44 protein-coding genes and 1 riboswitch are annotated in these 48,458 nt (G+C 69.7%); of the genes, 14 read left to right on the top strand and 30 right to left on the bottom strand.

Features of this window, described 5'->3' with window-relative positions:
• Positions 1-248 precede the first annotated feature (248 nt).
• Entirely contained in the window at positions 249-1,655 is a 1,407-nt protein-coding gene (locus ACFWY9_RS22775) for an AAA family ATPase (protein WP_378339858.1), read from the bottom strand.
• Positions 1,656-2,066: 411 nt separating this feature from the next.
• Between ACFWY9_RS22775 and ACFWY9_RS22770 the strand changes: the two genes are divergently transcribed.
• Entirely contained in the window at positions 2,067-2,375 is a 309-nt protein-coding gene (locus ACFWY9_RS22770; RefSeq protein ID WP_378329021.1) for an antibiotic biosynthesis monooxygenase family protein, read from the top strand.
• On the top strand, positions 2,368-3,180 hold the full coding sequence (locus tag ACFWY9_RS22765) for an NAD-dependent deacetylase (protein WP_378339857.1): 813 nt from the start codon (positions 2,368-2,370) through the stop codon (positions 3,178-3,180). Before ACFWY9_RS22770 ends, ACFWY9_RS22765 begins: the two co-directional genes overlap by 8 nt.
• A 51-nt stretch (positions 3,181-3,231) precedes the next feature.
• Here ACFWY9_RS22765 and ACFWY9_RS22760 read toward each other — a convergent pair whose 3' ends face one another.
• Positions 3,232-4,185 (bottom strand): endonuclease/exonuclease/phosphatase family protein, encoded by a 954-nt coding sequence (locus ACFWY9_RS22760; RefSeq protein ID WP_378339856.1) that lies wholly within the window; start codon positions 4,183-4,185, stop codon positions 3,232-3,234.
• Between the two features lie 195 nt (positions 4,186-4,380).
• Here ACFWY9_RS22760 and ACFWY9_RS22755 point away from each other — a divergent pair, with 195 nt between their 5' ends.
• Together ACFWY9_RS22755 and ACFWY9_RS22750 are read left to right on the top strand one after the other, a co-directional pair.
• The gene (locus ACFWY9_RS22755) at positions 4,381-5,358 is read left to right on the top strand and encodes an ATP-binding cassette domain-containing protein (protein ID WP_378329018.1); all 978 of its coding nucleotides are present in this window, start codon (positions 4,381-4,383) and stop codon (positions 5,356-5,358) included.
• Positions 5,355-6,164: an ABC transporter permease gene (locus ACFWY9_RS22750; RefSeq protein ID WP_378339855.1), complete on the top strand. Its 810-nt coding sequence runs from the start codon at positions 5,355-5,357 to the stop codon at positions 6,162-6,164. The genes ACFWY9_RS22755 and ACFWY9_RS22750 overlap by 4 nt, the downstream gene beginning before the upstream one ends.
• 44 nt (positions 6,165-6,208) lie before the next feature.
• Here the strand turns inward: ACFWY9_RS22750 and ACFWY9_RS22745 are convergent, their stop codons facing one another.
• Positions 6,209-9,394, bottom strand: a complete 3,186-nt coding sequence (locus tag ACFWY9_RS22745) for a BTAD domain-containing putative transcriptional regulator (RefSeq protein WP_378339854.1) — start codon at positions 9,392-9,394, stop codon at positions 6,209-6,211.
• A gap of 176 nt (positions 9,395-9,570) precedes the next feature.
• Here ACFWY9_RS22745 and ACFWY9_RS22740 point away from each other — a divergent pair, with 176 nt between their 5' ends.
• Together ACFWY9_RS22740 and pcp are read left to right on the top strand one after the other, a co-directional pair.
• Complete coding sequence (locus ACFWY9_RS22740) at positions 9,571-11,016, top strand: M1 family metallopeptidase (protein ID WP_378339853.1); 1,446 nt, start codon at positions 9,571-9,573, stop codon at positions 11,014-11,016.
• Between the two features lie 137 nt (positions 11,017-11,153).
• On the top strand, positions 11,154-11,795 hold the full coding sequence (pcp, locus tag ACFWY9_RS22735; protein ID WP_378339852.1) for a pyroglutamyl-peptidase I: 642 nt from the start codon (positions 11,154-11,156) through the stop codon (positions 11,793-11,795).
• 3 nt (positions 11,796-11,798) lie between these two features.
• On the opposite strand, the gene ACFWY9_RS22730 is transcribed toward pcp, so the two are convergent.
• The 4 genes from ACFWY9_RS22730 to ACFWY9_RS22715 all read right to left on the bottom strand — a co-directional run bounded on the left by ACFWY9_RS22730 (position 11,799) and on the right by ACFWY9_RS22715 (position 17,089).
• Positions 11,799-13,610, bottom strand: a complete 1,812-nt coding sequence (locus ACFWY9_RS22730; RefSeq protein WP_378339851.1) for an Hsp70 family protein — start codon at positions 13,608-13,610, stop codon at positions 11,799-11,801.
• Positions 13,611-13,674: 64 nt separating this feature from the next.
• Positions 13,675-14,037: a helix-turn-helix domain-containing protein gene (locus ACFWY9_RS22725; RefSeq protein WP_378339850.1), complete on the bottom strand. Its 363-nt coding sequence runs from the start codon at positions 14,035-14,037 to the stop codon at positions 13,675-13,677.
• A gap of 3 nt (positions 14,038-14,040) precedes the next feature.
• A complete protein-coding gene (locus ACFWY9_RS22720) occupies positions 14,041-14,406 on the bottom strand; it encodes a type II toxin-antitoxin system RelE/ParE family toxin (protein WP_378329011.1) in 366 nt (121 codons plus the stop codon).
• Positions 14,407-14,530: 124 nt separating this feature from the next.
• The gene (locus ACFWY9_RS22715; RefSeq protein ID WP_378339849.1) at positions 14,531-17,089 is read right to left on the bottom strand and encodes an ATP-dependent Clp protease ATP-binding subunit; all 2,559 of its coding nucleotides are present in this window, start codon (positions 17,087-17,089) and stop codon (positions 14,531-14,533) included.
• Between the two features lie 382 nt (positions 17,090-17,471).
• Between ACFWY9_RS22715 and ACFWY9_RS22710 the strand changes: the two genes are divergently transcribed.
• A complete protein-coding gene (locus tag ACFWY9_RS22710) occupies positions 17,472-18,296 on the top strand; it encodes a (2Fe-2S)-binding protein (RefSeq protein ID WP_378339848.1) in 825 nt (274 codons plus the stop codon).
• 358 nt (positions 18,297-18,654) lie between these two features.
• On the opposite strand, the gene ACFWY9_RS22705 is transcribed toward ACFWY9_RS22710, so the two are convergent.
• Positions 18,655-19,236, bottom strand: a complete 582-nt coding sequence (locus tag ACFWY9_RS22705) for a TIGR03086 family metal-binding protein (RefSeq protein WP_378339847.1) — start codon at positions 19,234-19,236, stop codon at positions 18,655-18,657.
• Between the two features lie 64 nt (positions 19,237-19,300).
• Between ACFWY9_RS22705 and ACFWY9_RS22700 the strand changes: the two genes are divergently transcribed.
• On the top strand, positions 19,301-20,122 hold the full coding sequence (locus tag ACFWY9_RS22700) for a DUF6597 domain-containing transcriptional factor (RefSeq protein WP_378329007.1): 822 nt from the start codon (positions 19,301-19,303) through the stop codon (positions 20,120-20,122).
• Between the two features lie 49 nt (positions 20,123-20,171).
• On the opposite strand, the gene ACFWY9_RS22695 is transcribed toward ACFWY9_RS22700, so the two are convergent.
• Together ACFWY9_RS22695 and lysS are read right to left on the bottom strand one after the other, a co-directional pair.
• Positions 20,172-20,525 (bottom strand): Lsr2 family protein, encoded by a 354-nt coding sequence (locus ACFWY9_RS22695; RefSeq protein WP_345406481.1) that lies wholly within the window; start codon positions 20,523-20,525, stop codon positions 20,172-20,174.
• A gap of 150 nt (positions 20,526-20,675) precedes the next feature.
• Positions 20,676-22,187: a lysine--tRNA ligase gene (gene lysS / locus ACFWY9_RS22690; protein WP_378339846.1), complete on the bottom strand. Its 1,512-nt coding sequence runs from the start codon at positions 22,185-22,187 to the stop codon at positions 20,676-20,678.
• A gap of 94 nt (positions 22,188-22,281) precedes the next feature.
• Here lysS and ACFWY9_RS22685 point away from each other — a divergent pair, with 94 nt between their 5' ends.
• From ACFWY9_RS22685 to ACFWY9_RS22670, 4 genes are all read left to right on the top strand, one after another.
• Entirely contained in the window at positions 22,282-23,055 is a 774-nt protein-coding gene (locus tag ACFWY9_RS22685) for a class I SAM-dependent methyltransferase (protein ID WP_378339845.1), read from the top strand.
• The gene (locus tag ACFWY9_RS22680) at positions 23,052-23,831 is read left to right on the top strand and encodes a class I SAM-dependent methyltransferase (protein ID WP_378339844.1); all 780 of its coding nucleotides are present in this window, start codon (positions 23,052-23,054) and stop codon (positions 23,829-23,831) included. The genes ACFWY9_RS22685 and ACFWY9_RS22680 overlap by 4 nt, the downstream gene beginning before the upstream one ends.
• A 92-nt stretch (positions 23,832-23,923) precedes the next feature.
• Positions 23,924-23,992, top strand: a riboswitch (guanidine-III (ykkC-III) riboswitch).
• Between the two features lie 26 nt (positions 23,993-24,018).
• Complete coding sequence (locus ACFWY9_RS22675) at positions 24,019-24,333, top strand: DMT family transporter (RefSeq protein ID WP_378329003.1); 315 nt, start codon at positions 24,019-24,021, stop codon at positions 24,331-24,333.
• 81 nt (positions 24,334-24,414) lie between these two features.
• Positions 24,415-24,858, top strand: a complete 444-nt coding sequence (locus ACFWY9_RS22670) for a DUF6640 family protein (RefSeq protein WP_378339843.1) — start codon at positions 24,415-24,417, stop codon at positions 24,856-24,858.
• A 455-nt stretch (positions 24,859-25,313) separates the two neighbouring features.
• Here ACFWY9_RS22670 and ACFWY9_RS22665 read toward each other — a convergent pair whose 3' ends face one another.
• The 7 genes from ACFWY9_RS22665 to ACFWY9_RS22635 all read right to left on the bottom strand — a co-directional run bounded on the left by ACFWY9_RS22665 (position 25,314) and on the right by ACFWY9_RS22635 (position 32,537).
• Entirely contained in the window at positions 25,314-26,093 is a 780-nt protein-coding gene (locus ACFWY9_RS22665) for a type III pantothenate kinase (RefSeq protein ID WP_378329001.1), read from the bottom strand.
• A 45-nt stretch (positions 26,094-26,138) separates the two neighbouring features.
• Positions 26,139-26,633: an aspartate 1-decarboxylase gene (panD, locus tag ACFWY9_RS22660; RefSeq protein ID WP_378329000.1), complete on the bottom strand. Its 495-nt coding sequence runs from the start codon at positions 26,631-26,633 to the stop codon at positions 26,139-26,141.
• Between the two features lie 12 nt (positions 26,634-26,645).
• Positions 26,646-27,557, bottom strand: coding sequence for a pantoate--beta-alanine ligase (gene panC / locus ACFWY9_RS22655; RefSeq protein WP_378339842.1), 912 nt, complete (start codon positions 27,555-27,557; stop codon positions 26,646-26,648).
• Positions 27,554-28,468, bottom strand: coding sequence for a Rossmann-like and DUF2520 domain-containing protein (locus ACFWY9_RS22650; RefSeq protein ID WP_378328998.1), 915 nt, complete (start codon positions 28,466-28,468; stop codon positions 27,554-27,556). Before ACFWY9_RS22650 ends, panC begins: the two co-directional genes overlap by 4 nt.
• 136 nt (positions 28,469-28,604) lie before the next feature.
• The gene (locus ACFWY9_RS22645; protein WP_378339841.1) at positions 28,605-29,774 is read right to left on the bottom strand and encodes a PrsW family intramembrane metalloprotease; all 1,170 of its coding nucleotides are present in this window, start codon (positions 29,772-29,774) and stop codon (positions 28,605-28,607) included.
• 63 nt (positions 29,775-29,837) lie between these two features.
• A complete protein-coding gene (locus tag ACFWY9_RS22640; protein ID WP_378339840.1) occupies positions 29,838-32,006 on the bottom strand; it encodes a DUF6779 domain-containing protein in 2,169 nt (722 codons plus the stop codon).
• A 69-nt stretch (positions 32,007-32,075) separates the two neighbouring features.
• The gene (locus ACFWY9_RS22635) at positions 32,076-32,537 is read right to left on the bottom strand and encodes a DUF3180 domain-containing protein (RefSeq protein WP_378328995.1); all 462 of its coding nucleotides are present in this window, start codon (positions 32,535-32,537) and stop codon (positions 32,076-32,078) included.
• Positions 32,538-32,598: 61 nt separating this feature from the next.
• Here ACFWY9_RS22635 and ACFWY9_RS22630 point away from each other — a divergent pair, with 61 nt between their 5' ends.
• Entirely contained in the window at positions 32,599-33,540 is a 942-nt protein-coding gene (locus ACFWY9_RS22630) for a MerR family transcriptional regulator (protein WP_378339878.1), read from the top strand.
• A 243-nt stretch (positions 33,541-33,783) separates the two neighbouring features.
• Here ACFWY9_RS22630 and folK read toward each other — a convergent pair whose 3' ends face one another.
• The 13 genes from folK to dacB all read right to left on the bottom strand — a co-directional run bounded on the left by folK (position 33,784) and on the right by dacB (position 47,708).
• The gene (gene folK, locus ACFWY9_RS22625; protein WP_378339839.1) at positions 33,784-34,278 is read right to left on the bottom strand and encodes a 2-amino-4-hydroxy-6-hydroxymethyldihydropteridine diphosphokinase; all 495 of its coding nucleotides are present in this window, start codon (positions 34,276-34,278) and stop codon (positions 33,784-33,786) included.
• Positions 34,275-34,634: a dihydroneopterin aldolase gene (folB, locus tag ACFWY9_RS22620; RefSeq protein ID WP_378328993.1), complete on the bottom strand. Its 360-nt coding sequence runs from the start codon at positions 34,632-34,634 to the stop codon at positions 34,275-34,277. Before folB ends, folK begins: the two co-directional genes overlap by 4 nt.
• Positions 34,627-35,433, bottom strand: coding sequence for a dihydropteroate synthase (folP, locus tag ACFWY9_RS22615; protein WP_378328992.1), 807 nt, complete (start codon positions 35,431-35,433; stop codon positions 34,627-34,629). The genes folB and folP overlap by 8 nt, the downstream gene beginning before the upstream one ends.
• A gap of 32 nt (positions 35,434-35,465) precedes the next feature.
• Positions 35,466-36,074, bottom strand: coding sequence for a GTP cyclohydrolase I FolE (gene folE / locus ACFWY9_RS22610; protein WP_378328991.1), 609 nt, complete (start codon positions 36,072-36,074; stop codon positions 35,466-35,468).
• Complete coding sequence (ftsH, locus tag ACFWY9_RS22605; RefSeq protein WP_378328990.1) at positions 36,049-38,484, bottom strand: ATP-dependent zinc metalloprotease FtsH; 2,436 nt, start codon at positions 38,482-38,484, stop codon at positions 36,049-36,051. The genes folE and ftsH overlap by 26 nt, the downstream gene beginning before the upstream one ends.
• A gap of 185 nt (positions 38,485-38,669) precedes the next feature.
• On the bottom strand, positions 38,670-39,509 hold the full coding sequence (locus tag ACFWY9_RS22600; protein ID WP_378339838.1) for an ESX secretion-associated protein EspG: 840 nt from the start codon (positions 39,507-39,509) through the stop codon (positions 38,670-38,672).
• An 86-nt stretch (positions 39,510-39,595) separates the two neighbouring features.
• Positions 39,596-40,396, bottom strand: coding sequence for an ESX secretion-associated protein EspG (locus ACFWY9_RS22595; protein WP_378339837.1), 801 nt, complete (start codon positions 40,394-40,396; stop codon positions 39,596-39,598).
• A gap of 59 nt (positions 40,397-40,455) precedes the next feature.
• On the bottom strand, positions 40,456-41,868 hold the full coding sequence (locus ACFWY9_RS22590; protein ID WP_378339836.1) for a hypothetical protein: 1,413 nt from the start codon (positions 41,866-41,868) through the stop codon (positions 40,456-40,458).
• Positions 41,869-41,891: 23 nt separating this feature from the next.
• Positions 41,892-42,257 (bottom strand): hypothetical protein, encoded by a 366-nt coding sequence (locus ACFWY9_RS22585; protein WP_378328987.1) that lies wholly within the window; start codon positions 42,255-42,257, stop codon positions 41,892-41,894.
• 190 nt (positions 42,258-42,447) lie between these two features.
• Positions 42,448-42,999: a hypoxanthine phosphoribosyltransferase gene (gene hpt / locus ACFWY9_RS22580; protein WP_345406546.1), complete on the bottom strand. Its 552-nt coding sequence runs from the start codon at positions 42,997-42,999 to the stop codon at positions 42,448-42,450.
• Positions 43,000-43,002: 3 nt separating this feature from the next.
• Positions 43,003-43,980, bottom strand: coding sequence for a tRNA lysidine(34) synthetase TilS (gene tilS / locus ACFWY9_RS22575; protein ID WP_378328986.1), 978 nt, complete (start codon positions 43,978-43,980; stop codon positions 43,003-43,005).
• Positions 43,977-45,002 (bottom strand): zinc-dependent metalloprotease, encoded by a 1,026-nt coding sequence (locus ACFWY9_RS22570; protein WP_378329058.1) that lies wholly within the window; start codon positions 45,000-45,002, stop codon positions 43,977-43,979. The genes tilS and ACFWY9_RS22570 overlap by 4 nt, the downstream gene beginning before the upstream one ends.
• 567 nt (positions 45,003-45,569) lie before the next feature.
• Positions 45,570-47,708, bottom strand: a complete 2,139-nt coding sequence (gene dacB / locus ACFWY9_RS22565) for a D-alanyl-D-alanine carboxypeptidase/D-alanyl-D-alanine-endopeptidase (RefSeq protein WP_378339835.1) — start codon at positions 47,706-47,708, stop codon at positions 45,570-45,572.
• Between the two features lie 171 nt (positions 47,709-47,879).
• On the opposite strand from dacB, the gene ACFWY9_RS22560 reads away from it, so the two are divergent.
• Positions 47,880-48,398 carry an inorganic diphosphatase gene (locus tag ACFWY9_RS22560; RefSeq protein ID WP_378328984.1) on the top strand — a complete coding sequence of 173 codons (519 nt, stop codon included), beginning with the start codon at positions 47,880-47,882 and terminating at the stop codon, positions 48,396-48,398.
• Positions 48,399-48,458 lie beyond the last annotated feature (60 nt).

Genomic DNA, 48,458 nt, shown 5'->3' with positions numbered 1-48,458 from the left:
GGGTGTGTGGGCCGGCCGCGTGCCTCCTCCCGCTGCCCCCCCCCCCCCCCCCAAAAACCCCACGGCTAACGCACTGAAAGCACCCTTCAGCAGGGTGGGGGCGCCAGAGACCGCGAGGGGAACCTTTGTGGTGTGTGACGTGACGACGCGCGGCAGCAGGTCGGCGAACGAGCAATCCGGGCGAACGCGACGTAACAGGCGGCCTCGCCAGCACGAATGTCCTCTGTGGACATGAGCTGCGGCCCGGGCTACGAGTCCCGGCTGCCCAGCAGGGAACGCGTCAGCGCGCCGCGCGCGTCGTTCATCTCGGCCAGCGCCCCGGTCAGCTCGGCGTCGCCGACCACGATCTCGCCGTCCGCCGGGCGTTCGGTGATCGCCCGCAGGGACGCCCGGCGCAGCAGTTCCTTGACGAACGAGGCCGTGACACCTTCGGTGCCCTCGACGATCGGTTCCAGGTCCGCGGTCAGTTTCAGCCCGCGGCCGTAGAGCCGCAGCAGTGCCTCCCGCCCCGCCGCGTCGGGAAGCGGGATCTCGACGGCCAGGTCGACCCGGCCCGGCCGGTCGGCCAGCGCGCGCTCCAACTCGCCGGCGCGGTTCGTGGTGAGCAGGAAGGTGACGTCGGCGTCGCGGCCGATGCCGTCCATCGCGTCGAGCAGGCTGAACAGCAGCGGGTTCCCCATCGGCGTGTGGCCGCGGTCCTGCGCGATGAGGTCGACGTCCTCCAGCACCACGATGCTCGGCTGCAGGCGCCGCGCCAGGCTCGCCGCGCTCGCGATGAACCGCATCGCGACGCCGGTCAGCACCACCACCGTGTTCCCCGGGAGCCTGCCCATCAGGTAGCGCACGGTGTGCGTCTTACCGGTGCCCGGCGGGCCGTGCAGCAGGAGACCGCGCTTGAGGTGCTGGCCCGCCGCGAGCAGCCGGTCGCCGTGCTCGGCGATGCCGACGATGTGCCGCTCGATCGAGTCGAGCACGCCGTCGGGCAGCACGACGTCCTCCCCTGCCAGCTCCGGCCGCGGCAGGAACGTGAGCAGTTCGTTGCCGCGGTTTTCGCTGATCCCGAACGCGAGCACCTGGCCGCGCAGCACGTCGTGCTCGGCCATCAGCTGTTCGATCCGGTCGCGGACGGCGGTGGCGATGGCGCGGTCGGCCGCGAGCACCTCCAGCCGGCACTGCTGCTGGCCGTACTGCAGGTTCGCGCCGCGGACGCCGAGGACGACCGGTTCGCCGCCGGGCGCGGTGGTCGCGGCGAGACCGAGCTGGACGACCTCGGTGACCTCGTCCGGCCCGATCGCGACGGTGGTGAAGTCGACGGCGCCGAGTTCGTAGAGGCCCTGTTTCCCGGCGGCCACCAGCATGCCGACGAGTTCCTCGTGCCCGCGGTGGGTGCCGGCGATCCCGAACCAGTCCGGCGTCGTCCCGCGCTCGGCGAGGTACGCGTCGACACCGCGCTGGACGTTCGCGTGCTCCCAGGCTTCCCACGCCTGCCCGACCACGGTGACCTTCGGCAGCGTCACGCCGAGATGCCCGGCCACCTTGTCGACGAGTTCGTTGCCCTCCCCGCTCGCGCCCACCGAATCGGCGGTCGCGCGGATGATCCGGTGCAGATCCGCCGCCAAGGCGGCACTGTCCCCGTATCCGTCAGCACTCCCCATTACCCCAGCATGGCACGAAAAGGGTGATCAAGCCGCTTCGTCGGCGAGCAACGCCCCTGATGAGGTTTTCTCACTAAGGGTTCCGGGGCGGGGAGATGTGCCGGAGGCGCTTTCAGTGCGCTGGCCAGGGATGCGACAAGGGCGTCCCTCGGACTCTATCCGCCACGCCGACAGCCTCCCCCGACGTCGCGAACGCGTCGTTGCCGACGATCAACGTCTCGAACGGAGCGTTCGCGACACCCGAGACCACCGCACAAACCCCCACCGGCCCACCGAATACCGTGAAGGCCTCCTTCACTGCCCTGAGCGCCGGCAAGGAGGCCTTCACGGCACCACCAAAGCGGGCTCCGGCCCCATCGGCTGTGACGTCCGCCAAACCGTTTTCGGGCCGGAGATCAGTACGCTGGGGACATGACTGTCGTGAAGATCAACGCCATCGAGGTCCCCGAGGGCGCGGGCCCTGAACTGGAGAAACGCTTCGCCGCGCGGCTGCACTCGGTCGACGACCAGCCCGGCTTCCTCGGGTTCGAGCTGCTCCGCCCGGTCAACGGGGAAAGCCGCTACTTCGTCTACACGAAGTGGGAGACCGAGGAGCACTACCAGGCCTGGGCCGCCGGGCCCGCGCGCGAGGCGCACGCCGGCGAGCGCGCCAAGCCGGTCGCCTCCGGGGCGAGCCTGCTGGAATTCGAGGTCGTCACGGCCAGTAAGCCGGGTGAGTGACCTCGGCAGAGCCGCCGAACTGATCGCCGGTGCCGGTGCGCTGCTCGTCTGCGCCGGCGCCGGGATGGGCGTGGACTCCGGCCTGCCGGACTTCCGCGGCGGCGAAGGATTCTGGCGCGCCTATCCGCCCTACTCCCGGCTGGGGCTGCGGTTCGAGGAGCTGGCCGACCCGCGCCACTTCGCCGGCGATCCCGAGCTGGCCTGGGGTTTCTACGGTCACCGGCTCGATCTGTACCGGCGGACGGCACCGCACCCGGGCTTCCGGCTGCTGCGGGCCTGGGGTTCCCGGCTCCCCGGCGGCATCCGGGTGTTCACGTCCAATGTGGACGGACAGTTTCAGCGCGCGGGGTTCGGCATGGTGGCGGAGGCACACGGGTCGATCCACCATCTGCAGTGCCTGGACGGCTGCACCGACGAGATCTGGGCGGCCGACACCGCCGAGGTCGACGTCGACGCCGGCACCATGCGTGCCCGCCCGCCGCTGCCGCGCTGCCTGCGCTGCGGTGGGCTCGCCCGGCCCAACATCCTGATGTTCGGCGACTTCTCGTGGCAGCCCGCCCGCAGCGAGGCCCAGCTGGCGGAACTGACCGCGTGGCGACGCGCCCACCGCGACGTCGCGGTCGTCGAGCTGGGCGCCGGGCAGGCCGTGCCGACCGTGCGCCGCTACGCCGAGCTGGCGAGCGCGGCGAGCGGCGCGCTGATCCGGATCAATCCCCGCGAGCCCGAGATCCGGCACGACCGGGGCGTGTCGATCGCCGCCGGCGCGCTGGAAACCCTCACCGCCCTCGACGACCTGCTGAGCTGAAGGGGACTTTCCTCGCATCGCATGCGACGAAAGTCCCCTTCAGCTCGCCTGTCACGGGAGCTGGATTTCGGCGTAGACGGCGCGGTGATCGCTGCCCGGCACCTTGAACACCCGGAAGTCCCGCACCGCGGCCCGCCGATCCACCACGACGTGGTCGAGCGCGACGAGCGGCGCCGCGGTGTGCCAGGTCGGCGTGAGCGACTTGCCGCGCTGCTGTGCCGCGTCGAGGTAGCCCCTGGCCAGCACCGTCCGGAAGCCGGCGTGATCCAGCGTCGCGTTGAAGTCCCCGGCAAGGATCCGGATGCCGTGCTCCCCCTCGGCCGCCGACAGATCCTTCATCTCCTGTTCCCAGCGCCGCGAGTCGACGTCCGGGGAGATCGGGTGGACCGCGACCAGCTCGATCACGACACCGTCGCCGAGATCGGCACGCGCGCCCGGCTGTTTGGCGGCCGATTCCCCGGTCAGCTGCGTCTCGGTCAACGGAAAGCGCGACACGATCCCCGAGCCCTCGACACCGGGGTCCGTGTGCACCACGCGATACGGCAGCAGGGTGAACAGCCCGGCCTGGTCCAGCCGCCGGAGCGCGTCCGGGGTCAGCTCGACGAGGTTGAGCACGTCGACCTGGTTCGACCGGACCAGGTCGACGATCTCCCGTGGATCGGCCGAGCCGACGTACAGATTCGAGGCGAGCACGCGCAGTGTCCGGCCCTGCACGGCGCGCTGATCGACGACGGAGAACCGCGGCACCACCAGCACCGCCACCGCACCAGCCACCACCAGCGCGAGCACCCCGAGCGTCCAGCGGCGGAGCACCAGCGCGAGCACCGCCACCAGCACCGCGAGCGGCGCGACGTACGGCGTGAGCGACAGCGGGGCGAGCGTGTACCAGTTGCCGTCGAAGCCCAAGAGCCGCAGGGCGGCGACGCAGACCAGCGCCAGCACCACGAGCGCCAGCAGAAAGGTCACCCATCCGCGCCGCGCCCTGACTTCCCCTTCAACCACCATGCGGCCGAGTATGCCGATCCCCGGTCCGGCACCGGCGGACGCAGGACGGACCTCCACAAGACCTCCACACGACACGCACCGCTGACACCTCCGCACACGCCCTGGCAGGGACGGCCCCCGCCTGACAGCGCGCTGTGCGCGGCCTGCCAGCGCGTCGGTCCACTCTGGTCGCAAGCGACAGCGAAGGGAGACGTGATGTCGCACGCGATCCGGGCCGAAGGCCTGGTCAAACACTTCGGGGAGACGAAGGCGCTGGACGGGGTGGACCTCGAGGTTCCGTTCGGCAAGGTGGTCGGGGTGCTCGGGCCGAACGGCGCGGGGAAGACGACGGCGGTCCGCATCCTGGCGACACTGCTCAAGCCGGACGCGGGCCACGCGACCGTCGCGGGCTACGACGTGGTGAAGGATCCGGTGCGGGTCCGCTCGATGATCGGGCTGACCGGGCAGTACGCCTCGGTCGACGAGGACCTGAGCGGCACCGAGAACCTGATGCTCATCGGCAGGCTGCTCAACCTGTCCCGCGCGAACGCCCGAACCCGTGCCGAGGAACTGCTGGAGCGGTTCGAGCTGACCGACGCGGCGAAGCGGCCGATCAAGACCTACTCCGGCGGAATGCGGCGGCGGCTGGACCTGGCGGCGAGCCTCGTCGGCGGGCCCGAGGTGATCTACCTCGACGAACCGACCACCGGACTGGACCCGCACGTCCGCAACGAGGTGTGGCAGGTCGTCCGCCAGCTCGTCGGTGAGGGCGCGACGGTGCTGCTCACCACGCAGTACCTGGAGGAGGCCGATCAGCTGGCCGACACGATCACCGTGTTCGACCACGGGCACGTCGTCGCCAACGGCCGCGCGGACGAGCTCAAGCGCCGCGTCGGCGGGCAGACGCTCCAGGTGCGCCCCACCTCGCTCACCGATCTGGACTCGGTGCAGCGCATCCTTGGCGAGCTGACCGGCGTCCGTCCGCATCGGAACGACGACACCGGGCTGCTCACCGCGCCGGTGTCCGACCCGGTCCTGCTGTCCACTTTGGTCCGCAAGCTGGACGAGGCCGGGATCACCGCGGACGAGCTGGCACTGCGGCTGCCCAGCCTCGACGAGGTGTTCCTGGCACTGACCGGGCACGCGGCCGATGAGTCCACTGAGGACAAGAAACTGGAAGGGAGCCTGGCATGACCACGCTCACCGCGAACGCCGGGATCCCGCCGGCACACGTCAGCGTCGGCAGAGGGCTGCAACACGCGCTTTCCCTTGCCTGGCGCGGAATCCTGAAGATCCGGAAGAACCCGGAACAGCTGCTCGACGTGACGCTGATGCCGATCGTCTTCCTGGTGATGTTCACCTACCTGTTCGGCGGTGCACTGGGCGGCAACCCCGAAAACTACCTCCAGACGCTCGTGCCGGGCGTCATGGTGATGAACATCCTGCAGGCCAGCATGACCATCGGCACGCAGATGAACACCGACATCACCAAGGGTGTGTTCGACCGGTTCCGCAGTATGCCGATCGCCCGTTCGGCGCCGCTGATCGGCGCGGTACTCGCGGACATCGTGCGGTACCTCGTGTGCCTCGCGGTGCTGATGGTCGTGGCCACGGTCATGGGCTTCCGGGTCACCACCGGTCCGGCGGAGTTCGTGCTGGGCATCCTGCTGGTGCTCGCGTTCGGGCTGTGCTTCTGCTGGCTCTCGGTGTTCGTCGGGATGGCGATGCGCAGCAGCGGCGCGGTGACCGGTGTGATGTTCATCTTCATCATGCCGCTGACCTTCGGCAGCAACGTGTTCGTCGCCAACACCTCGACGATGCCGGGCTGGCTCCAGGCCTGGGCGGACATCAGCCCGGTGAGCCAGCTGACGAACGTCCTGCGCGGGCTGTTGACCGGCGCACCGATGGGCAGTTCACTCGCCGGTTCACTGGCCTGGATGGCCGGAGCCGTGCTGGTGTTCTTCCCGCTCGCGACGTGGGCCTATCGCAAGCGGGTCTGAATAAGGGGAAGAAAAGGGGGTGGCGCCGCGAGTGGGACGATGTCCTACTCGCGGCGCTCCGCCGGCGCCAGCAGTCGCTCGAAGGCGTCCTTTTTGGACACACTCCGCGCCTCTTCGATGAGTTCTTCGTAGCGCGATTCGGAAAGCTCCTCGCGAAGCAAACCGACGAGCCGACGTGTTTCCGGATCGCCGTGGTCGAAAGTGCCACGGAGCCGCGCGGCGAGGCCGAGCACGGTCGCCGCTTCCTCCGGCTGTCCCTGCCGCAGGCGGATCACGGCCAGCAGATCGGCCGACGCCGCCAGATCCGGGAAGTCCGGGCGGCCACCGCTCTTCCGCATCGCGGCCAAGGCCCAGCTTTCCGCCTCGTCGAGCCGTCCGTCCGCGATGTCGAGGCGGGCCGTGATGGTCCCGGTCCATTCCTGCAGGATCTCGCGCGGGATCGCGAGCACTTCCGACCGCTCCCTGATCGCGGGGATCTCCTCCCGCGCGGTCGCGTATTCGCCTCGCTGCACCAGTATTTCCAGTTCACCGAGCATGGTGATGACGTCCAGCTGGCGGTTCCCCGCCCCCGCCGCGTACCGCCGCGCGGCTTCGATTTCCCGTTCCGCCGCGACGAGGTCACACGCCCTTACGTGTTCGAGGATCAGCCGCCACCACTGCTGCGCGATGTCGTCCGGCGACTTCAGTTCGAGCGCGAGGCGAAGACCTTCCTGATAGGACGCTATCGCCTCCGCGCTGTTCCCCCGCTGGGAAAGGTTGAGCGCCTGGAAACTGCGAGCCATCGCCGTTCCCCAGCGGTCCCCGACCTCCTTGAACCCGGTGAGGGCGCGTTCGAGGGTGGCGTCGGCGGCGTCCAGCTCCCCGGAGTCGATCAGCACGAAACTCTCGGCCCAGCACGCCGCCGCGCGCGCCCACGGGTCGGGCAAGCCCTTGGCCCGTTCGATCTCCCGTTGCGCCACTACCTTGTCGCCATTGAGAAAGGCCAGCATCGGCATCGCCAGGGCGAAGGCGGGGAACCGCTCGATCGCGTGCGAGTCCAGGCAGTCCTCCACCAGCTCCCGCACCCGCTCGGCCGAGGGCATCTCCGACGGCATCTGCATCATCGCACCGATCATGCGCATGGCCGCGCGGAAGTCGGGACGCAACCGGTCACCGAACTCGAGCACCTGCCCGACCAGGCTTTTCGCCAGTTCCCCCTGGCCGAGGGTTGACATGTACCAGAATATCCCGCCGAGCAGCCGCGACGCTGTGTCCACTTCGGACAATTCAATCGCCGAGCGCAGCGCGGCGAGCATGTTGGCGTTCTCGTCCTCGTAGCGAGCGATGGTGTCGAGCTGTTCCCGGGAACGCAGCTTCGGCTCCAGCCGTTCCACGAGTTCGACGTAGTAGCCGAACATCCTGGCCCGCACCATGCCTTCTTCGTCCGCTTCGGACAGTCGCTCACGGGCGTACACCCGGATCGTTTCGAGCATCCGGTACCGCTGCTCGCCCCTGCTGTCCTCCACGGCATCCACAATGGACTTCTCGACGAGCGAGCCGAGGACGTAGAAGATGTCCGCCTCGGCGAGCGCGTCGTCGGCGCAGACGACCTCGATCGCCTCGACGCAGGCACCGGTGGCGAACACCGACAGGCGTCTGGCCAGCATCAGCTCGGCGTCGGTGAGCAGATCCCAGCTCCACTCGACCACCGCGCGCAGGGTCCGCTGACGTGGCAGCGCCGTGCGGCTTCCCGAGGTGAGCAGCCGGAAGCGATCGTCGAGCCGGCGGGCGATCTGCGCGACGGTCATCGACCGCAACCGCGCCGCGGCCAGTTCGAGCGCGAGCGGCATCCCGTCGAGACTGCGGCAGATCCGCGCGACATCGTCCACAGTGGACGCGTTGAGCACGAAGTCCGGCCGCACCGCGACGGCCCGGTCCAGGAACAACCGCATCGCGCCCAGCTCGCCCGCTTCCTCGACGGAGGCCTGTTCTCCTGGTACCGGCAGCGGACCGAGCGGGCACAGCACCTCGCCGGTGATCGCGAGCGGCTCCCGGCTGGTCGCGATCACCCGTACCGACGGCACCCTGGTGAGCAGCGCGTCCACCAGCCGCGCGGCGGCGTCGATGACGTGCTCGCAGTTGTCGAGCACCAGCAGCGATTCCGCACCGCCGAGGATGTCGACGACGTGCTCCATCGACGTCTCGACCGTTCTGCGCCGGATGTCGGCCTCGTGACTGCGCAGATCGCGGACTTCCAACGCGTTCACCAGCGCGCCGAGGACGTCCTGCGGATCGCGGACGCCGGCCAGCGGCACGAACCACACCCGGCCCCGGGGCTGGGCGGGATGCCGCGACGCGGCTTCGATGGCGAGCCGGGTCTTTCCGGCGCCACCCGGGCCGGCCAGGGTCACCAGCCGGGCCCCGTCGAGCAGTTCGGCGAGCAGTTTCAGTTCGTCGTCCCTGCCGACGAAGCTGTTCAGCCGGGTCGGGAGCCGATCGGTGACCGGCGCGAGCGGAGCGAACTCGCCCCGTAACGCGGCGAGGTGGATCTCCTGCAGTTCGGCGGACGGATCGACGCCGAGCTGATCGGCGAGCGTTTCCCGGATGGCCGCGTACACGGCCAGCGCGTCGGACTGCCTGCCCGCCGCGCACAGCGCCCGGACGCGCAGACCGGCCAGTCGCTCCCGCAGCGGATGTTCGCCGGCGAGCGCGGTGAGGTCGGCGAGTACCTCGGCGTGCTGTCCCACGCGGATCCGCGCGTCGTAGAGATCCTCGGCCGCCTCGATCCGCAGTTCTTCGAGCCGCGCCGCGGGCGCACCCGCGAAGGGCGCGTCCAGCACATCGGCAAGCGCGGTGCCCCGCCACGACTCCATCGCGTCGGCCAGCAGCTCCGCCGCCCGCGTTTCCCGGCCCGCGGTGAGTTCACGACGGCCGTCGGCGGCGAGCCGCTCGAAACGGGACACGTCGACGTCGTCCGGCTGGAGCGCCAGCCGGTATCCGGCGGCGCCGGATTCGACGCTCCCGGCGCCCAGCGCCTTGCGCAGCCGGGACACCAGCGACTGGAGCGCGTTGGCCGCGTCGGCGGGCGGCGTGTCACCCCACAGACCGTCGATCAGCGCCTCGGCGGAGACCGGGCGCCCGGGGTCGAGGGCCAGCCGCGCCAAGAGCGTGCGGAGCCGGGCGCCGCCGATCTCGATCGGGGTACCGTCGTCCTGCACCGCCCGCAATGGGCCCAGCAGCGCCACGCGCATGCCTCCAGCTTTCCAGAACCGTGCGGGCCACCATGCCCGGACGTCCCGGAAGGGTGTCCGAATGGCCCGACGTAGGTGTGAATTTTCCGGACAAAACGGGCCGCCACCAGTGAATCATGCGGGTCGGCAGATACGTTGCAGCGAGTTCGTGTCCAAGTAGACCGACGGGAGCTTCGATGAGGGGTCAGCACCACTGGCGTAAACCGGTTGTGGCCGTAGCGGCCGTGCTAGCCGGAATCACCCTGAGCAGCGGGGTCGCGGCCGCGGGCGAGGACGGCTGGGGGCAGCCGACGCCGGGCAGCGACGGAGCGGGGGACAGTTACTACCCACAGGACGGCAACGGCGGCTACGACGTCGCCGACTACAACCTCAAGGTCAGCTACGACCCGCCGACGCGTCAGCTCACCGGCGTCCAGGACATCTCGGCGCGGGCGACGCAGTCGCTCAGCTCGTTCAACCTGGACCTGCAGGGCCTCACCGTCGACTCGGTCGAGGTCAACGGCCGCGCGGCGAAGTTCGCGCGCACCGGGGAGCACGAGCTCGTGATCACCCCGGCGAAAGCGCTTCACCGCGGCCAGCCGTTCGGCGTCAAGATCGCCTACCACGGCGTTCCGGCCGCGATCAACGATCCGAAACTGGGGCCCAACGGCTGGCAGTTCGGCAAATCGGGCGGCGCGTTCGCCGCCGGTGAGCCGAAGTCGGCGTCGACCTGGTACCCGGTCAACGACACCCCGCTGGACAAGGCCACCTTCCACCTGGCGATCACCGTGCCCGACGAATGGGGCGTGATCTCCAACGGACGCGAGCGCGGAACCCACAAGACGCCGAAGGGCACCACGCACGTCTGGGCGGAGGAAACCCCCGTCGTGCCGTACATGACGACAGTCGCGATCGACAAGTGGACCTTCGAACGCTCGAAGCGTGCCGACGGAACGCCGATCGTCAGCTCGTACGCGCCGGGCACGCCGGATTCCACCAAGCAGGCCGAGGCCAAGCTCCCGGAGATCCTCGACTTCCTGGAGTCGAAGTTCGGGCCGTACCCGGTGGACGCGGCGGGCGGGATCTTCCTCGCCGAACCGATCGGGTTCTCGCTGGAGACGCTGAGCAGGCCGATCTACTCGGGCCGGGCGGGCAACGTCCAGACGATCGTGCACGAGAACGCCCACCAGTGGTACGGCGACTCGGTCGCGGTGAAGCACTGGAAGGACGTCTGCCTCAACGAATGCTTCGCCTCGTACGCGCAGTGGCTGTGGTCCGAGGCCAAGGACGGCCAGGACCTCAAGGCGCGTTACCTGAACACGGTGAAGGGCGCGACGCCGGCGTTCTGGGCGGGCAAGCTGTACGACATGGGGCCGGGCAACGAGTTCACGTACGTGTACTCGAAGGGCCCGCTCATGCTGCACGCGCTGCGGAACACCATCGGCCAGCAGGCCTTCGACCGGGTGCTGAAGAGCTGGCCCTCGGCACACCGCGACGGAAACGCGAGCATGCAGGAGTTCCAGCGCTTCACCGAGCGGTTCGCGCACCAGAACCTGCAAGGCTTCTTCGACGCGTGGATCTACGGGAACGGCAAGCCCGCGGATCAGTACCTCTACCCGGGCGACCTGAAGCCCGCCGCCTGATCGCGGTCCGCAATGCCGTCAAGGCCACCTTACGAGCTCCATCCATGCCCCCGCCGCCGCTCTCAACGGACGCGCTGCGCGACTGGACTGGATTCAACGCCCGTAAGGTGGCCTTGACGGCATGAGGAGGCAGGAACGTGGTGAAGGTGCTGGTGACGGGGTTCGCGCCGTTCGGCGGCGAGGCGGTGAACCCGTCGTGGCAGGCGGTGTCCGCACTCGCGGCAGGCCGTGACGACGTCGTCGCGGTCGAGCTGCCGTGTGAGTTCGACGCCTCGCTTCCCGCACTGCGCAAGGCAATCGAGCAGCACGGCCCGGCCCTCGTGGTGTGCGTCGGCCAGGCGGGCGGCCGTCCGGACGTCACGCCGGAGCGGGTCGCCATCAACCTCGTCGACGCGCGGATCCCGGACAACGCGGGCGCCCAGCCGGTGGACGTCCCCGTGATCGCCGACGGCCCGGCGGCGTACTTCAGCACGCTGCCCGTCAAGGCCTGCGTCGCGGCGATCCGGGAGGCGGGCGTGCCCGCCTCGGTGTCGCACACGGCCGGAACATACGTGTGCAATCAGGTCTTCTACGGCCTCATGCACCTGCTGGCCACGGAGTTTCCCGGGGCGCGCGGCGGTTTCGTGCACGTGCCCTACAGCCCGGAGCAGGTCGCCGCCGCGGGGACGGCCGCGCCGAGTCTCGACGTGTCGCGCACGGCCGAGGCGCTCGGGGCACTCGTCGACACCGCGCTGGCGGTGACCGAGGATCTCGCCGTCCCCGCGGGCGCCCTGCACTGACGCTCAGGCCGGTTTGACCTGTTCGGTGAAGTATCCGGCCATACTCGCGGCGGTCGGTTTGCCGGCCCGATCGAGCAGCACGACGACGCCGACCGCCGGTTTCCCGTCGATCTGGAAGAGCACGAACCCCGCGTCGCCGCCGGTCGCGCCCGCCACGTAGCTGCCGCGCTGGCCGCCGCCGGTCCAGGTCCCGTTGACGTTCTTGGCCGAGTTCAGGTCCAGGTTCGCCCGCGCGGCGACCGCGGCGGTGTCGATCCCCTGGTAGTAGCTGATCGTCGTGACCCGGTCGACCTTGCCCGAGAGGTCGGCCCGCACGGTGCAGTCGACCGCCGCGACGGCGTTCAGCGTCTTGGCCGCCGCCGGGTTGCCGGAGCACTGGGTACGGTCGGGCACGGTGCCGGCCAGCGAGCGCAGGCACGGCGTGAACCCGGACTGGTCGAAGGTGGACGCGGCGGTGCAGTTTTCCGCCGGGGCCGCCGCGGGTGTGTCGCTCTTGCTCACCAGGAGCACGGCGGTCACGACGACGGCGATCACCACCAGCACAGCGGCGCCGATGAGCAACGGCTTCTTCGCCGAACGCCGGGGTTCCGGCTGCGGCGCCCGCCACGCCTGCCCCATCGTTCCTGGCTGTGGCGGCGGTCCGGGACGCTGCGACATGGGCGGTGGGCCGGGCCAGGGTTGTCGTGCCGGTGGCGGTGCCACTGGCGGCCGGACCGGCGCGAAGGCGGGCACGGTGAGATTCGGGTCCGCGCCGCCGAGCGGCACGTGGTGCAGCCCGAACGCGACCGCCGTCTCCGGCTGGTCCTGCGTCGTCGGCACGACGCCGAGCTGCTGGGCGAGCAGTCCGGCGAGCAACGGCATCCGGCTCGGCCCGCCGACGAGGTAGATCCCGCCGAGCCGGGCGGGCGTCAGCCCGGCCCGCCGGACGGTCGCGGCGAGCAGTTCGGCGCTGCGCAACAGGCTCGGCCGGACCAGCGCCTCAAGCTCGTCCCTGGTCACCAGGACGTCCCCGAACGGCTCCGGCATCGGCACCTCGGTCCGCGGGTGCCGCGACAGGCTTTCCTTGGCGTCACGGACATCCTGCAGCAGCGAACGGCGCAGCCTGCGGTCGGCGGTCGTGTGCGGGCGCAGCAGCCGCTGCCACTGCGCGGGATCGGCGTGCGACACCGACCGTCCGATGTGGACAAGCAGCGCCTGGTCGATGTCGAGGCTGCCGAGATCGGGCAGCCCGTCCTCGGCGAGCACCGCGAAACCGTGTTCGGTGATCCCGACGACCGAACAGTCGAAGGTGCCCGCCCCGAGGTCGTACACCGCGATCGGGCCAAGGCGGCGCGACGGCTGATCGCCCAGCGCCGCGTAGTGCGCCGCGGCCGCCACCGGCTCGGGAATCAGCCGGACGTCGACCAACCGGGCCTTGGCCGCGCTGCGCCGCAACACCTCCTGCCGCGTGGCACCCCAGCCGGCGGGGTGGGAGATACGCACCTGGTCCGGCGGCCGGTTCAGCTGCCGCTCGGCCTCCTCGCCGATCCGCCGCAACACCGCCGCGAACGCGTCGGTCACCTCGACGACCGCGTCACCGAGCAGCAGCGTGCCCTCGTCGATACGGCGCTTCGGATTGGGTTCGAACCGGCTCGGCTCGAGCCGAGCCCGGCGTTCCGCGTCCTGCCCCACGACGAGCAGCCCGTCCTCGCCCGCGTACACCGCCGACGACATCGTGACCGACCCGTCGATCTCGATGGCACGAGGTCCACGACCGAACGCGGACAACACGCCCACGGTGCTCGAAGTGCCGAAATCGATCGACAGAACGTCCACGCCTCACCCTCCCCGGACCGGCCAGCGCATCGTCTCACGCCGGATGAGGCGGAACGTGCCGGAGTCAGGCGCAGGCGTCGCTGTGATCGTGCTGGCTGGCCGACACCGTGACGTCGTGGTCCTCGAAGTCCGCGACGACCCGCATGCGACCGCCGAGCGCCACGATGTACCGGCGAATGGTGTCCAGCTCCATCTGACCGGGGTCGCCCTGCTCCAGCTGACTGATCCGAGGCTGGCTCACACCCATGCGCTTCGCGAGTTCGGTCTGACTCATCCCGACATCCTCGCGGAGCTGTGCCAGCCGGAAACCGAGCACGTACGCCTCAGTGGCCTCACGAGCAGCGCTACGGGCCGCTTCGATGTCGCGACCGGCTTCCCGGTCACGAGCGAGCTTCTCCGCTTTTACGTCCTTCCACGACCGGCCCATGCTTCAGCCCTCCTTCAGCGCCCTCAGATGTCGTTCGTATCGCTTTTCGGCGATCGGGATGTTGATGTCGTACCACCGCTTCCAGTTACCGGCTTTGTCACCGGCGACCAGGAGCACCGCCTTCCGCACCGGATCGAACGCGAACAGGATCCGGATCTCGGTGCTACCCGCGGAGGCCGGACGCAGCTCCTTCAAGTTGTGCTGTCGTGAGCCCTTGACCCGATCAGCCAACGGCCGCCCTAGCCGCGGCCCCTCCCTCGCCAGAACGTCGATGGCCTCTTCCACCCGGTCCGCCGTGATCGGGTCGTTCTCGCACAACGACGTGAACCAACGGTCCACCTCCTCGTGGAGCTCGATGTCCCACTCCATCGGGCAACTATAATGTACACCTTATGACGCCCGCTGTCAGGGCACCAGGGCCACAACGAGCTGAATACGGCAAGAGGGCGGCTCCCCACCGGGGAACCGCCCTCTCGTCAGGCTCGAACCAAGATCAGTCGTTCTCGGCCTCGTTGGCGTCGTCACCGCTGCTCGCGCCGATGCTGACCGGCGGGGCGTCGGGGACGGACGTCGGCTTCTTCTCACCGCGGAAGGTGAAGTGGGCCTTGTCGTCCTTCTCCTCCGGGTCGCCGTTCCAGCCTTCGACGTCGACCAGGATGATCTGGCCCGCCTCGACCTCGCCGAAGAGGATCTTCTCCGACAGCTGGTCCTCGATCTCGCGCTGGATGGTCCGGCGCAGCGGCCGGGCACCGAGCACGGGGTCGAAGCCACGCTTGGCCAGCAGCGCCTTCGCCTTCGAGGTCAGCTCCAGCTCCATGCCCTTGACCTTGAGCTGGGTCTCGACCCGGCCGATCATCAGGTCGACCATCTCGATGATCTGTTCCTGCGTCAGCTGGTGGAACACGATGATGTCGTCGATCCGGTTCAGGAACTCCGGGCGGAAATGCTTCTTCATTTCCTCGTTGACCTTTTGCTTCATCTTCTCGTACCGGTTCGTCGAGTCCGAACCGGAACCGAAGCCGAGCGACACGGACTTCGAGATGTCCGAGGTACCCAGGTTCGAGGTGAAGATCAGCACCGTGTTCTTGAAGTCGACCGTGCGGCCCTGGCCATCGGTCAGGCGGCCGTCCTCCAGCACCTGCAGGAGCGTGTTGTAGATCTCCTGGTGCGCCTTCTCGATCTCGTCGAACAGCACCACCGAGAACGGCTTGCGCCGCACCTTCTCGGTCAGCTGGCCACCCTCTTCGTAGCCGACGTAGCCCGGAGGGGCACCGAAGAGCCGCGAAGCGGTGTAGCGGTCGTGGAACTCACCCATGTCGATCTGGATGAGCGCGTCGTCCTCGCCGAACAGGAACGACGCCAGCGCCTTGGACAGCTCGGTCTTACCGACACCGGACGGACCGGCGAAGATGAACGAGCCGGACGGGCGCTTCGGGTCCTTCAGGCCGGCGCGGGTACGGCGGATCGCCTGGGACACGGCCTTGACCGCGTCCTCCTGGCCGATGATCCGCTTGTGCAGCTCGTCCTCCATGCGGAGCAGACGCGTGGTCTCCTCCTCGGTGAGCTTGAACACCGGGATACCGGTCCAGTTGGCCAGGACCTCGGCGATCTGCTCGTCGTCGACCTCCGCGACGACGTCCAGGTCACCGTCCTTCCACTGCTTCTCCCGCTCGCCCTTCTGGCCGAGCAGCGTCTTCTCCTCGTCCCGCAGCCGGGCGGCGCGCTCGAAGTCCTGCGCGTCGATCGCGGACTCCTTGTCCCGGCGCACGTCGGCGATCTTCTCGTCGAACTCGCGCAGGTCCGGCGGCGCGGTCATCCGGCGGATGCGCATCCGCGCGCCCGCCTCGTCGATCAGGTCGATCGCCTTGTCCGGCAGGAACCGGTCGTTGATGTACCGGTCGGCCAGCGTCGCCGCGGCCACCAGCGCCGAGTCGGTGATCGAGACGCGGTGGTGCGCCTCGTACCGGTCGCGCAGGCCCTTGAGGATCTCGATGGTGTGCTCCAGCGACGGCTCGCCGACCTGGATCGGCTGGAACCGGCGCTCCAGCGCGGCGTCCTTCTCGATGTACTTGCGGTATTCCTCGAGCGTGGTCGCGCCGATGGTCTGCAGCTCACCACGCGCCAGCATCGGCTTGAGGATCGACGCGGCGTCGATCGCGCCCTCCGCGGCGCCCGCCCCGACCAGCGTGTGCAGCTCGTCGATGAACAGGATGATGTCGCCGCGGGTCTTGATCTCCTTGAGGACCTTCTTCAGCCGCTCCTCGAAGTCACCGCGGTAGCGCGAGCCCGCGACCAGCGAACCCAGGTCGAGGGTGTAGAGCTGCTTGTCCTTGAGCGTCTCCGGGACCTCGCCCTTGACGATGTTCTGCGCCAGCCCCTCGACGACGGCGGTCTTGCCGACGCCGGGCTCGCCGATCAGCACGGGGTTGTTCTTCGTCCGCCGCGAGAGGACCTGCATGACCCGCTCGATCTCCTTGCCGCGCCCGATCACCGGGTCCAGCTTGCCCTCGCGGGCGGAGACGGTCAGGTTGCGGCCGAACTGGTCCAGCACCAGCGACGAGGACGGCGTGCCCTCACCACGGCTGGAGCCGGTCTCGGCGGACTCCTTGCCACCCTGGTAGCCCGAGAGCAGCTGCAGCACCTGCTGGCGCACCCTGTTCAGGTCCGCACCCAGCTTGACCAGTACCTGCGCGGCGACGCCTTCGCCCTCGCGGATCAGGCCGAGCAGGATGTGCTCGGTGCCGATGTAGTTGTGGCCGAGCTGCAGCGCCTCACGCAGCGACAGCTCCAGCACCTTCTTCGCCCGCGGCGTGAACGGGATGTGCCCGCTCGGCGCCTGCTGGCCCTGGCCGATGATCTCCTCGACCTGCTGGCGCACGCCCTCGAGGGCGATACCCAGCGACTCCAGCGCCTTGGCGGCGACACCTTCACCCTCGTGGATCAGACCCAGGAGGATGTGCTCGGTGCCGATGTAGTTGTGGTTGAGCATCCGGGCCTCTTCCTGGGCCAGGACAACCACCCGCCTCGCGCGGTCGGTGAACCTCTCAAACATGTGCACTCCCTCGACTGCTGCGCCGGCGGCCCGTTTCCATCGCGTGCTTGCACCGCGATGGATTCAGCACCGTGAGACCACTCTAGTAGCCAAGTCGTCGCGCTGGCGTACCACTACGGCTGTTGGCGGCCCGATCGCACCCGTACGGCTATCCGCACGGACATCTCTCATCATCCGGTTGCCCTGCACCTTTACGTCAAGCACAACGTGTGTCCGGCCATCCGGATTCCTCCGGACGGGCCGTGTCCGCTCACCGCGAACAGATGCGCAACCTGGAAGTTCCCACTTCCTGGTTACCCGATTGGCGCAACGCCGAAAAGTATGTAAGGTTAGGCACGCCTAATCAACACGTGTGTCGCAGCGCCGGTAAGGAGGGCCGCGGGTGAACCATCAGCGGTCCTTCCGCGACGCACGCGAGGTCGGCGACGGCCTCGCGGCTTCGCTCCTGCGAGTCGGGGGGCTGCAGGAGCGGGGCGAGATCCGCCGGGACGTCCCCGAGGGCTGGCTGCGCTGTTCGGATCTGCTGGCCGATCCAGAGCGGTTCAAGGACTGGCGGAAGCTGCTCGGCGACTGGCTGTTCACCGAGTACGGCGAAGCCCCGGAGCGCACGACCGCGAGCTACGTCATGTCGTGGTACCTGCACGTCCCCGCCTACGTCGGCGCGCTGTTGCTGCACCACGAGCGCAGAGTCCCGTCGCTGAAGCCGGCGGAACTGGCCTTCGAGCTGGGCGACGACCGGCCGCATCCGGTCGGGATGGCCGTGCTGGGCGACGACTTCTACTGCCTGCCGACCGACCCCGGTTCCGCGCTGCCGGAAGCGACGGTGGTGCCCGACGAGCGCGCCCTCGCCGCGGTGCTGCGGGCGCACTACATCGCCCACGCCGCGAAGTTCGTCCGCGCGTACGCGCCGGGCAGCAGGCTCGGCCGCCGGATGCTGTGGGCCGCCGCGACCGACGCGCTGGACAACTCCCTCTGGTGGGCGGGCAAGCAGGGCGGCACGGCCGAGGCCGAAGGCGCGGGCGTCGCCGACGCGGCCCTCGTGCTCGACGCCCGGTTCCCGCCGCTGACCTCGCCCTCGACCCTGCGGCTGGACACCGGCCCCGACGGACACCGCGAGTGGACCCGCCGCCGCGAAAGCTGCTGCTTCTCCTATCTCCTGCCCGACGAAACCGAATGCGCGGAGTGCCCCCGCACCTGTTCCCGCTGAGTTCTCCACCCAGACACGCGAGATACGCGCCCAATCACGCGAGTCGCGCGTTCAGGCACGCGAGATGCCCATCCGGACACACTCAGCTTTCTCACCAAGGGGTCCGGGGCCGTGGCTCCCGCCGGATGTGCCGCAGGACGCCTACGGTGCGCTGCCCTGGGGATGCGACAAAGGGGTCCCTGGGTGCGCTGAATGCGACCAGGGCGTCCCTCGGACTTCCCCTGCCCAAACCGACAGCCTCGCCCGATGCCGCGAACGCTCCGTTGCCGACGATGAGCGTCCCAAACGGAGCGTTCACGACATCCCGGGCCGCGGCGCGAAACCGCAGCCGCCACGACGAGCCCGCGGACCCACGCACTCAGGGCTTCCACAGCGGGTCCCGGCCCGTCGCTCCCAGCGCGCGGTCGAGCATCGGCGCGGACTCGGGAACGGCGACCTCGGGGCCGTACACGCCCATTTCCCGCGCCTGCGCGCCCATCGCGACGGCACCGGCGTGCACCGCGGCGGAGATTTCCGCCGCACAGGCGAAATCCCGGCCGACGGCACGCGCGAGATCCCAGCCGTGCAGCACGAACTCGCCGAGCACCATCTCACCGACGACGCTCGACGGCATTTCAGTGCGTCCCAGGGACGTCATCCCCGTCCAGGCCGCCGACGCCGAGAAAACGTCTACCAGCGTCTTCGTCTGGTTCTCCAGCGCCGCCGCCCAATCGCCGGTGACCAGGTCCACATCGGTCTCCCCACCGGTCACGACCGGCGGCTCCTCCCCACGGCCGGCGGCCAGCAGCCACGGGCCCCAGTAGAGCAGGTGATTGAGCAGACCTCGCACGTCGAAGGCCTCGCACGGCGTGCGAACGGTGAGGTCATCCGGAGTGAGCGATGCGGCGACACGCTGGAATTCGGCCGCTGCCGAAGGGACGAATACGGAGTGATCAGCCATGACTCCATCCAGCCACCGCGGAGAGCGAAAGGTATAGAAGGAACGCGACAGCTATCGTGATCCGGTGCCCGATCGCCGGATCCCCCGGGGCATCATCAACGAGCGCGTTGCCCGAACGAAGTTCACGCTGACCCGGCATCCGCCCGCGTCCGCTCTGACGCCATTCGTGCAGTACTACTGGATACTGCGCTGGGATCTTCGCGGGCAGCCGCCGTTCGAACAGCGCGTCCTGCCGAATCTCTCGGTCCACGCCGTGTTCTTCCCCGGCGCCGATGGCGTGTACGGACCGATGCACGACGTGTTCTCCTATCGCCTCGAGGGCAGGGTGCACGGTCTCGGTGTCCGGTTCCGGCCGGGATGTTTCCGGCCTTTCCTTCGTCAGCCGGTCCGCAATATCACGGACCGCTCGATCCCGCTGGCCGAAGTCTTCGGCCCGGCGGCCGATGCGGCGACGGAATCGATCCGGAACGTGAACGGAGATCACGAAATGGCCGAAGTGGCCGACAACCTGCTGATGGCAAATCCGCCCGTTCTTCCCCCGGCGGCGGCCCATGCCGCCGAGGCGGTCGAAACAATCGACGCCGACCCGGGAATTACCCGGGTCGCCCAGCTGTGCGCGGCCACCGGTCTCGGGCTCCGTTCCCTGCAACGGCTGTTCGCCGAACACATCGGATGCACCCCCAAGTGGGCCATCCGGGTATATCGGCTGAACGACGGGGCGCGACGGATCTCGGGGACGACCCGGCCGGATTACGCCGGTCTGGCGGCACAACTGGGCTATAGCGACCAGTCCCACTTCACCCGCGATTTCCGCACAGTAACCGGCCTGTCGCCCGGTGAGTACGCCAGGGCCGCCCGCGAAGATCGTGAACATCCCCGGACATGAAGAAAGCCGCCGGGGGAATTCCCCGGCGGCTTGGCGGCGAACTACGCCGTCAGTTCTTCTTGTGGTAGGCCTCGACCACCTCGGACGGGATGCGGCCGCGGTCGGAAACCGCGTACCCGTTCTTGCGGGCCCAAGCGCGAATGGCCTGGTTCTGCTCGCGGTCGACGGTCGCCGGGCGAGCCGAAGCCTTGGCGCCGACGGCCGGGCGAATCGGGGCGCGCTTACGACCACCGGCACGACGGGCGTGCTCTACATACTGCGCCAGGACGTCGCGCAACTCCTCGGCGTTTTCCGCGGAGAGGTCGATCTGGTAGGCGACACCGTCCAAACCGAACTCAACGGTCTCCTCCGCCTCGGTACCGTCGATGTCATCGACCAGCGAGACGAGCACCTTCTGTGCCATCTGTTTCCTCCTGGGCTTGCTACTCGAAACGATCTGGTTACGGGGCGAGCCCCGGAACAGAAGACTTTGTCTAGCACATTAATACCCGCTGATCCGGGCTAACGCAAATCTCGTTTGAGATAACCGTCAGCTATCCGTCACACGGGCGGGTTATTCGGGCCGCACGAGGGGGAAGAGGATCGTCTCCCGGATACCGAGGCCGGTCAGCGCCATCAGCAACCGGTCGATCCCCATTCCGACGCCGCCGCTCGGCGGCATTCCGTACTCCAGGGCGCGCAGGAAATCCTCGTCGAGCCGCATGGCTTCGCTATCACCCTGTGCGGCGAGCTGCGACTGTTCGGTGAGGCGTTGCCGTTCCACGACCGGATCGACCAGCTCGGAGTAACCCGTGGCCAGTTCGAATCCGCGGATGTAGAGGTCCCACTTCTCCGCGACTCCCGGCCTGCTCCGATGCTGCCTGGTCAGCGGGGAGGTCTCCAGCGGAAAATCACGGACAAATGTGGGGGCGTGGAGATGGTCACCGACGAGGTGCTCCCACAGTTCCTCCACCAGTTTGCCGTGGCCGAGCTTCGGATCGACCTCCAGGCCCCTGGCCTCGGCGAACGCCAGCAACTTGCCTGCCGGCGTCTCCGGGGTGACCTCTTCGCCCAGCGCGTCCGACAGTGACTCGTACATTCCGAGCGTCGTCCACTCACCGGAAAGGTCGTACTCCGAACCGTCCGTGAGAGTGACCACCTGGGTACCCAGTACCGTCTCGGCCGCTTCCTGGATCAACTGGCGCGTCATGACCGCATTGGTGTCGTATGTCGCATAGGCCTCGTAGTACTCGAGCATCGCGAACTCCGGGGAGTGCGAGGAGTCACTGCCCTCGTTCCGGAAGTTTCGGTTGATCTCGAAAACCTTCTCGATACCGCCCACGACGCAGCGCTTGAGGTACAGCTCCGGCGCGATCCGCAGATACAGATCGAGGTCGAAGGCGTTCGAATGCGTGACGAACGGGCGTGCCGCCGCCCCACCGTGCAGCGTCTGCAGCATCGGCGTCTCGACCTCGGTGAAACCGCGACGGTGGAACGAGTCGCGCAGCGAACGCAGTACGCCGGCGCGGGTTCGCACGACATCACGCGCCTTCGGCCGCAGGATCAAGTCGACATAACGCTGCCGGATCCGGGTTTCCTCGGCGAGCTCCTTGTGCGCGACCGGCAGCGGGCGCAGTGCCTTCGAGGTCAGCCGCCAGCCGTCGGCGAGCACGGAAAGCTCGCCACGCTTGGAAGTGATCACCTCACCGTGCACGAATACGTGGTCGCCGAGATCGACGTCCGACTTCCACGCCGCGAGCGCGTCCTCACCGACCTTCGCGAGGCTGATCATCGCCTGCAATTCGGTCCCGTCGCCCTCACGGAGGCTGGCGAAACACAGCTTGCCGGTATTGCGGATGAACATGACCCGGCCGGTCACGCCGACCAGCTCACCGGTGGCGGTGTCGGCGGGCAATCCGGAATGCGCGGCACGCACCTCTGCCAGCGAGTGCGTTCGCGGCACCTCGACCGGGTAAGGGTCGATCCCTTCCGCGAGGATGCGCTCACGCTTGTCCCGGCGGACCCGCAGCTGTTCGGGCAGATCGTCTTCGGGTGGCGTGGCGCCGGAAGAGGGATTGGTGTTCATGCCCCATAGCGTACGAACTCACCGCTCGGCTACGCCAACCGGATTACCGTTCGCGGAGCGAACATGAAGGTTTTCCGTCGTTTAACCTGGGCTGGTGAACGAACCGGCAGCTGATCCCGATCAGGAACTGCGGGCCAGGCGGGCCGCGTCGTTCGGCTCTCGCGCGGCCGCATACGCCCGGCATCGCCCCGGCTACCCGCGGAAAGCATTGTCCTGGGGCCTTTCCGGGGCCACCCCGGCACCCCTGCGGATCGTGGATCTCGCCGCGGGCACCGGCAAGGTGAGTATCGGTCTGCTCGAACTCGGGTCGCTGGTCACCGCGGTCGAACCGGATCCGGACATGCTGGCCGAGTTCTCCCGGTTGTTGCCCGAGGTCACCGCGATGACCGGGACCGCGGAAAACATCCCGCTGCCCGATGGTTCCGCCGACGCGGTCGTCATCGGGCAGGCCTTTCATTGGTTCGACGCCGACGCGGCGCTCGCCGAAATGGCGCGGGTGATTCGGCCGGGTGGAGTAGTCGTGGCCCTGTGGAACCACGACGACGAATCCGTGCCATGGGTCGCCGAGTTCCGTGAACTGACCAGGACCGGGGTCAGCCGGGTATGGCTCGACAACCCCGGCGAGGTGCCCACGCATCGAGCCTTCGACCCGTTCGAACGGGAGATTTTCCGGCACTCCCAGCGGCGCACCGCAGAAAGTCTCGTGGAAACCGTGGCCACGCATTCGCATATGCTCGTCGCGTCCCCCGAGGAGGCGAACACCATGTTGAGCGCGGCTCGAGCTTTCCTGGAGTCGAATCCGGAGACCGGCCACGGCGAGTTCGACCTGCCGATCATCACGTCCGTTTTCCGCGCGAGGCGGCGATGACCTCGATGGATCGGATCGACTGGGCGGCAGTGTTCACCGCGGTGTACGGCGCGCCGTCGTCGGCGGTCATGGCACGGGTCCACACCGAGGTGCTGGGCGACGAATATCCGGCGGACCTGGATGTGTACAGCTTCGTCACCAAAACGGATCTGCGGAGATTCACAGCGGATACACAGGTATCGGCGGGTGACACAATCGCCGACATCGGCTGCGGACGCGGCGGTCCCGGCCTGTGGGTTTCCGCGCAGCGGAATACGTCGCTGATCGGAATCGACATAGCGGAGACCGCACTGGACTCGGCGCGACGGCGAGCCGAGACGCTGGGCAGGTCCGATCGGGCGGAATTCCGGTTCGGCAGCTTCGCCGAAACGGGCTTGCCGTCCACATCCGTGAACGCCGTGATGAGCGCGGACTCGTTGTTGTTCGCTCCCGACAAAGCGGTCGCGCTCGCCGAACTGGCCCGGATCCTCGTTCCCGGCGGCCGGTTGGTGGCCACGACCTGGGATTTTCATGGTCAGCCCGTGAATATGCCGCCACAGGTACCGGATCACCGGCCGCTGCTCGAAGCCGCGGGTTTCGACGTCCGCGCCTACGACGAGACCGATGCATGGCGAGAACGGCAGATCCGGATCAACGAATTGATGCTCGAGGCGGTCGACGCACTGGCAGGGGAAAGCGGAGGAGAGCCCGACAAGATCGTCGCGAACCTGAAGCAACAGCGGATCACGCTGGATCTGATGACCCGCCGAGTGCTGATCGTCGCCGAACGTCGCTGATTGCAGCCGACGCAATGCGAAACGTATTCGGCATTGCCGCGGGATGGCGACCGAAATCACCAGGCGGCGGGCGCGGCCGGTGCTACCGTCGGAAGTGGCCCCCCGCTCGGGGACGGCCCCGGACGAGAGCGTCGTACCCGGTCAGGACAAGACGACGCAGTGACCATCACTGCGAAGGGTTCCGACCATGTCCTGGCTTGTCCTTGTCCTGTCCGGTTTCCTCGAGACCGTCTGGGCCGCCGCGCTCGGCGCCTCGAAGGGCTTCTCGAAACTCGCCCCCAGCATCACGTTCGGGGTCGCGCTCGTACTCAGCATGTGCGGGCTCGCCTACGCGCTCCGCGAGATCCCGCTCGGCACCGGGTACGCCGTCTGGGTCGGCATCGGCGCGATCGGCACCGCGATCTACGGCATGGTGGCGCTCGGCGACCCGGTCGGCGTCGCCCGTATCTCGTGTCTCGTGCTGATCGTGGCGGGCGTCGTCGGGCTGAAACTCCTGCACTGAAACTCCTGCACCAGAGACCTTGACCTCCAGTTAACTCGACCGTCGAGACTGAGGGAAACCCATCGACGAAGGGGAAACCTCATGCGAGTACCGCGTCTGCGCGGCCGTGGCCTCGGCAGGGTGCTGATCTCGGTCACCTCACTGGCGACCGCCGTCGGCCCCTACAAGGCCGACTGGAACGACACCCATGTGCACAACCCGGCCTGGCCGCCCCACGCCAAATTCCACAACGGACAGACGATGAGCCTGGGACTCGCACTCGGCCTTGGCAGCCTGTACCAGCTGTGGCGCGCGCCGGGCTCGGCCCGCACGAGCCTGGACACCGGTGCGACGCTGGCGTCCCTGTACTGGCTGACACAGATTTCGGCGCTCGCGTACCCGGGCAGCAAGGCCGTCGATCCGCCGGGCACCGCTCGCTTCCCGCAGGCGAAGATCGCCTTTCCCGCGCTGGCCCTCACCGGCCTCGGCTACCTGCTCGAACGCCGCAGGCTGGCCCGGCACGGCGGCGGCCGCGACGCCCATTGACTCGCGCCCACCATCTCCCCTGGCACAAACGCCCCAATGTGGCATTGGGTGCGTCACGCACCCAATGCCCCCACATTTTGTTTTTTGTGCGCACACCACACACTACACAAAATTGGGGGTTTTCTCGCTAAGGATTCTGGGGCCGTGTGTGCTGCCGAAGGTGCTGGAGGACGCCTTCGGTGCGCTGGTCTGGGATGTGACAAGGGCGTCCCTCGGACTTCCCTGCGCACGCCGACACCATTCGCCCGATGTCGCGAACGCTCCGATGCCGACGATGAACGTCCCGAACGGAGCGTTCGCGACACATCCCCGAACCCCGCCGCACGCCGTGAAGGCCGCCTTCACCGCACCACCAAGCCCCCGGGAAAGCGCCCACCAGCAAAGCCGCACCCCCGCACCTACCGAGAAAACCTCATTGGGGCGCTCGTCCACCCCGCAGCCGGAACCGGATCGAGCTAGGACTTGCGTGCGTTGCGTTCGTAGACGAGGCGGAGGCCGAGCAGGGTGAGATCGGGGACGTGCTCGGTGATCGTCTCCGATTCGCTGAGCACCAACGGGGCGAGCCCGCCGGTCCCGAGCACGGCGACCGGCGCCGCCCCGTCCGGCGACAGCTCGCGCACGATCCGCCGGACGAGGCCGTCGACCTGGCCCGCGAAACCGTAGAGAATGCCGGACTGCAGGCATTCCACGGTGTTCTTGCCGATCACCGACCGCGGTGGCACGAGTTCGACCTTGCGCAGCGCGGCGGCGCGGGCGGCCAGTGCGTCGACCGAGATCTCGATGCCGGGCGCGAACGCGCCGCCGAGGAACTCGCCCTTCGCCGAGATCGCGTCCACATTGGTCGAAGTACCGAAGTCGACCACCACGCACGCGGTGTTGTGCAGATGGTGCGCGGCCAGCGTGTTGACCAGCCGGTCCGCGCCCACCTCCTTCGGGTTGTCCACCAGCAGCGCGACACCGGTGCGGACACCGGGCTCGACGACGATCTTCGGCAGCCGCGGGTAGTAGCGCGCCAGCATCACCCGCAGCTCACGCAACACGGCGGGCACCGTCGACAGCGCGCTGATCCCGGTGATCGCGTCGGCGTACGAGCCGAGCAGACCCCGCATGGTCAGCGCGAGCTCGTCGGCGGTGATGTGCGCGTCGGTCCGCATCCGCCAGTCGCCGACGAGTTCCTCGCCCGAGTACAGGCCCAGCACGATGTTGGTGTTGCCGACGTCGACCACGAGCAGCACGAAGTTGTTCCTTTACTCGGCGACGCCGCCGTCCCTGGAGGTGGTTCAGCTCTCCGCGTGCAGCAACGCGTCGAGGCGGCGCGCGTCGGCGGTCTCGGCCACCGGGAACGCGATGGTGTCCTCCTCCGGCAACGTCACGGTGCCGCTGAGCAGGCCGGAACCCTCCGGCGCGTGACCGGCGTCCGTACCGCGTTCGACGATCCGGTTGTCCGCGTCGACGAACACGATCCTCGGCTGGTACGCGGCGGCCTCCGCATTCTCCATCTGCCCGTAGGAGATCAGGATGACCAGGTCACCGGGGTGCACCAGATGCGCGGCGGCACCGTTGATCCCCAGCACGCCGCTGCCGCGTTCCCCCTTGATGACGTAGGTCTCCAGCCGCGCGCCGTTCGTGATGTCCACAATGGACACCTGCTCGCCCGGCAGCAGATCGGCGGCCTCCATCAGGTCCTCGTCGACGGTCACCGAACCCACGTAGTGCAGGTCGGCCTGGGTCACCGTGACCCGATGGATCTTCGATTTCAGCATCGTCCGGTACATCGTGGACTCTCCCTATTCCCCTGCGTCCAACTCGGCTGCTTCCGGATGCTCGGCGGCCTTGCCGAGCAGCACCGGAACGTTGTCGATCAGCCGGGTGCTCCCTACCCGGGCGGCGACCAGCAACCGTGCTTCTCCGTCGACGGGCGCGGGCCCGAGGTCGGTTCCCCTCAACTCCAGATAGTCGACATCGACCGCGGGTCGCGCGGCCAGTGTCCGGTTCGCGGCGTCGAGCACCGCTTCGGCGCCCTCGCGCCCGACGAACGCCCCCGCGGTGAGGGCGGCCGACAGCGCCATCGCGTCCGCACGCTGTTCCGGCGTGAGATACACGTTGCGCGAGGACAACGCGAGTCCGTCCCGTTCACGCACGGTCGGGACCCCGATCACGCGCGTGGGGATGTTCAGATCCGCCACCATGCGCTTGATCAGCACCAGCTGCTGGTAGTCCTTCTCCCCGAAGAACGCGTAATCCGGACGTACCAGGTTGAACAACTTCGCCACGACCGTGAGCACGCCGGCGAAATGCCCCGGCCGGGACGCGCCCTCCAGCTCGTCGCCGAGCTGTCCGGGATGGACGGTCACCGTCGCGCCCTCAGGATAGAGATCCGACGCCTTCGGTACGAACGCGATTTCGGCGCCCGCCTCTTCGAGCGTGCTCAGATCGTCCTCGAGCGGACGGGGGTAGGCGTCGAAGTCCTCGCCCTCGCCGAACTGCAGCGGGTTCACGAAGATCGACGCCGCCACGACGGCGTTCGGGATCCGCTTGGCGCGGCGCAGCAACTCGCGGTGCCCGGCGTGCAGCGCCCCCATCGTCGGCACGAAGGAGACCTTGCGGCCCACCGCGCGCAACGCGCCGGTGACCTGACTGACGTGCTCGGGCGGCTGGAACGTGTTCAGCCTGCCGCGGGTGAATTTCGGTGTGGTCACTGGATCTGCTGCCCTTCGGCGGGATCGTCGAGAAGGTCGGTGAGCTCGGCGGCCGCGGCGCCGTCCAGCAGCCCGGCGGTTTCCGAGCGCGCGACCGTGCGCCTGGCGAGCGCGCGGTAGGCCGGAGCGACCTCGGGTGCCTGCTCGGTGAGCACGGCCAGATGCCTGCGGACGGTACCGAGGTCACCACGGGCGACCGGACCGGTCAGTGCGCGATCCCCGTGCCGCAGCACATTATCCAATGCCGCCGACAACAACGGTGCGACGAGTCGCTCGGACTGGCCGATTCCGGCCGCACGCAACAGTTCCGCGCAGTCGGCGACCAGCGTCATCAGGTGGTTCGCACCGTGCGCGAGCGCGGCGTGATACAGCGCACGCGCGGATTCCGGCACCCGCACCGGCTCCGCGCCCATCTCGACGGCGAGCGCCTCGCCGACGTTCCACGCGGCCTCGTCCGCCCCCATCGCGGTGATCCCGACGCTGCACGCGGCCAGCCGCTCGAGATCCTCTGACCGGCCGGTGAACGTCATCACCGGATGCAGGGCCAGTGGCAGCACGCCCGCTTCGGCGGCGGGTCCGAGCACCTCGACACCGTGCGCTCCCGAGGTGTGCACCACGATCTGGCCCTGCCGGAGCGATCCGGTGGCGACCAGTCCGCGCACCATGCCTGCCAGCGCGTCGTCGGGCAGCGCGAGCACCACGAGATCCGCGCGCCGCACGACCTCGTCCGGGGGCAGCAGCGGCACGTCCGGCAGCAGGCGTTCGGCCCGGGCCAGCGAAGCGGCGGACAGTCCCGACGCCGCGACCACGGTGTGTCCTGCCCTGGCCAGCGCGGCACCGAGCACACTGCCCACCCGGCCGGCGGACACGACGCCCACCGCGAGTCGGGCGGGCCTCATCATGGCGTACACCCGTGGACGCTCATGGCTGTCTCCCTTTGCTCGTTCCAGTCCCGTTTTCTTCGCACGGGTACCAGACGACGCGGCGAGAGTAGCCCCGATCCGCCCGGAGCACGGGTCTCAGGTGACAAGCTTCACCCGGACCGGGTCACCCTGAGCGGGCGGTCTCCGCGAGGCGGACGGCCTCGGCGCGGGCCGCTTTCAACGTCGCCAGCAGCTCGGCCTGGCGCTCCCGGTCGTCCTCCGTGCGCAGCCCACGACGGTACAGAAAGGCCAATTCGGTCACACTGGCCTGGTAGAGCCCGACCGCCTTGGCGGCCCGTTTGCCGGACTCGCGCCGTGCCTGGCGCCGCCAGTCCCGGCGTCCGGGGAGGCTCGCGAGCAGGTCGACCTCCGAGGGCGCGATCCAGCGGTTCGCGACCATCTTGGGCAGCGCGGCGGCGACGATCCGCTGCTCCCGGCGTCGCTGCAGCACCACGAGGTAGAAGACCCCGATGAACAGCGGGACCATGATCAGGAAGTACACGGTGAGGAACGTCTTCGACCCGCCGATCAGCGCGGCGCCGTTCCACAGCGCGTGCAGGCACACGGCCGCCACGTAACCACCCAGTGGCGCCACGATCCGCATCACCTTGCTCGCGGTGATCGCCGCCACCCCGATACCGATGCCGGTGAGCACCGCGAACAGCGGATGCGTGAACGGCGACAGGACACCACGCAGGAAGAAGGCGGCGAGCACCCCGGCGTTCTGGCCGTTCCCGAAACCGTGGTCGGCGAACGCGCGGCCGAAGTAGTAGATGTTCTCCATGAAGGCGAAGCCGGCCGCGCTGAACCCGGCGTAGACGACACCGTCGACAACGCCGTCGAACTCGCTGGTGCGCCGCCACAGGACGAGCAGCACGAAGGCGCCCTTCAACGCCTCCTCGACGATCGGCGCGGAGACCACCGCGCTGAACGTGCTGCCCTGACCGCTGCCCAGCAGCAGGTCACCGACGGCCTCCGCGGTGCTGTTGATGAGCAGCGCGGCGATCGCCGCCACACAGGCGCCCCAGGCGAAGGCGAGCAGCAGCAGCTTCGCTGGTTCGGGCTCCCAGCGGTCGACCCACAGGAACGTGGCCACGACCACCGCGACCGGCACGAGCGCCGCGAGGGTGCCGATCCCCACCGCGAGCACGCCGACACGGGCCGTGGCGAGGCCGAACAGGAACAGGCCGCACAGGGCGACGGCGATGAGCCCGAGCACGGGCAGCAGGACGGTGATCCGTCGTGGCCTGCGCCCGCGGTCGAGAGTCGTCGCCGTGGAGGGTGGTCCGCTCACAGCGGGTCACCCTACGCACATCGTGCCGGGGCGGGTCCGCACACCCGAACGCCACGCACGAGGTCAGTCCTCGGCACGACGGCGCCGCCGGGGCGTCGAACCGCCGGCACCGTGTGCCGCGAGCAGCTCGTTGACCGAGCGGCCCGCCGCGTGCGAACCACCGGTACCGGTCTCTTCGTGGTCGGCGGAGCGGCGGCCCCGCGACCCGGAACCGTTGGCCTCGGCGTCGTGCTCGGCCTGGTGACTGCCGGAGCCGTTGGCCGCGCTGCCATTCACCGGCTGCATCCCGCGGCGGCTGGTGGACGCGCGTTCGGCGACCAGCCCCTCCCACGCGGGCGGCTCGCCCTCGGGACGTCGGCGACGACCCCCACCCGAAGCGGGGGCGGCGGACGGTGCCGGCTGGTCGTCTTCCGCACGACGGCGGCGTCCCCCGGTGCGGCCGAGGCCGCGTTCCGAAGGCGGCGGGGCCGGTGTGGTGGACAACGGAGCCGGGGTCGGCGTCGTCGGCTCCTCGGGCGTCTCCTCGGCGGGGGTGCGGTGCGCACCGTGCCGGGCTGCCGGGGTCTCGAGGATCGGCGAAAGATCCGACCGGGAGAACTGCTCCAGCTTGGACGGCTTGCGCTGTTCGGGCTCGGCGGGTGGCTGCGGCTCGGGACGGACCGGCGGCAGATCCGTGCGCGAAGGCTGCCGGGCCGCGCGGGGCTGCTCCGGGGTCGGCTCCGTCGCCGGTTCGACCGGTGGCTGCGGCCGGTTCGGCCGGACCCGCTCGGCGAAGTCGTCGCGGCTCGTGAAGGCGGCACTCAGATCGGACACCGCACGATCCGGCGTCCGGGAAGCGGCCCAGCCCGGCTGCCATTCGGCGGTGTTCTCCTTGGGCGTCTCGGGCTCGGTACGCGGACGCGTGGGGGGCGCGACGCTCGAGGCCGGACGGCCGCGGTCGGACGGCGACATCGCGGGCCGGGTCAGGTCCGCCTGGGCGGGCCGCTGCTCGGCCGGGGGCATGCCCGGATTGCTCTGCTCGGCGTTCGGCCGAGGACCGAACCGGCCCTGCGGCGCGCCCGCGCGCGGCATCTGCGGCCGCGACGCCTCCGCCGGCCGCAGCTGCGGCCGGGAGGCTTCCACCGCACGCATCCCCGGCTGCGAGACCTCGGCGGGCCGGACGACATCGGCCGCGGGCAGCGAGGCTTCCGAGCGGGGGACGTCACGGCGCGTGGCCTCGGCACGGGCGGGCGCCGGCCGGGACTTCTGCGGCTCCGGCGGACGCTGCTGCTCGATGCGTGTGGTGTCCGTGCGCCCGGCCGCGGCGGCCTGCCGCCGCGCGGCCTCGGCCCGCAGCTCGGCGTCCTTCACCGCACGCGCGGCGGCGGTGTCGGCCAGCGGATCCGGCGGTGCCGGACGGGCCGGGGGCTTCGCCTCGGCGCGGGCGGGCTTGGGGCGGGAAATCTGCTGCGTGCGCAGGACGTCGTCGCCGTTTCCGCCGCCGTTTCCGGCGGCGGGCTTGCGACGACGTTCCGACATCGGGACCTTGACGCGGTCGATCAGCTCGGTCGGCCGCTCGGTCTCGGTGGCCTTCTTGGCCTTCTTGCCGCGGCCCTTCCCGGCGCCGTTGCGGCCGCCGTTCCCATTGCCGTTCCCATTGCCGTTGCCAGCGCCGTTCGCGGTGCCGTCGAGGGTCGCGCTGAGATTGCCGTTGCCACCGGTCCCGGCGAGCAGCTGGGCCGGGGCGGGCTTCCCGTTGCCGTCACCCCCGGTGACGAGGCGGTTCTCGTCGTGCAGCGAGCGCATCCTGGTCGCCTGCGCGGTGAGCGCGACCCGCTCCAGCAGCACTTCGCCGCCGAAGAGGGCCTGCAGGCTCTCCCGCAGGGCGAGGACCTCGGAACGCAGCGCCTCGAGTTCCTCCTGGGACCTCGAGTCGGCCGTGGCCCTGGCCTCCGCCTCCATCTCCAGCTCGTATTCGCGGCGAGCCGCGATCTCCCGCTCGAGTTCGAGCTCGTACACAGCCTGCGCCTCGGCGACCGCGTCCTCGCTGTGTGCCGCGTGCTTGCGGTAACGCACCGCCAGGAAGCCGCCGATCAGGGCGGCCCACAGGGCAGCGACGATGCCGAGCCGGAGGTAGCGAAGGTCATCGCTGAGCACGAGCGCGAGGGTGGCGCCGATGGCGAGGACTAAGCCGACAACTAGCCACGGCCTGCCCAGTAGGCGGCCGCGCGAGTCGTCACCCACGCCGGTCATGCCTGACACCGTACCTTCTAGTAATCCGAACGAGACCTAGTCGGTACTTCGAGCGGTCCGATTCAGGCGTTAACCGGTCGTTCGTCCGGGGTGCTCCCGATCACTGTCCGACGGCGTCCGGCAGCAGTGCTCCAACCACAAAGCCGCAGCTACTAGCACTGCCGAGGAGGCCACGCCGATCACCGCGGCCGGGGTGTCGGCGACCGCGGCAACGAGTTCGTCACGTCTGGGGAAGACGTAGGCGAACGCCGCCAGCCACGCTCCCGCCATGAACGCGCCCGCGAGCGAACTCGCCTTGGCGAGTGCCACCGAACGTGCGATGCCGATCGCGGAGCGTATCCGGCGGTTGCGGATACGGGACCGGACGACGAACGCCAGCACGGTCTCGATCACGGCCAGCACGGCGAACGTGATCCCGGCGAGCGCGGGCAGCTGCGGCAGAGATCCGTAGGCAACCAGGAACAAGAGGTAGACGAGGACCAGGCCGAGCAGCCCGGCCACCACCAGGTCCCGTGGCCGGGTGAAGTGCATGACTCCACGGTACCGAGTCGGCGATGAGAGGCTTGACTCTCCACCGACTGGAGACTTCATGATGCGACCCGTGGGTACTTTCACCATCGGCGAACTGGCCAGGCGTACCGGCCTGCCGGTCAAGACCATCCGGTTCTACTCGGACGAAGGCCTGTTGCCCCCGACCGAGCGGACGGACGCCGGTTACCGCCTCTACGACACCAAGGCACTGGCCCGGCTGGAGCTGGTCCGGACGCTGCGCGAACTCGGTCTCGGGCTCGCCGACGTCGAACAGGCGCTGAGCATGCAGGCGACCGTGCGGGATCTGGCGATCCGGCACGTCGAGGCGCTCGACGAGCAGATCCGGCGGCTACGGCTGCGCCGGTCGGTCCTGCGCGCGGTGGTGAAGCGTGATTCCGAACTGGAGGAAGTGAAACTGATGAACCGCCTCGCGTCGATGTCCGACGAAGAGCGCAAGCGCCTGGTCGACGAGTTCTGGGCGGAGGTCTCCGAGGGCCTCGACGTCGATCCGGAGTTCTACGAGCGGATGAGTTCCGCCAAGCCCGATCTGCCGGACGATCCGAGCCCCGAACAGCTGGAAGCCTGGATCGAGTTCGCCGAGCTGATCCAGGACCCCGAGTTCCGGGCGCTGATCCGCGCAATGAGCCTGCGGCACGCCGAACAACGTGAGAGCGGTGAACAGCCGCAGATCGGCGACGCGCAGCAGCAGCACTGGTTCTCCTGGACCACCCGCGCCCAGACGTGCCTGGACGCCGATATCGCGCCGGAATCCGCCGAGGGTCGAGAACTGGCAGAGGAGATCTTCGCGGCGTCGGCGCCGGCAGGTCGCGACGCCACCGATCCGGCGTACCGGCGCAAGCTCGCCGAGACGATCGCCGCCGGCGCCGACCCGCGAGCCGAGCGGTACTGGACGCTACTGGGGATCATCAACGACTGGCCGCCGTTCCCGAGCCAGGCCGTCCCGGCGCAATGGCTGGTCGCGGCGCTCAACGCCCACGCCTGACCGCTGTCTCCTGCTGGGTTGTCCACAACCACCCTCGTTGTCCACAGATTCACCGGGGACCCGGTTTTCCCAGGTCAACCGCGATACGCTGGTTGCAGGGGTGCCCCCGGGAGGGTGGGGGAATGCCCTGAGGTTCCCCATGGCAGCAGCGGCGATGTGCTGAAGGACGCCTTCGGTGCACTCGATGTGCTGAAGGCGTCCTTCAGCACGGCCAACGCACTGAAAGCGTCCTTCAGCAGGTTGTCAGGCCAGGGCGAGGTCGGGGCGGAGCCGGACACCGGCGCGGTCGGCCTCGGGCAGCGCCGCGAGCAGCTCCGCGACCGGGCCGCGGCCGGGAAGTTCCGCCTCTGGCTCGATCTCCAGCCACGGGATGAGCACACTCGCGCGGTCCGGCGTACCGGGGTGCGGCAGCAGCAGTTCGGGATCCTCCGAGCGCACGTCGTCGACGGTCACTATGTCGACATCGAGCGTCCGCGGCCCCCACCGCTGCTCCCGCACCCGCTCCGCGGCCCGTTCGGCCGCCTGCCCGGTGCGCAGCCAGTCCCAGTGGTCCCGCGCGGGGTCGTCGACGAGGCAGACGGCGTTGAGGAAGTCCGGCTGATCCTCCACACCCCAGGGTTTCGTCTCGTACACACCCGACACCGCGACGAGAGCCGGGCGCACGGCGTCGAGCGCCATCCGCAGGAAGCCGAGCCGGTCGCCGAGGTTCGAACCGAGCGAGAGGACCGCGCGGCTCATCGGTCCCGCCGGACGGTGACGGCGACGTCGTCGAACGTCAGCGGAATCGGCGCGGACGGCTTGTGCACGGTGACCTCGACCGCGTCCAGCCGCTCGTCGCGGATCACCTCGTCGGCGATCCGGCCCGCGACGCTCTCGATCAGGTCGTACGGCTCGCCCGCGACGATCCCCGCGGCGAGCTCGGCCAACTCCCCGTAGTGCAGCGTCTTGGTGAGATCGTCGGACGACGCCGCCGGGCCGAGGTCCAGCCACACCGTGACGTCGACGACGAACTCCTGGCCGTCGCGCTTCTCGTGCTCGAACACCCCGTGGTGCCCGAACACCCGCAACCCGGTCAACGTGATCCGGTCAGGCATTCGCCGTTCCCCTCTGCCAAGCCGCCGCGACGGCGACCGCGTCCAGTGACGCGCCGACCTCGTGCACCCGCACCCCCCACGCCCCGGCCGCCGCGGCCAGTACCGTCACCGCCGCGGTGGCGTCCTCACGGCCGTCCGGCGGGCGCGGCTTACCGTCCTTGTCGGACAGCAGCCGTCCGAGAAAACGTTTTCGCGAAGCGCCGACGAGCACCGGGAATCCCAGTGACAGCAACGAGTCCAGCCCGTGCAACAAAGCCCAGTCGTGCTCCGCGTCCTTCGCGAACCCGAGCCCGGGGTCGAGCACGAGCGCGCTTTCGTCCACTCCGGACGCGAGTGCTTCGTCCACTCTGGACAATAACTCGGCACGCACCTCGGCCACCACGTCCTGATAGGACGCGAGCTGCTGCATGTCCTTGCTGTGCCCGCGCCAGTGCATCAGCACCCACGGCACCCCGGTCTCGGCCGCGACCCGCGCCATGTCCGGATCGGCGAGCCCGCCCGACACGTCGTTGATCACCCGCGCCCCCGCTTCGAGCGCCGCCGCGGCCACCGCCGCACGCGTGGTGTCCACGGACAGCACGAGGCCTTCACCCGCGAGCGTGCGGATCACCGGGAGAATCCGGGAAAGCTCGGTTTCGGCGTCCACACGGGACGCACCCGGCCGGGTCGACTCGCCGCCGACGTCGATCAGATCGGCCCCGCGCGCCCACATCTCGCGCGCATGGTCGAGCGCCTGCCCGACATCGAGATAACGACCACCGTCGGAGAACGAATCCGGCGTGACATTGAGAACGCCCATCACGGCACAACGGCCGGGCGAAGGCAGCGTGTTCACCGGCGGCCCTTGATCAGTTCGAGTGCCTCGGCCCGCGAGGTCGCCGACGTCTGCAGCAACCCTCGCACCGCCGACGTCGTCGTGCGGGCACCGGGCTTGCGGATCCCGCGCATCGCCATGCACAGGTGCTCGGCCTCCATCACCACGATCACCCCGCGCGGCTCCAGCTTGCGCACCAGCGCGTCGGCGACCTGCGAGGTCAGCCGCTCCTGCACCTGCGGGCGTTTGGCGTAGAGATCGACCAGCCTGGCCAATTTGGACAGTCCAGTCACTTTCCCATGAGCATTCGGAATATAACCGATATGCGCTACACCATGGAATGACAGAAGATGATGTTCACAGGTCGAAAACATCGGGATGTCGGTGACGAGGACGAGTTCCTCGTGCGCCTCGTCGAAGGTCCGGTCGAGGACCGAGTCGGGATCGGCGTAGAGCCCGGCGAACATCTCGTGATAGGCGCGGGCGACCCGGGCGGGCGTGTCGAGCAGACCGTCCCGGTCCGGGTCCTCACCGCAGGCGAGCAGCAGCTCGCGAACCGCCTTCTCCGCCCGGTCCTGATCGAAGACCGGGCGGCCGGCGTCACTGCTTCTTGTCGTCTCGTCCATCCGCGTCACGACGGTGCTGCCCCTCGTCCTGCTGCTGACCACCGGCCGGGTCGGCGAACCAGCCGTGCTCGCGCGCGCGGTCGTCGGCGGCAGGGCGCCAGGGCTGGGCGGGCTGGCCGCCCGGCGAGGTCGCCGGTGTCCAGCCCGGAGGAGCCCCGTAGTTCGGTGGGCCGCCCGGCGCACCGGCCTGGCCACCGGGGTGGTAACCGCCTCCCGCCGGACCGCCCGGCTGCTGACCACCATATGCCTGGGGCCAGGAACCGGTGCCGTTCGGTCCGGCATTCGGGCGACCGCCGTTCGCGTAGCCACCGGGCGGCGGCGGGGCGTACGGGTTCGCGTTCGGGTCCGGCGTGACCGGGTACGGCGGCGGCGCGGGCAGCTCGCCGACGGCACCGGAACCACCGCCGACCGGGGTCGGCTCCGGCTGCGGCGCGGGCTTGGGCTCCTTCTCCGGCGGCGGCCACGGCTCGCCGCGCTCCATCGCCAGCTCGCCGGGGGTCTTGATCGGCGGCTTGTCCGACGGGGTCCGCTCACCGAACTCGTTGAACACGGTGATGTGCGGGCGCTTCTCGACGGTGGCGAAGATCCGCTCGAGATCCTTGCGCTGCAAGGTTTCCTTCTCGAGCAGCTCGATGACGAGGTCGTCGAGCACGTCGCGGTAGGTGTTGAGCACGTGCCACGCCTCGGTGTGCGCGGTCTCGATGAGCTTGCGCACCTCCTCGTCGATCTCGTGCGCGACCTCGAGCGAGTAGTCCGCCTGCCGCCCCGCCGACCGGCCGAGGAACGGGTCGCCCTGCTCCTGGCCGTACTTGACCGCGCCGAGGCGGGCGCTCATGCCGTACTCGGTGACCATCGCGCGGGCGATCTTGGTCGCCTGCTCGATGTCGGACGAGGCGCCGGTGGTGGGCTCGTGGAACACGAGCTCCTCGGCGGTGCGGCCACCCATCGCGAAGACCAGCCGTCCGATCATCTCGGAGCGGGTCATCAGCTCCTTGTCGTCCTCGGGGACGAGCAGGGCGTGCCCGCCGGTGCGGCCGCGCGGCAGGATCGTCAGCTTGTACACCGGTTCGATGTCCGGCATCGCCCACGCGGCGAGCGCGTGCCCGCCCTCGTGGTAGGCGGTGATCTTCTTCTCCTTCTCGGAGATGATCCGGCTCTTGCGCGCGGGGCCGCCGACGACGCGGTCGACCGACTCCTCCAGCGCGGCGTCGGTGATCACGTGCCCGTTCTGCCGGGCGGTGAGCAGCGCGGCCTCGTTGATCACGTTGGCCAGGTCGGCGCCGGACATGCCGACCGTGCGCTTGGCCAGCGCGTCGAGGTCGGTGCCCTGGGCGATCGGCTTGCCCTTCGAGTGCACGGAGAGGATCGCGCGGCGGCCGCGCAGGTCCGGCGCGGACACCGGGATCTGCCGGTCGAACCGGCCGGGACGCAGCAGCGCCGGGTCGAGGATGTCGGGCCGGTTGGTGGCCGCGATCAGGATGATGCCGCCGCGGGCGTCGAAGCCGTCCATCTCGACGAGCAGCTGGTTCAGGGTCTGCTCGCGCTCGTCGTGCCCACCGCCGAGGCCGGCGCCACGCTGGCGGCCGACGGCGTCGATCTCGTCGACGAAGATGATGCACGGCGCGTTCTGCTTGGCCTGCTCGAACAGGTCGCGGACACGCGAGGCACCGACACCGACGAACATCTCGACGAAGTCCGAACCGGAGATCGTGTAGAACGGCACACCCGCCTCGCCGGCGACGGCGCGCGCGAGCAGCGTCTTACCGGTACCGGGCGGCCCGTAGAGCAGCACGCCCTTCGGGATCTTCGCGCCGAGTGCCTGGTAACGCGCCGGGTTCTGCAGGAAGTCCTTGATCTCGTACAGCTCTTCGACGGCCTCGTCCGCGCCCGCGACGTCGCCGAAGGTGGTCTTCGGCATGTCCTTGTTGAGCTGCTTGGCCTTCGACTTGCCGAAGTTGAGGACGCGGTTCCCGCCGCCCTGGGCGTTGTTCATCATCCACATCAGCAGCCCGAGCACGAGCGCGAGGGGGATGGCGAAGATCAGCAGCTGGGTCAGGAAGCCCTGCTGGGTCACCTTGGTGGTGAACTTGATCGGCGCGTCACCGTTCTTCGCGGCGAGCAGTTTGCTGTAGATGTCGTAGGTCGCGTCCGAGGGGTACTGCGCGATGATCTGGTCGGTCTGCTGACCGTCGTAGTCGATCTTCTGCGTCAGCAGCAGCTTGACCTGCTGCTCCTTGTCCTCGAGATTCGCTTCCTTGATGTGGTTCTGGGTGATCTGCTGGTTCGCCACCGAGATGGGCACCTGGGTGTACCCACGATCGCTGTCGAAGATCGTGTTGTATGCGAACAACGCCAGCAACCCTGCGACGATCCACAGCAATGGGTTCCTGAGCACGCTCTTCCGGTTCATACGACTCGGCCCTGCTGGCCTCGACCCTCCCTGGTTGGGCGGCTCCTGTGATACCCGCCATGCGATCTTGACAGCCGTGGTGCCTGGACACCCGTCCCATCAGGGTACCGTCCGCCCGGGCGAACGACCCCTGTGAGCCTCCAGGTCAACGGTCCACGCCGCACCCGGGTTCCCTGGCGGGCAGGCTAGCGTGTGTCGACCGCCACGCTGGAGACCATCTCACCGAGGCGAGTCCGCAGTGTTTTCGGGTCCGCCGGAGCGACGGTCACCCACTCCCGCCCGTCGGTACCGGCCCGTGACAGGCTCAGATAACGCCCGGTAGCGGTGTCGAACCAGGCCAGCACCCTCGACCGCTGGCGCGCGCCGACGTGCGAGCGGCTGTTCGCTGCGAGCTGACCGCCGCACAGCCGGGGCTGGCCGGCCAGCTTGGCGTAGGCCTCGCGTGGATCGGCTGTGACGCGCTCGCTCAGTGATGTCCGTCTCGGTGCCTGCGCGCGTTCCCTCCGCTTGCCCTTTTCCGCCTCTTCCGCCGGGGCGGCGCTGACCGGGACCCGCATCGGCGCGGTGCGCAGCGCCTCGTCCAGCGGCAGCGTGATCGAGGCTTCGGAGCCGCGCCTGCCCGCGGGCAGCAGCTCGACGATGGTCGACACGAGCCCGTCGGCCGGGGCGCCCCGCAGCCAGATGCCGTCGGCGTCCTGGATGGCCACGACGCCCTTGCGGCCGTCGCCCGCGGCGAGCAGCCCGACGGTCGGCGCCTGGAACCGCGGGATGTGCAGGGCATCGATCGTCATCGGCGCGCGGGCGAGCAGGTGCAGCGTGTCCTCGACGTCCGGGTCGAGCCTGCCTCGCGAATCACGGAGACCGCGGGCCTTCAGCTCGTTGTCGACGCGGTGACGCAGCGAGACACGCTCGTCTTCGGTCGCGCCGTGGGACGGGACGCGCAGCGGATACGGCAGCTCACCGAGCTCGGCCGACTCCCACAGGAAGTCGAAGGTCAGCGCCGAAAAGAACTCCTGGAACCCCAACGTCACTCTCCACTATCGATCTCACGCACAGCGTAGCGCCGCCACCGCACAGCCAGAAACGCCTTCCACCCGGTGGCCGCCGGGCGTCAGAGCGAGGCGGCGGTGGCGTTCGCGGCCGAACTCAGCATCTCGCCGAGCCGGCGCCGCAGCGTCGCGGGGTCGGCGGGGGCGATGGTGATCCAGTCGCGGCCGTCACGACCGCGAGAAGCCTGCGTGAAGTACCGGCCGGTCTCGGTGTCGAACCAGCTCAGCACCGGGGTCCTGGTCCGGCCGCCGATGCGGCTGCGCGCGTTGGCGCCGATCTGGCCGCCGCGCAGCCGGGGCTGGGCGTGCAGCCTGGCGAGCGCCTTGCGGTCCTCGTCGACGCTCGCGCGGCCGTCGGCGTCGACGTGGTTTCCGCGCCGCTGCAGGAAATCCGCCCCGGAGTTGCCGATGAGCTGTTCCAGCGGCACGGTGATCGACTTCTCGGTGCCGCGCTGTGCGCCGGGCAGCAACGAGATGATCGCGCTGGCCAGGCCGTCGGCCGGGATCGGCTGCAGGTGCAGGCCGCGGCCGTCCTGCACGGCGAGCAGCCCCTGTCCGCCGAGCGCGCCGGCGACCGCGAGCAGCGGTTCGCCGCTCGGGTCGAGCAGCTGAACGATGTCCAGGCTCAGGTCCGGCGAGGCGAGCACGCCGAAGTAGTCCTCGAGGTGGGGCTCCGGGCGACCGCGGTAATCGGCGAGCCCACGCCGGGCGAGTGCGTCCAGCGTCTGACGCCGCAGCGCGGCACGTTCGTCGAGGGTCGCCCCGTGGGAACGCGCGCGCAACGGGTAGGGCAGCTCGCCCACGGCGGCGGACTCCCACAGGAAGTCCAGTTCGAGCGGCGTGAGCAGCTCCGCGGCCGGCATCGACCAGCCCCTCCCAGGATTCGGGGCGGGCGCGCGGTTTCCCGCGCGCCCGCTCGGCCTCAGCGGTCGTCTTCGTCCGACCACGCGCCGATGACCGGCGGCGGGGTCGCTTCGTTGGCACCGAAGGTGTCGTCGGGGTCGGGCTCGATGAGGAACGAGGCGTGCGTGTGCTCCTCGTCCTGCTCGGCGTGCGCACCGTGCGCGCCGCCCATGCCCCCCATACCGCCCATCGGGTTCATCCCCGGCGGCGTGGCCTGCCCGCCGATGGTGCCCGCCGACGAGACGACGCCCTGCTGCGGAGCGCCGGCCGAGGCCGCGCTCTGCCCGGCACCCTGGTTTTCGGCCGCCGCGGCGGAAGTGTCCGATTCGGACTTCGCGCCGGACTTGCTGCCCTGGCTCAGCGCCCGGCCACCGGCGAGGCCGAGACCGCCGCCGAGCGCGCCGAGTCCCAGAGCCTGGCCGACGCCGCTGCCCGTGCTGCCGCCTGTCGGCACCGCGGGCGTCGCGGGCGCTGCCGGAGCACCACCCACCCCGACCCCGGCGCCACTGGCCAGCGCGTTGCCGCCGGTGTAGCCGGAAGTCGCGAACGTCCCGGAGTCCGGCACGTGCCCAGCAGGCCCGCCCGGCCCGCCGGAACCGCCGGCGGCGTGGCTGCCGAAGGACGTGCCGCTACCGCTGATGCCGTGCCCGACCGTGGTGGCGTTGATCCCGCCGACGTTGCCGAAGCCACCGACCGAGTTGTGCGTCGCGGTCGGCTTCATGCCAAGCGATTCGGGGCCGAAGCTCGGGGTCGAGCTGTCCACCTCGCTCATCGCCTTGGTGTACTCGTTGAAGAACCGGACCTGGACGGCCTTGACGTCGCCGGCGGCGTCCGCGGGGCCCTTCTGGTCGACGACCAGCGCGGCGGGGCCACCGGCGAGCGCACCGGCCACACCCTGCGCCGGGTCGTGCTTCTGGCCCTTGGGCATGTTCTTCACTTTTTCGGCCGCGGAGGCCTGCTTGGCCAGCCTGTCCGCCATCGTGTGCGCGGCTTCCGACGCCTGCGAGCCCGAGTTCGCGATGGCGACCAGCGCGCCCTGTGCGGACGCGGCGCCCTCGCCGACCCACACCGCGCCCAGTTCGGAGATCGCGGCGTACAGATCGTTCGACGCCTGGCTCAGCTCACGACCGTGATGGCTCCAGGCGTGCCCGATCGCGACGGCCGTACCGGGCTCGTTGTCGTCGACCGCCATGCTGTGGAGCTTCTCGCTGTCCTGGCTCGCCCAGTTCGGCGGACTCCCGATCGCGCGGTCACCGCCGATCTCGAAGCCGTCCGAACGGCCGCGGGCGGCGTTGACGATGTCCTGCGACGCCGAGTTGTCGCCGAGCGGGACCTTCGACGTAGAAGACCCAGTGGACCCGGTGGACGACGAAGTGGGAACGGGCGAGGACGAGTCGCCGCCCAGGCCTTCACTGCTGTGCTTGGGTGCCATGACTACGGATTCCCCCTCAGGTGTCAGGCGTGACGGAACGGATCGGCGGCGGCCTGGTCGATCTCGTGGTACTTGGCCATCGCCAGCACGATGCCCTGCTCGGCGGCCTCGTACTGGCTCAGCAGATTCCGCAGGGCGGCAGCGTAGGAGTCGTTGCCGCCCTCGGCGCGCTGCTCGAACTTGGCCGCCATCGCCTGGCCGACCGGGTTGGCGCCGAGCTTCGGCTTTTCGGCGAGCCTGCCGGCGCCCGCGAGCAGTGCCTCGACCGCGTCCTTGCCGGTGCGGATCTTCTTCAGCACCGTCTGGGCCGCGTCGGGATCGATCCCCACCTGACCAGCCACCGCCGCTGCCTTGAACGCGTTCGCGTCAGCCAAGCTGCTGTTGCCCATCTGCCCTCTCTCCGTTCCCCCTGGCAGGCCGCCATCGACACCGTCGGCCCTGTGGCCTGGACTCTTTGCTTAGGTTAACCGACCAGATCGGCACCTATGACGCAATGGCGATGCTCAGGGTTCCGCATCACCGCCCGTGACCGCAAGCAGTTCCGCGAAGAAGGGGCAAGTCCTCGTTCACACGACGAGGTCAGGACGTGTAGACGTGTGGATCCAGCGTCCCGATGTAAGGAAGGTCGCGGTAACGCTCCGCATAGTCGAGGCCGTAGCCGACGACGAACTCGTTCGGGATGTCGAAGCCGATGTACTTGACCGGGACGTCGACCTTGACCGCCTCCGGCTTGCGCAGCAGCGAGACGACCTCGAGCGACGCCGGGTTGCGGCTCGCCAGGTTCTTCAGCAGCCACGACAGCGTCAGGCCCGAGTCGACGATGTCCTCGACGATCAGGACGTCGCGGCCCGCGATGTCGCGGTCGAGGTCCTTGAGGATGCGAACCACCCCCGAGGAGGAGGTCGACGAGCCGTACGACGAGACGGCCATGAACTCCAGCTGCGTCGGCAGCGGCAGCGCCCGCGCGAAGTCGGTCATGAACATCACGGCGCCCTTGAGCACCCCGACCAGCAGGAGTTCCCCGCTTCCGTTGGCCGGGTAGTCGGCGGCGATCTTGGCCGACAGTTCCGCGATCTTGTCCTTGATCTGCTGCTCGGTGACGAGCACGGAGGCGATCTCGCCTTCGTACACGGGTCATTCCCCTCGTGTGGTGGATTGAGGTTTCAGGCAGAGCCTGCCATGTGCCCGGCGTGCCTCCAAGTCGCCGGGTAGCCAAACGCCGCCCTGTCCGCGCCAGCGGCCGATCAGCGCGTCGACGGCCCGCAGATGCGCGTCGGTGAGTTCGCGGACCCCGCCGATCAGCAGCCACCTGCGCAGGACCCGCCGCCGGAGCGCGGGCGGCTCCGGGGCGAGAACGGTGACGTCGAGGCCGTCACCGGTGTCCGAACGGGACAGCAGCGCGTCGGCGAGTGTGTCCAACGCCTCGGTGTCTTCGCGCAGTTGCGCCGCGGTGCGGGCGAGCGCGGCGGCGACCCCGCCGTTGAGGACGTCCTCCAGCAACGGCAGGGCTTCGGTGCGCAGCCGGACGCGGGTGAACCGCGGGTCGGCGTTGTGCGGGTCGTGCCAGGGTTCGACGCCGAGCTCGGCACAGGCCCGCGCCGTGGTCGCCCGGGTGACGCCGAGCAGCGGCCGTCCCCACGGCGGATCGTGCGGGCGCATCCCGGCGACGGACCTCGGCCCCGAACCGCGGCCGAGGCCCAGCAGCACCGTCTCCGCCTGGTCGTCGAGGGTGTGGCCGAGCAGGACGAGCGCGTCGGCGGGAATCGCGCGCCGCAGCGCGTCGTACCGGGCCCGGCGTGCGGCCGCCTCCGGACCACCGGGGCCGCTGACGGTCGCGGTGAGGATCTCGGCCTCGTCGGCGCCCAGTTCGCGGGCGACCGTGACGGCGTCCTCGGCGATCTTCGCCGAGTTCTCCTGCAGACCGTGATCGACCACGAGGGCGCGGACCCGCTGTCCCGTCCGATGCGCGGCGTGCGTGGTCGCTTCGAGCAGCGCGAGCGAGTCGGCACCGCCGGACACCGCGACGTCGACCCGTGCCGGAAGTGGCGTGGCGGCGAGGAAATCGCGGACGGCCAGCCGGACCTCCGCCACCGCCTGCCCGGGGCCGTTCACCCGTGCAGGCGCCGGACCCAGGCCGCGGGGTCGGTGATCTCGGCGCGGGTGGGCAGCGTGTTGGGGGACGTCCAGACGGCGTTGAACCCGGCCATCCCGACCTCGTCGACGACGTACCGGGTGAACTTCGCGCCCTCCTCGTACTGGCGGATCTTCGCGTCGATGCCCAGCAGTGCGCGCAGCAGCCGGTCGAACGGGCCGCCGCCCTTGCGCCGCGCGCTGAACCGCGAGCGGATCGTGTCGACGGACGGCACGACCCGCGGCCCGACGGCGTCCATCACGTAGTCCGCGTGGCCTTCGAGCAACGTCGACAACGCGAGCAGCCGGTCGAGCACGGCGCGTTCGGCCGGGGACTGCAGGAGATCGACGAGCCCGCCGCCGAACCGGCCGCGCCCGGCCTGCTTGATCACGTCGGGCAGCTTGCCGACCAGATCGGACAGACCGTCGGCGTCCCGGCCCGCCAGGCCCGCGACGAGCCGCTCGACCTCGTCGGCGAAGTAGTCGCGCAGCCAGGGAACGGCGGTGAACTGCAGGCGGTGGGTGCACTCGTGCAGGCAGACCCAGAGCCGGAAGTCGTGCGCGGCCACGTCCATGGCGCGCTGCGCGGCGACGACGTTGGGGGCGACGAGCAGGAGCTGCCCCGTTTTTTCGGGACCGCCGAAGGGGTCGTACTGGCCGAGGACCCGGGAGGCGAGGAAAGCGAGCACCACCCCGGTCTGCACTCCGGCGCCGGACGCCAGGATCGGGCCGAGCGGACCACCCTGCGCCGCGGGCAGCGCGCGGCCGGTGAGCGCGTCGAGCCCGGACGCGGCGGAGCGGACCCAGCCCGGCCGGTCGACGACCTCGCCGGGCAGCAGCGGCAGGTCGAGCCCGAGCCCGGTCAGCTCGCGGACGTGCCCCTCGGCTTCCGCGGTCAGCTCGCGAAGGTCGGTGACGGCCGCCTCGGCCTCCTCGCGCGGCACCTGCGGGCCGCCACGCACCAGGAACGCGGCGGTCGAGGCGGCGAGGGACCAGTCGACGATCGGGCGACGGCGGGTCTCGGTTTCCTGACTCACCCTTTCGACGCTACCCGTCCGCGGCGGCTTTTCCGCCACGACTTCCGTACCGATCTCCTGCCGATCCGGTCACCTCCGGCGCCGGTGCCGGTGCTCGTGTGGGTGGTGCTTGTGTGGGTGGTGCGGTCGGGGTGGGCGTTCCGGGCGGGATGGAGCAAGGGACCTTTGCTATCGCTTCCGGGGCGACCAGGGCATGCGGCGCGAAGCCGGGATGCTCGCGGCGTCGCGAACGACGCGTTGCGGACGCTGAACGTCTCGAACGCGTCGTTCGGGACGTTCAACGCCGCGAATGACGCGTTCGCGACATCCCCCGCCCCCCACTTAACCTCCTACCGCATCCGGGCGACGCCGAGCGCTCCGTTCGCCGCCGCGGCACCCGAGTTGTCCACAATGGCGCCGCCCATCCACAGATTCGCCGAGCACCCGTTTCCGAGCCCCAGAGGCGATACGCTGGTTGCAGGGGTGCCCCCGGGAGGGTGGGGGATGCTCTTTGCGGTACAGGGTGGGGGATGCTCTTCGCCGGTAAGGCCGGGGTCAGCGGCAGCCGCAGTTGCGGAGGGTGGCGGCGAGGACGTCGAGGGCGGCGCGGCCGGGCTTTTCGTCCGAGCCCTGGGACATCAGCGCGAAAACCAGCACCCGGCCGTCGGCGTCGAGGACGTAACCCGCGAGCGTGTTGACCCCGGAGAGCGTGCCGGTCTTCGCCCGGATCCAGCCCTTGCCCGCCGACGAATCCGGCTTCCCGTACCGCTCGGCCAGCGTGCCGGAGCCGCCGGCGACGGGCAGGCCGGCCAGCAGGGGCCGCAGTTTCGCGGTGTCCGGGTTCTTCCCGTCCGGCTCGGCCGCGCGGGTGAGGATCTGGGCGAGCAGCCTGGCCGGGATCTTGTTCTGCACGGAAAGCCCGCTGTTGTCCGAAAGTTGCACGCCCGTGGTGTCGAAACCGTGCTCCTGCAACACCTTCAGCGTCGCCTCCGCCGCACCCGCGAAGGATGGCTCGGCCCCCTTCGCGATGGCCACCTGACGCGCGACAGCGTCCGCGAGGACGTTGTCGGACAGCTGGAGCAGGTCGTAGGTGAGGTCGGTCAGCGGCGCCGACTTGACCTCGCCGAGCACCTTCGCCCCTGCGGGCGCGGTCGCGGGCCCGCCGGCGTTCGCGCTCAGCTTCTGGGCGATGAGCTGGGTCAGCGCGGTGGCCGGATTCGCCGCGCGCATCGCGGAGTCGCTCTTGGGGTCCGTGCGCCCGCCGTCGGCCATCACCGGCGCGACCTGAGCGGCGAACGTGGACGGCGCGTCCGACGGGTCCCAGCCGGGCGCGGTCGCCGGACCCTTGTACGCGTTCAGGTCGACCTGGACCTTCTTGACGTTGTTGCCCGCGACCTTCTTGACCTGCGCGACGAGATCGTCCACATGCGCCGCGCCGGGGTACAACGGCGAGTCGGTGCCGAGCGGCAACGTCGTCAGTGTCACGTCCCCACCCGCGACCAGGATCACCGTCCCCGGATCGGCGCCCTGCACGATCTTCGTGCTCAGCTGCTTCTCGTGGTCCAGCGCCAGCAGCGCCGCCGACACGGTGAGCACCTTCGTCGTCGAGGCCGGGGTCAGCAGCTGATCCGAGTTGCGGTCCCACAGGACGGTGCCGGTCACCGGGTCGATCACGCTGCCGGTCAGCTTGCCCAGCGCGGCGTTGCCCGACGGACCGGCGAGCGCGGACTTGACGCCTTCCGGTGTCGGCGCCGCGCCCGAGGTGTCCGGCCCGCGCAACGCGGCCTTCGCGACCGCCGGGTCGGGCATCTGTCCCTTCGGCGCGTTCGGCGCCCACGGCAGGCCGAGCTTGTTCGCGATGCTCGGCCGGGTCGCCGTGACCCCGGCCGCCACCAGCAGCACGACCACCACCAGCGCGCCGATCAGCAGCCCACGGCGGCGTTTACGCGGCGGCTCGGGCTCGGCCGGAGGCTCCTCGCGAGGCGGTTCCGGCGGCGTCGGAGCGGGCTGCTCCTGCGGTGCCTCGGCCCCGGACGTCGCCTCCGCCGGGTACTGGTCCCTGCCGGGCTCGATCCGCATCGGACGCACCAGCGCACCGGACGACGCGGGCGGTGGCGCGGCACCACGGGGCGGTTCCGGCGGCAGGCCACGGAAGTACTCGGTGGCCTCGTTGTCGGCGGGCGGCTTCCGCACGTCGATGCGCTGCGCCCAGACCGTGTCCGCCTCGGACGCCGCCACCTCTCGCGGCGACGACGGTTGCTGTGGCTGCTCAGGCTTTTCGGCGCGCTGCTGCTCCGCACGCTCGATCGGGACCCATGGCGCCGCGGCGGGCCGCACCGGAAGCTGCTGCGTGCTCTCCTCCGGCTTCCGCTGCCCGGACTCCTGCTTTGGCTGCGGCTCGGCTTCGGACGCGGGACCCAGCCGATCGGCGAGCCCCTGCGGACGGCGAGGCGCGGCCGGCGGTTGCGCGGCAGGCACGTCCAGCGGTTCCGGCGGCACCACGGGCCGGAACCACGAACCGGGCCCGTCGTCCGGTGTGACATTCGTCTGCCGCGGTGTGACGTTGGGCACGGGAAGTGCGTCCGTGACGGCGGAATCGGGTTTCGGGAGCGGCAACCGAGCGGTCGCGCCACCGTCGCCGGAAGACCCGTCCTCATCAGCGGAAGGCCACTTCGGCTCGTCGTTTTGCGGCACGCACACACTCCTCACGCGACTGCCCCGGCCGGGTCGAGCACCCCGGACCGCGCGGCCGACATCCGTGCGGCCGCCCCTGGCGGGCGTAGTCCACACTAGTGAGGTCAAAAGTGTCAGCACGGTGGCCGCCCGACGCGTGGGTGGCCGAGAGCGGAAACAGCGAGGACCGGCGTGGAGTTCGACGTCACGATCGAGATCCCCAAGGGGGAGCGCAACAAGTACGAGGTCGACCACAAGACCGGCCGCATCAAGCTGGACCGGACCCTGTTCACGGCGACCCAGTACCCGGCCGACTACGGCTTCATCGACGACACGCTCGGCCAGGACGGTGACCCGCTGGACGTGCTCGTCCTGGTGCAGGAGCCGACCTTCCCCGGCTGCCTGATCCGCTGCCGCGCGATCGGCATGTTCCGGATGACCGACGAGAAGGGCCCGGACGACAAGGTCCTCGCGGTCCCGACCAACGACCCGCGCCTGGAACACCTGCGCGACATCCACCACCTCAACGAGTTCCACAAGCTGGAGATCCAGCACTTCTTCGAGGTGTACAAGGACCTGGAGCCCGGCAAGAGCGTCGAGGGCTCGTCCTGGGTCGGCCGTTCCGAGGCCGAAGCCGAGATCGAGCGCTCCCTCGGCCGCGAGCGCGACCGCCTCGCCAAGGAAGAGGCGAACGGCGGCTCCGCCCACTAGTCCCGAAATGCCGTCAAGGCCACCTTGCGGGCGTCCGACGCCCATAAGGTGGCCTTGACG

The sequence above is a fragment of the Amycolatopsis sp. NPDC059027 genome (assembly GCF_042739735.1).
Lineage (GTDB): Bacteria > Actinomycetota > Actinomycetes > Mycobacteriales > Pseudonocardiaceae > Amycolatopsis.
The sequence above is the reverse complement of the archived record's forward strand: the minus strand, read 5'-3'. Positions and strand labels throughout refer to the sequence as shown.

Coding starts and splice junctions, on each gene's coding strand:
- ACFWY9_RS22705 (WP_378339847.1), bottom strand. CDS start 19,236: ATGGCTGATCACTCCGTATTCGTCCCTTCGGCAGCGGCCGAATTCCAG.
- ACFWY9_RS22715 (WP_378339849.1), bottom strand. CDS start 17,089: ATGTTTGAGAGGTTCACCGACCGCGCGAGGCGGGTGGTTGTCCTGGCC.
- ACFWY9_RS22670 (WP_378339843.1), top strand. CDS start 24,415: ATGCGAGTACCGCGTCTGCGCGGCCGTGGCCTCGGCAGGGTGCTGATC.
- ACFWY9_RS22640 (WP_378339840.1), bottom strand. CDS start 32,006: ATGACCGGCGTGGGTGACGACTCGCGCGGCCGCCTACTGGGCAGGCCG.
- ACFWY9_RS22760 (WP_378339856.1), bottom strand. CDS start 4,185: ATGGTGGTTGAAGGGGAAGTCAGGGCGCGGCGCGGATGGGTGACCTTT.
- ACFWY9_RS22740 (WP_378339853.1), top strand. CDS start 9,571: ATGAGGGGTCAGCACCACTGGCGTAAACCGGTTGTGGCCGTAGCGGCC.
- ACFWY9_RS22635 (WP_378328995.1), bottom strand. CDS start 32,537: ATGCACTTCACCCGGCCACGGGACCTGGTGGTGGCCGGGCTGCTCGGC.
- ACFWY9_RS22745 (WP_378339854.1), bottom strand. CDS start 9,394: ATGCGCGTGGCGCTGCTGGGCCCATTGCGGGCGGTGCAGGACGACGGT.
- ACFWY9_RS22775 (WP_378339858.1), bottom strand. CDS start 1,655: ATGGGGAGTGCTGACGGATACGGGGACAGTGCCGCCTTGGCGGCGGAT.
- folB (WP_378328993.1), bottom strand. CDS start 34,634: ATGCCTGACCGGATCACGTTGACCGGGTTGCGGGTGTTCGGGCACCAC.
- ACFWY9_RS22585 (WP_378328987.1), bottom strand. CDS start 42,257: ATGGGCAACAGCAGCTTGGCTGACGCGAACGCGTTCAAGGCAGCGGCG.
- ACFWY9_RS22770 (WP_378329021.1), top strand. CDS start 2,067: ATGACTGTCGTGAAGATCAACGCCATCGAGGTCCCCGAGGGCGCGGGC.
- ACFWY9_RS22680 (WP_378339844.1), top strand. CDS start 23,052: ATGACCTCGATGGATCGGATCGACTGGGCGGCAGTGTTCACCGCGGTG.
- folK (WP_378339839.1), bottom strand. CDS start 34,278: ATGAGCCGCGCGGTCCTCTCGCTCGGTTCGAACCTCGGCGACCGGCTC.
- panD (WP_378329000.1), bottom strand. CDS start 26,633: ATGTACCGGACGATGCTGAAATCGAAGATCCATCGGGTCACGGTGACC.
- folP (WP_378328992.1), bottom strand. CDS start 35,433: ATGGGCGTTCTCAATGTCACGCCGGATTCGTTCTCCGACGGTGGTCGT.
- ACFWY9_RS22755 (WP_378329018.1), top strand. CDS start 4,381: ATGTCGCACGCGATCCGGGCCGAAGGCCTGGTCAAACACTTCGGGGAG.
- ACFWY9_RS22630 (WP_378339878.1), top strand. CDS start 32,599: ATGCGACCCGTGGGTACTTTCACCATCGGCGAACTGGCCAGGCGTACC.
- ACFWY9_RS22720 (WP_378329011.1), bottom strand. CDS start 14,406: ATGGAGTGGGACATCGAGCTCCACGAGGAGGTGGACCGTTGGTTCACG.
- ACFWY9_RS22725 (WP_378339850.1), bottom strand. CDS start 14,037: ATGGGCCGGTCGTGGAAGGACGTAAAAGCGGAGAAGCTCGCTCGTGAC.
- folE (WP_378328991.1), bottom strand. CDS start 36,074: ATGGACGAGACGACAAGAAGCAGTGACGCCGGCCGCCCGGTCTTCGAT.
- ACFWY9_RS22590 (WP_378339836.1), bottom strand. CDS start 41,868: ATGGCACCCAAGCACAGCAGTGAAGGCCTGGGCGGCGACTCGTCCTCG.
- ACFWY9_RS22695 (WP_345406481.1), bottom strand. CDS start 20,525: ATGGCACAGAAGGTGCTCGTCTCGCTGGTCGATGACATCGACGGTACC.
- ACFWY9_RS22750 (WP_378339855.1), top strand. CDS start 5,355: ATGACCACGCTCACCGCGAACGCCGGGATCCCGCCGGCACACGTCAGC.
- lysS (WP_378339846.1), bottom strand. CDS start 22,187: ATGAACACCAATCCCTCTTCCGGCGCCACGCCACCCGAAGACGATCTG.
- ftsH (WP_378328990.1), bottom strand. CDS start 38,484: ATGAACCGGAAGAGCGTGCTCAGGAACCCATTGCTGTGGATCGTCGCA.
- ACFWY9_RS22595 (WP_378339837.1), bottom strand. CDS start 40,396: ATGCCGGCCGCGGAGCTGCTCACGCCGCTCGAACTGGACTTCCTGTGG.
- ACFWY9_RS22675 (WP_378329003.1), top strand. CDS start 24,019: ATGTCCTGGCTTGTCCTTGTCCTGTCCGGTTTCCTCGAGACCGTCTGG.